This window comes from Streptomyces sp. NPDC002092 (assembly GCF_053593775.1).
Genome location: NZ_JBSFDG010000036.1, coordinates 1 through 43,966, shown reverse-complemented (window position 1 = coordinate 43,966; position 43,966 = coordinate 1). Strand labels below are relative to the sequence as shown.

The 43,966-nt window shown below is 71.8% G+C and carries 29 protein-coding genes and 1 pseudogene; 4 read left to right on the top strand and 26 right to left on the bottom strand.

Annotated features, from left to right (window positions below; all coding sequences use genetic code 11):
* The first annotated feature begins 325 nt into the window (after positions 1–325).
* Both ACWCRD_RS43480 and ACWCRD_RS43475 read left to right on the top strand, forming a co-directional pair.
* On the top strand, positions 326–2,839 hold the full coding sequence (locus tag ACWCRD_RS43480; protein WP_450971208.1) for an AAA family ATPase: 2,514 nt from the start codon (positions 326–328) through the stop codon (positions 2,837–2,839).
* Between the two features lie 276 nt (positions 2,840–3,115).
* Positions 3,116–8,419, top strand: a complete 5,304-nt coding sequence (locus ACWCRD_RS43475; protein WP_450971207.1) for an amino acid adenylation domain-containing protein — start codon at positions 3,116–3,118, stop codon at positions 8,417–8,419.
* A gap of 136 nt (positions 8,420–8,555) precedes the next feature.
* On the opposite strand, the gene ACWCRD_RS43470 is transcribed toward ACWCRD_RS43475, so the two are convergent.
* The 16 genes from ACWCRD_RS43470 to ACWCRD_RS43395 all read right to left on the bottom strand — a co-directional run bounded on the left by ACWCRD_RS43470 (position 8,556) and on the right by ACWCRD_RS43395 (position 27,527).
* Complete coding sequence (locus ACWCRD_RS43470) at positions 8,556–9,791, bottom strand: helix-turn-helix domain-containing protein (RefSeq protein WP_450971206.1); 1,236 nt, start codon at positions 9,789–9,791, stop codon at positions 8,556–8,558.
* 458 nt (positions 9,792–10,249) lie between these two features.
* On the bottom strand, positions 10,250–12,334 hold the full coding sequence (locus ACWCRD_RS43465) for a condensation domain-containing protein (protein WP_450971205.1): 2,085 nt from the start codon (positions 12,332–12,334) through the stop codon (positions 10,250–10,252).
* 638 nt (positions 12,335–12,972) lie between these two features.
* Positions 12,973–13,320, bottom strand: coding sequence for a hypothetical protein (locus tag ACWCRD_RS43460; RefSeq protein ID WP_450971204.1), 348 nt, complete (start codon positions 13,318–13,320; stop codon positions 12,973–12,975).
* 220 nt (positions 13,321–13,540) lie between these two features.
* A complete protein-coding gene (locus ACWCRD_RS43455; protein WP_450971203.1) occupies positions 13,541–14,362 on the bottom strand; it encodes an AfsR/SARP family transcriptional regulator in 822 nt (273 codons plus the stop codon).
* A 406-nt stretch (positions 14,363–14,768) separates the two neighbouring features.
* Positions 14,769–15,611 carry a 4'-phosphopantetheinyl transferase family protein gene (locus tag ACWCRD_RS43450; RefSeq protein ID WP_450971202.1) on the bottom strand — a complete coding sequence of 281 codons (843 nt, stop codon included), beginning with the start codon at positions 15,609–15,611 and terminating at the stop codon, positions 14,769–14,771.
* A 121-nt stretch (positions 15,612–15,732) separates the two neighbouring features.
* A complete protein-coding gene (locus ACWCRD_RS43445; RefSeq protein WP_450971201.1) occupies positions 15,733–16,470 on the bottom strand; it encodes a phosphopantetheine-binding protein in 738 nt (245 codons plus the stop codon).
* A gap of 39 nt (positions 16,471–16,509) precedes the next feature.
* Positions 16,510–17,385: an AfsR/SARP family transcriptional regulator gene (locus ACWCRD_RS43440; protein ID WP_450971200.1), complete on the bottom strand. Its 876-nt coding sequence runs from the start codon at positions 17,383–17,385 to the stop codon at positions 16,510–16,512.
* 191 nt (positions 17,386–17,576) lie between these two features.
* Positions 17,577–17,819: an acyl-CoA carboxylase epsilon subunit gene (locus ACWCRD_RS43435; protein ID WP_450971199.1), complete on the bottom strand. Its 243-nt coding sequence runs from the start codon at positions 17,817–17,819 to the stop codon at positions 17,577–17,579.
* A gap of 85 nt (positions 17,820–17,904) precedes the next feature.
* Entirely contained in the window at positions 17,905–19,914 is a 2,010-nt protein-coding gene (locus ACWCRD_RS43430; RefSeq protein ID WP_450971198.1) for a condensation domain-containing protein, read from the bottom strand.
* Positions 19,915–20,080: 166 nt separating this feature from the next.
* Entirely contained in the window at positions 20,081–20,971 is an 891-nt protein-coding gene (locus ACWCRD_RS43425; protein WP_450971197.1) for a 4'-phosphopantetheinyl transferase family protein, read from the bottom strand.
* Positions 20,968–22,314, bottom strand: a complete 1,347-nt coding sequence (locus tag ACWCRD_RS43420; protein ID WP_450971196.1) for a hypothetical protein — start codon at positions 22,312–22,314, stop codon at positions 20,968–20,970. Before ACWCRD_RS43420 ends, ACWCRD_RS43425 begins: the two co-directional genes overlap by 4 nt.
* 52 nt (positions 22,315–22,366) lie before the next feature.
* On the bottom strand, positions 22,367–23,311 hold the full coding sequence (locus ACWCRD_RS43415) for an SRPBCC family protein (RefSeq protein ID WP_450971195.1): 945 nt from the start codon (positions 23,309–23,311) through the stop codon (positions 22,367–22,369).
* A 93-nt stretch (positions 23,312–23,404) separates the two neighbouring features.
* Positions 23,405–24,238, bottom strand: coding sequence for an AfsR/SARP family transcriptional regulator (locus ACWCRD_RS43410; protein ID WP_450971194.1), 834 nt, complete (start codon positions 24,236–24,238; stop codon positions 23,405–23,407).
* Between the two features lie 240 nt (positions 24,239–24,478).
* Positions 24,479–25,111, bottom strand: a complete 633-nt coding sequence (locus ACWCRD_RS43405; protein WP_450971193.1) for a ScbR family autoregulator-binding transcription factor — start codon at positions 25,109–25,111, stop codon at positions 24,479–24,481.
* A gap of 360 nt (positions 25,112–25,471) precedes the next feature.
* Entirely contained in the window at positions 25,472–26,707 is a 1,236-nt protein-coding gene (locus tag ACWCRD_RS43400) for a cytochrome P450 family protein (RefSeq protein WP_450971192.1), read from the bottom strand.
* Positions 26,708–26,843: 136 nt separating this feature from the next.
* Positions 26,844–27,527 carry a ScbR family autoregulator-binding transcription factor gene (locus tag ACWCRD_RS43395; protein WP_450971191.1) on the bottom strand — a complete coding sequence of 228 codons (684 nt, stop codon included), beginning with the start codon at positions 27,525–27,527 and terminating at the stop codon, positions 26,844–26,846.
* A 403-nt stretch (positions 27,528–27,930) separates the two neighbouring features.
* Here ACWCRD_RS43395 and ACWCRD_RS43390 point away from each other — a divergent pair, with 403 nt between their 5' ends.
* Entirely contained in the window at positions 27,931–29,916 is a 1,986-nt protein-coding gene (locus tag ACWCRD_RS43390) for an acyl-CoA dehydrogenase family protein (protein ID WP_450971190.1), read from the top strand.
* Between the two features lie 106 nt (positions 29,917–30,022).
* On the opposite strand, the gene ACWCRD_RS43385 is transcribed toward ACWCRD_RS43390, so the two are convergent.
* The 4 genes and pseudogenes from ACWCRD_RS43385 to ACWCRD_RS43370 form a co-directional block, all read right to left on the bottom strand.
* Positions 30,023–30,397, bottom strand: a complete 375-nt coding sequence (locus ACWCRD_RS43385; RefSeq protein WP_450971189.1) for a DUF6009 family protein — start codon at positions 30,395–30,397, stop codon at positions 30,023–30,025.
* Complete coding sequence (locus ACWCRD_RS43380; RefSeq protein ID WP_450971188.1) at positions 30,394–31,896, bottom strand: DNA primase family protein; 1,503 nt, start codon at positions 31,894–31,896, stop codon at positions 30,394–30,396. The genes ACWCRD_RS43385 and ACWCRD_RS43380 overlap by 4 nt, the downstream gene beginning before the upstream one ends.
* Complete coding sequence (locus tag ACWCRD_RS43375; protein ID WP_450971187.1) at positions 31,896–33,008, bottom strand: bifunctional DNA primase/polymerase; 1,113 nt, start codon at positions 33,006–33,008, stop codon at positions 31,896–31,898. Before ACWCRD_RS43375 ends, ACWCRD_RS43380 begins: the two co-directional genes overlap by 1 nt.
* 1,236 nt (positions 33,009–34,244) lie before the next feature.
* Positions 34,245–34,616: pseudogene (locus ACWCRD_RS43370) on the bottom strand (IS701 family transposase); the annotation flags it as partial.
* Between the two features lie 338 nt (positions 34,617–34,954).
* On the opposite strand from ACWCRD_RS43370, the gene ACWCRD_RS43365 reads away from it, so the two are divergent.
* Complete coding sequence (locus ACWCRD_RS43365; protein WP_450971186.1) at positions 34,955–36,238, top strand: HEAT repeat domain-containing protein; 1,284 nt, start codon at positions 34,955–34,957, stop codon at positions 36,236–36,238.
* A gap of 550 nt (positions 36,239–36,788) precedes the next feature.
* On the opposite strand, the gene ACWCRD_RS43360 is transcribed toward ACWCRD_RS43365, so the two are convergent.
* From ACWCRD_RS43360 to ACWCRD_RS43335, 6 genes are all read right to left on the bottom strand, one after another.
* Positions 36,789–37,904, bottom strand: a complete 1,116-nt coding sequence (locus ACWCRD_RS43360) for a ParB/RepB/Spo0J family partition protein (RefSeq protein WP_450971185.1) — start codon at positions 37,902–37,904, stop codon at positions 36,789–36,791.
* The gene (locus tag ACWCRD_RS43355; RefSeq protein ID WP_450971184.1) at positions 37,901–39,166 is read right to left on the bottom strand and encodes a ParA family protein; all 1,266 of its coding nucleotides are present in this window, start codon (positions 39,164–39,166) and stop codon (positions 37,901–37,903) included. Before ACWCRD_RS43355 ends, ACWCRD_RS43360 begins: the two co-directional genes overlap by 4 nt.
* Before the next feature lie 675 nt (positions 39,167–39,841).
* On the bottom strand, positions 39,842–40,252 hold the full coding sequence (locus tag ACWCRD_RS43350; protein ID WP_450971183.1) for a hypothetical protein: 411 nt from the start codon (positions 40,250–40,252) through the stop codon (positions 39,842–39,844).
* A gap of 60 nt (positions 40,253–40,312) precedes the next feature.
* Complete coding sequence (locus ACWCRD_RS43345; RefSeq protein WP_115914607.1) at positions 40,313–40,690, bottom strand: DUF6009 family protein; 378 nt, start codon at positions 40,688–40,690, stop codon at positions 40,313–40,315.
* 136 nt (positions 40,691–40,826) lie between these two features.
* Entirely contained in the window at positions 40,827–42,392 is a 1,566-nt protein-coding gene (locus ACWCRD_RS43340) for a DNA primase family protein (protein WP_450971182.1), read from the bottom strand.
* Positions 42,389–43,471 carry a bifunctional DNA primase/polymerase gene (locus ACWCRD_RS43335; RefSeq protein ID WP_450971181.1) on the bottom strand — a complete coding sequence of 361 codons (1,083 nt, stop codon included), beginning with the start codon at positions 43,469–43,471 and terminating at the stop codon, positions 42,389–42,391. Before ACWCRD_RS43335 ends, ACWCRD_RS43340 begins: the two co-directional genes overlap by 4 nt.
* Positions 43,472–43,966: the final 495 nt, after the last annotated feature.

The window sequence follows — 43,966 nt, the reverse complement described above, 5'->3', positions numbered from 1 at the left end:
CGGCCGCCCAGCCCAGCGACATCGGCTGGCCGAAGACCGCCACCGCCATCACGGCCGCCCAGCCCAGCGACATCGGCTGGCCGAAGACCGCCACCGCCATCACGGCCGCCCAGCCCAGCGACATCGGCTGGCCGAAGACCGCCACCGTCTGATACGCGCCCGGGCATCCGCGCCCGCCCCGTGACGCCCCCGCAGGCCACCGTGCCTCTGCGGGGGCTTCGGCGTTCCCTGGGCGTTTGCATCTCCGTCCCCGCTCCACCTCGCTTAGAGGCGCTGCTTCGATGCTGAGCCGAACCAGCGCGGCTTCGGGCGAAGGGGCGGTTTCATGACGGAGGCGGACAGAACATCGGTGGCCGGAGCTCTTCAGACGGTCCTCACCACCTGCGCGGCGGGACGTTCCCGGGTGGTGCTGATGGAGGGTGGTGCCGGCTGCGGCAAGACCCACCTGCTGAACGCCGTGGCCGAACGGGCGGCCGCCGCGGGAGCGCTACTGCTCACCGCTGCCGCCACCGAGTCCGAGCGCGGGGCGCCCCTCGGAGTGCTGCGCCAACTGGTCGGCGGCGCACCGGTGCTCGCACTCCCCCGGACCGAGGCCGACGACGCCGTACCCTCCGAGGAGGCGATGCGGACGTTCTGCGCGCAGTTGGGCACTCTCGCTCTGGACAGGCCGGTGGTGCTCTGCGTGGACGACGTCCAGTACGCCGACGCGCAGTCCCTGCATCACCTGCGCCATCTCGCCCGGCACGCCCGCCCGGCCCGGGTCCTGCTGGTCGCCACCGTCTCCGCGTACGCCGGACACATCCAGGAACCGCTTTTCACCCCGGAGTCGGCCGGTCGGCGGCACGTCCGGCGGATCCGGCTCGGTCCGCTCACCGCGGAGGAGACGGCACGCGCCGCCGCGGCCCCGCCCCAGGGGTGGCCGGCACCGGGCCGCCCCGGCCGCCCGCCGTCCGAACTGCATGGCATCACCGGCGGAAACCCGCTGTTGCTGCGCGCCCTGCTGCAGGAGGACGGCGCCGCCGTACAGCCCCCGGCGCCCGCGCCCGACGGCCCGTTCGCCGAGGCCGTCCTCGACTGTCTGCACCGGAGCGGGCAAGGGGCCGCGGCGGTCGCCCGTGCGGTGGCGGTACTGGCCGCCCGGGCCACCGAACCCCTCGTCGCCCGCATGCTGCACCGCCCCGGGAGCGATGTCCCGTCGCCCGCAGGCCACGACGTCCCGGGCGCGCTGAACGCTCTGCGTGCCTGCGGGCTCCTCGAAGGCCTCCGGTTCCGCCACCCGTCCGTCCCGGCCGCCGTCCTGGCCGGTGTTCCCCCGCGCATGCGCGGCGACCTCCGGCGAAGGGCGGCCCACGCGCTGCACGAGGCGGGGGCCCCGGCCGAAGCGGTGGCCGGCCAGCTGCTCGCCCCGCCGGCGGACGGCATGCGCTCCCCCGCCCGCCCCGAGGACTTCACATTGCTCGTCGAGACGGCGGACGCCCTGCTGGCGCCCGGCCCCGCCGACGGCCCCGACCTGGCTCCGCGCGCGGACACCACCGCCGACGCCGAGCGTCTCCTCGAACTCGCGCACGGTGTCTGCCCCGACGAGGACGAGCGTGCCGCCGTGGCCCTGTCGCTCGTGCGGACCGGCGCCCGCCGGCATCCGGCGGTCGGCGAGGCACGGCTGACCGCATGGGTCACCGGCCCGCGTTCGGCCCGGCCTTCGGGGTGGGACCCGCGGGAGCCCGCCGCGCTGCTGCTCGCCCAGGGCCGGATCGCCGAGGCCTGCGCACTGCTGCGGACGGAGGATCCCGGCGCGGAGGACCGCTGGGTCGTCGGCACGCTGCTCGACGCTGCGGCCGGTGAGTGCGAGACGTTGCTGAGGACGGCGCCGCTGACGGACGCCTCCTTCGCCCCGCTCGTCAACGCCGTGCGTGCGCTGCTGCACTCGGACCGGCCCGAGCGCGCGGTGTCCCCGAGCAGAGGGCTGCTCGCGCAGGCGGAGACGAGCGGCGCGCCCGGCTGGCGCGCGGTCTGCGCGGCGCTGCACGCCGAGGCGCTGTTGCGGACCGGCGACGCACACGGGGCCCGCAGGCACGCGACGGCGGCGCTCGACACGCTGCCCGCCTCCGGTGGCGGAGCGTTCCACTACGGCCCGGCCGCCATACTCGTCCAGGCCTGTGACGCCCTCGGCCGCTACGACGAGGCGACCCGGCACGCCCAGTACCCGGTGACCCGGCAGGCGCTGACCAGTCTGTACGGGGTGCAGTACCTGCGCGCCCGCGGGCTGCACCGGTTGTCCCTGGGGCAGCCGCACACCGCGCTCGCCGACTTCCGCACGGCGGGCCGTGTGGTGCAGTCGTGGCAGGCGGACCGGCCGGCGTTCCTGCCGTGGCGCACGGACGCCGCCCAGGCGCTGCTGCGGATGGGCCGGCTCGGACGGGCCCGGGCGCTGGCGGAGGAACAGCTCGCTCTGCCGGACGCGGCGCACCCCCGGGTACGGGGCGCCTGTCTGCGCCTGCTGGCCGCGACGGGCTCGCCCGGCCGGCGCACCGCTCTGCTGGGCGAGGCCGTCGACGAACTGCGGCGCGCGGGCGACGGATTGGAGACGGTCCGGGCGCTGGCCGAGCTCGGGCATGCCCTGCGCGGCGACGGCCGCGCCGCCCAGGGGGCCGCCGCTCTGCGGGACGCCTGGAATCTGGCACAACAGCTGGGCGCGGTGGGCCTTCCGGAGAAGCTGTTGCCCGTGGCCGGCCGTCCCGCTGTCGCAGGTGCCGCCGGGGAGGTGCCCTTGAACGACGCCGAGCGGCGGGTGGCGGAGCTGCCCGGCCGGCCGGCCGGTACCGCGCCCTTGCGCACCTGACCGAAGGACGGCCCCGGCCGCCTTCCCCGCGCCTGGAGCGGCTGTGCCGCGGAGGACCCCTGCCTCCGCGGCACAGCCGCTTTTCGCATGCCGGACAGCCCGCCCCCACAGCGCACTTGGCAACCTTCCGCTTCTCGAACCGGCAACAATCCACCCGCACGACCTGCGACTCCATTGCCGCTCGACCGTAGCGAGACACCTCCTCAGGCAGACGTTGCCAATATTCAGGCAACGTTTTGCCAACCCGGAACGCGCGGTCGTAAGGAGCGAGTGCTGATGTCGGTCTTGTCGGTCTCCGGCCTCATCGAGCAGCAGGTCCAGGAGCGTCCTCACGCGATCGCGGTCCACTACCCCCGGCACGCCGACGACCGCGACGCCCGCCTCACCTACCTGGAGCTGAGCCGCGCGGCCAACCGTCTCGCCGCCCACCTGCGGGCCCGCGGCGTCGGCCGCGGCGACCGGGTGGTGACCTCCCTGCGGCCGGGCCCGGAGCTGGTGACCGCGTTCCTCGGGATCGTGCGGGCCGGCGCCGCCTACGTCCCGGTCGACCCCGCCGACCCGGCCGAACGGCGCCGGCTGATCGTGCGCGACAGCGCGGCCGCCGTGGTGCTGACCGAGAGCGCGGACGCGCCGCACTACGCGGACCTGCACACGGCGGTCGTCGCCCTGGACGCCGAGGCCCCCGAGATCGCCCGGCGCTGCGACGCCCTGCCCGAGCAGACGACCGGCCCGGACGACGCCGTCCACGTCTGCTACACCTCCGGCACCACCGGCACCCCCGAGGGCGTCGTCGTACCGCACCGCGCGGTGCTGGACTTCGTCACCTCCACCGACTACCTGCGGCTGACCCCCGCCGACGTGGTGGCCCAGGCCGCCGGCCCCGCCTTCGACGCGGTCACCTTCGAGGTGTGGACGACGCTCACCGCGGGCGCCCGGCTGGTCGGCCTCGGCAAGGACACCGTCACCGACCCGGACCGCTTCCAGGACGCGGTCCGCGCACACGGCATCTCCGTGGTCTTCCTGACGACCGCCCGGTTCCACCAGATCGCCCGGGAGCGGCCGGCCGCCTTCGCACCGCTCGGCACCGTCCTGTTCGGCGGCGGGACCTGCGACCCGCGCCGGGTCCGCGAGGTGTTCGCCGCCGGCGCGCCCGAGCGGCTGCTGCACGTGTACGGGCCGACCGAGACCACGACGTTCGCCACCTGGCACCGGGTCACCGAACCCGCCGAGGGCGACCGTACGATCCCCATCGGCCGGCCGATCGGCGCCACCACGGCCGTGGTCGTGGACGCCGACGGCACCCCGGTCGCCCCGGGCGGCACGGGTGAACTCCTGCTCGGCGGACCGGGCGTGGCCACCGGCTACCTGGGCCGGCCGGAGCTGACCGCCCAGCGGTTCGTCGAGGACCGCCTCACCGGCACCGACGGCCCGCTGTACCGCACCGGCGACCTGGTGCGTACGGGCGAGGACGGCGCGCTGGAGTTCGTCGGCCGGGTGGACGGCCAGATCACGCTGCGCGGTTTCCGCATCGAACTCGGCGAGATCGAGTCGGTGCTGACCGCTCACCCAGCCGTGTCCGCCGCCGCGGTGTCACTGCACGAGACCGAGGACGGCGACAAACGCCTGGTGGCACATGTGGTCCCGGCGGCCCCGGCCTCGGCGGCCGCCGAGGCCGACACGCAGGTCACCGAGTGGAAGGAGATCTACGAGGCGCTCTACGACGACGCCGACGCCGCCGAGCCGGGCGACAACTTCACCGGCTGGAACAGCAGTTACGACGCCCTGCCGATCCCGCTGGAGCAGCTGCGGGAGTGGCGGGACGCCACCCTCGACCGGATCCGCGAGCTGCCGCGCCGCCGGGTCCTGGAGATCGGTGCGGGCACCGGACTGCTGATGGCCCACCTCGCCCGCGACGAGGAGGTCCACGAATACTGGGCCACCGACTTCTCCCCCGCCGTCGTCGCCGCGCTCACCGCGCAGGTGGAGGCCGACCCGGTCCTGAAGGGCAAGGTCCGGCTCGACTGCCGGGGCGCCGAGGACACCCGCGGACTGCCCGCCGGACACTTCGACACGATCGTCCTCAACTCGGTGATCCAGTACTTCCCGAGCCTCGCCTACCTGCGCACCGTCGTCGAGCGGGCCCTGCCGCTGCTCGCCCCGGGCGGTTCGCTGGTCCTCGGCGACCTGCGCAACCTGGACCTCGCCCGCTGCTTTAGGACCGGCGTCGCGCTGGCCCGGCCGGGCGGCGCCCGCGGCGACCGGGAGGCGCTGCTCCGCGCCATCGACCAGCAGGTCGCCACGGAGACCGAACTGCTGCTCTCCCCGGCCCTGTTCGACGCCCTCGCCCGGGACCTGCCCGCCGTGCGCGCGGTCGACGTACGCACCAAGCGGGGCCTGCACCACAACGAGCTGACCCGCTACCGCTACGAGGCGGTGCTCTCCACGGCCGAGCCGGTCGCCGACCTCTCCGCCGCGCCCGCCCTCCGCTGGGGCCGGGACATCGCCGGCACCGCCGAGGCCGAACACCACCTGACGACGGCGCGCCCCGCCGTGCTGCGCCTGGCAGGGGTGCCCAACCGCCGGGTGCACGACGAGTACACGGCCATGCAGTCCCTCTTCGACCCCCGCGACAGCATCGACCTGGAGCCGCAGGACGCGCCCGCCCCCGCCCCGGAGGCGCTGTGCGAGGCCGCCGAGCGCCTGGGCTACCGGGCCCTGCCCACCTGGGGCGAGAGCCCGGACGTCCTCGACATCGTCCTCCTCGACCCCGAGCAGGTCCCCGCGGGCCGGCTGACCGGCGTGTACGCGGCACCCGTCGCCGACGCCGAGAGCTGCGCCAACACCCCGACCACCTTCGACCGCACCGTCGACCTGGAAGTCGTCCTGCGCACCCATCTCCAGGAGCGGCTGCCGGACTACATGATCCCGTCCGCACTGACGATCCTGGACGCCCTGCCGCTGAACGCCAACGGCAAGGTGGACCGCGAGGCCCTGCCGGCGCCCGCGTTCACCGCCGACCGCCCCGGCACCCAGCCCGGCACGCCGATCCAGGAGATCGTCCGTGACCTGTTCGCCGAGGTGGTGGGCCTGCCGCGGCACAAGGTGCACGCCGAGTCCGACTTCTTCCGCATCGGTGGCCACTCGCTGGCGGCGGCCCGGCTGCTGTCCCGGGCCCGCGAGACGCTGGGCGCCGACCCGGGCAGCCGGGCGCTGTACGAGGCGCCGACCCCGGCCGCGTTCGCCGCGCTCGTCGGCGACGCCCCCGCCGCGGTGACCGGACCGCGCGCCACCGTCGGCGACAGCTCGCAGTTCTCGGTACGGCTGCGCGGCGCGCTGGACACCCGCGCCCTGGAAGCCGCCCTGGAGGACCTCGGCCGGAGCCATCCGTCGCTGCGCAACTCCCGGCTGGGCGCGGCCGGCACCCGGCTGCGCGCCCTGGCCGCCGACGACCACCTGCTGACCCTGTCCCTGCCCGCCGACTCGGTCGACCCGTGGTCCCATCTGCCGCTGACCGCCGAACTGGCCCGGGCCTACGGGGCGCGGGCCACCGGGGGCACCCCGCACCACTCCCCCGCCGAACCGGACGCGGCTCCCCGCGCGGTCTTCGGCGACCTGCCGCCCACCCCGCTGCCCGGCGGCGCGCCGCATGCCGGCCACGCCTCCTACGGCAGCCTGGAGAGCGAACTGGACGCGGAACTGCACGCGCGGCTCACCCGGTTGGCCGCCGATCACGGCACCACCCTGTTCATGGTGGTGCATGCCGCGCTCGCCGCCCTGCTGAACCGGCTCGGCGCGGCCGGCCCGGTCACCGTGGCCGCCCCCGTCCCGGCCCGGGACACCGCCGCACTGCGCGAGGCCGTCGGCCCGTACGGGCGGGTCCTGGCCCTGACCGTGGACACCTCCGGCGACCCGGCCTTCACCGAACTGCTGCGCCGGGTCCGCGAGCGGGACCTGGCCGCCTACCGGGACGGCGAGGCGGCACTGGCGGCGCTGCCCGGCGGGATCGGGCTGACCGTGCTCCAGGAGTGCGTGGGCCGGTTCGAGGCGGCCGGAGTGTCCGTGCAGGCCGAGCACTGCACCCCTCCGGTCCCGGCCACGGACCTGGGGCTGACGCTGACGGAGCGGCAGAACCCCGCGGGCGCCCCGGCCGGCATCACCGTCACCGCCGCCTTCCGCCACGAGACGGTCGGCGAGACGGTCGCGGCCTCCCTCACCGGTCAGCTCACCGCCGTACTGAGATCGGCCCTCGAAGCGCCCGCGACCCCGCTCAGCCGGCTGCGGCTGCTGCCCGGCCCTGCCGCCGGGGACGGGGTGTGGGCGGGTGCGGACGTGCCGCTCATGGAGCGGGACATGGCATCGCTGTTCGCCGCGCAGGTGGCGCGGGCCCCCGAGGCGCCCGCACTGGCCGGCCTGGACTACGCCGAACTCGACGCCCGCTCCGACCTGTTGGCGCACGCCCTCATCGAGCACCGGGCCGGGCCCGGCACCTGTGTGCTCACCGCCCTGTCCTCCCCGACCGGGTTCGCGGTGGCCGCGATCGCCGTGGCGAAGACGGGAGCCGCGCTGCTGCCGGTCGACCCCTCACTGGATCTCGCCGAGTCACTGCGTCCCGCGGTACTGCTCCTCGACGAGACCGCGGACCTGCTGCTGCCCGCCGTGCCCGGTGCGGCCCGGCTGGTCCGCGAGGACGCCGCCGACCGGCTGCCGCCGACCGGACGCTGGCCGGTGACGGACGCCGACCGCACCCGGCCGCTGCGCGGTGACGACCCGCTTCTGCTGCTGCCCGGCGAGGACGGCACCGTGGCGATGGGCAGCGAGGCCGTCACCGCGGCGACGCTGGCCGCACCGGCAGACGCGGCCTGGCTGGTGCGCGGCTACCCGGACGGGGACGCGGCGGTGGGGCTGCTGACCACCTTGGCCTGCGGCGCCCGCGTGCATGTCCCGGACGGCTCACTCACCCAGGACGTGCCGCACGAGGTGCTGGGCTGGCTGCGCCGACAGGGCGCCCGAGTGGTGCTGGGCGGCGCCGACGACGTGCTGTGCGCGCTGGTGTCGCTCGCCCGGACCGAGGGCGCCGAGCTGACCGTGAGCGGCGGCTGGGCCGAGGGCAGGCTCGTCGTCGAGCGGGTGCCCGGCGCCCCGGCCCGCCCCGCCCCCGGCTACCGGGCCTACCTCCTCGACTCGCGGCTGCGCCCGGTGGGCCCGGGCGAGACCGGGTCCCTGTACATCGCGGGCGTCGGCACGGCCCGGGGCTACATCGGGGCGCCAGGGGCCAGCGGCGAGCGGTTCCTGCCCGACCCGTTCGGCCGCCCGGACGGCACCACCGCCCGGATGTGGCGCACCGGGCGCGCCGCCCACCTGGACGAGTACGGCAATCTGCGGGTGCTGGACGTCCCGGCCCACGACGACCCGTTCGCCGACGAGTTCGCCACCTTCGTGGTGCTGGCCGACTCGACCGGTCACCGCGCGCTGTGGCCCGCGACGGCCGCCGTCCCCGAGGGCTGGTACGAGACCCACGCCGAGGACCTGTACGAGCTGTGCCTCGACCACATCAAGGACCACCTCGGCGACCCGTTCTGACGCCGTGTCGATCCCCCTGCCGGTCCCGCCCGGCGGGCCGGCGACCGGGCCGGGTCGGACCTCCGCCGGCCGCCGGGGCACAGCCTTCGGTCGCACACCGAGCCGGGAATCTTCGTGGACCGGGCGAACCGGCCCGTCACACCCCGGACGCCGCGGAACCCCGCTCCAGCGCGGACTGGGCCAGGGACTCGGCGAGGACGCGCCAGATCTCCGCGGCCAGGTCGATGTTGGCGTCGGCCTGCGCCTGCTCGGCGAGGGCCCGCAGCCCCTGGAGGCCGCTCTCGTCGCCGGAGCGGATGCGCAGCTGGTGGCGGAGGATGTCCAGCCGCACCCGGTCCCGGTAGGTCATCCTGGGCTCCACCTCGGCGAGTTCGCCGAGCAGGACGCGGGCGTCGTCGTACCGGGCGGTGAGGAAGGCGAGGTCGGCCTTGAGCGCGGTCAGTTCCTGACGCAGGCCGGGGGTGCCGACGAACGCGAGCGCCGGCTCGGCGGCCACGACGCACCGCTCGGCGGCCTCGGGGTCCGGCGGCACCTTCTGCAGGTGCAGCCGGCCGGCGGCGAGCCGCAGCCGCAGCCACAGCACAAGGTCCTCGCCGCTGCCGAACTTCTCCAGCGCCTCCTCCAGATGGGCCTGCGCGGCCGCGTGGTCGCCCTGCCGCAGACGCACCGCCGCGGCGGTCCACATCGCCTCCGCCCACAACGCGTCCGACCTGCCCGCGACCAGCTCGACCAGCTCGTCGGTGTGGGCCCGTGCGTCCGGCGTCCGGCCCGCCTCGGCCTCCACCGAGATCAGGGCCAGCAGCACCGCAGCACGGTCCTCGACGTCCAGGTCGTCCTCGCGGGCGAGGTGGTGGGCCGTCATCGCGGCGTCGAGGGCGTCCGTGATCTCACCCAGCGAGCGCAGGCAGCGGGCGAGCCGGGTCAGCCCGCGCACCCGCAGCGCGACCAGTCCGACCGCGTCGCTGAGCCGTACCAGTTCCTCTAGGTCGTCCCGCTCACCCACGTGGTCGCCCTGGACCCGCCGCTGCCGGGCCAGTTGCCACAGCGCCTGCCAGCGCAGCACCGGCGCCTCGTGGCCCTCGGCCGCCAGGGCCTCGCGGAGCGTTTCCATCGCCGCCTCGGAGCCGGTGGAGGCGACCAGCGTCAGCGCGTTGGCGAGGGAACCGCCGGCGGGCTCCTCGAAGTCCGCCGCCTCCAGGCCGAGCCGTTCGGCGAGATAGGCGACGGCCCGCTCGGTGGGCTGGCGTGCGCCGGACTCCAGACGGGAGAGGTATCCCGTCGACATGCCGTCACCGGCCAGCGCGGTCTGGGACAGCCCACGAGCCTGTCGTAGTTTGCGGAGACGACGGCCGAACGCGGGCTGCTGCGGCATGTGACCATTCCCTGGGACGGACGGGTGGGGGGCGGCCGGGGGGCGGGATGGGCGCGCCATCGTCCGAAGGCCACCGAAAGCCGCAACGAGCGTAGGCCGCCGGGCAAGTGCCGGGCAATGTTTTGCCAGACGCCGTGCCCTGGTCCTCGTGCGAACCTCACGGGACTCTCTTGCGTTTCTCGAGCGGTCCTTTAGCGAATACGGGGAGCATCTCAAGCGCCGGTGGCCTCACCTGCGCACCGGCCCGTTTTCGATCACGGGAACTGTTCTCGTTCGCGTCCACGGGAGTCGTTCATGAAGCCCTCGGTTCCTGACCGCCGCGCTGCCCGTGAGGGCCGCGCCGGCCGACCGGGACCGATGCGCGGTACATCGTCCGACGACGACATCGGCTGGCCCAAGAGATGAGCTTGCCCAGCGCTGGGCCGAGCAAGGCACCTGAAGGACGCAGGCACCACGCTTCAGTGCCGGGCAGCCGACGCGCTCGCCCTCTGCAGGGCGCTCGCCAGACTCCGGGGTCCGTCCGGATCGTCGCAGGCGCCGCCGACCACGACCAGGGGCGGGCGCACCCCGGGCCCCGTGACCTGCCGGGCCAGTTCACAGGCGAGGGCACCGGCGCCGGAGTACCCGCCGAGCACCAGCCGGCCGGGCGAGCGGGCCAGCGTGCCGAGCGGCCCGGCCTGGGCGGGCTCCTCGCCGGCGGTGATCCGGAGCGCGGTCAGCGCCTCCGGCCCGCGGTAGTGCCGCACCAGCTCCCATTGGCCCGTGCGCGGCGCGCCCGGGACGTCGAGCAGGCACACGGTCGCCGCCGCGGGCTCCGACGCACCGCGCAGCACGAGCGGCGCCGCGCCCCGGGCGCAGGGACCGTCCGGTACCCGGGGTGTGGCAGCGTCCGGCAGCCAGGCCAGAACGTCCCCGACGGTGGTTCCCTCGGTCGCCGCGCCGGGCAGCAGGCGCAACAGCCGCTCGGTGTGCGCCAGCAGAGTGCGGGCGGCGCCGCCGCCGACGAGGTCACGGTCGTAGGCGCAGGTGAGCACGAGAGCACGGCGGGCGTCGTGACCGGCGCGCAGCCGCAGGGCGTACCCGGCGGGGGCCCCGGCGGCCTCCTGCTCCTCGAGGCGTATCCCTTGCGCGGCGAGTTCCTTGCCGTATGCGGCCTCGGCACGCGGGCCGCAGTCGAAGGCGAGCAGGCCGCCGGCCCGTGACCCGGCGTCGCCGCCGAAGGCCGGTCCGCCGGCCGCGACCCATTCGTACGCGGCCATGTCCATCACCAGGTCACGCAGTTCGCGCAGCAGTCCGGACAGGGGTAGCGCCGCGTCGACGGCGACCGTGACGGGCAGCGCGTTCTCGAACGGGCCGGGGACGCCCTCGATGCCCTCCAGGAGCAGCCCCCGCCCTGGAAAGTCCAGGCCGAAGCCCACGGTTGCCGGCCCGGGGGCGGCATCGGACGCACGGTACACAAGCATCGCCCACACCGCCTGGAGCACGCTGCTCTCCGCGACGCCCCAGCGCGCCGCCCAGTGGGCCAGGAGTGTGCTGTGGTCCGGGGTCAGGGCGGTGCGGAGCACGCCGGTGCCTCCGCTGCCGACAGGGCCGACCGGGCCGGGCCGGGGCACGGCGGGCGCGGGCGGCCGGCGGGCGGGCCCGCGCCAGAAGTCGTCGGCCGGGCCGAGGTCCTGGGCGCCGAGCCAGCGGGCGCAGTCGCCCAGGTCGGGTCGGCGTTCGCCGCCGGGGAGCACCCCGTCGGCGAGGTAGGCGCGGCAGCACTCGCGCATCAGCAGCCGGACACTCCAACTGTCCAGCAGGGCACGGTGATAGGTCACGAGTACGTCGGTGAAGGGCGCTGCCGCGTCCGCGGGGCCGCTGTCCAGCAGCGCCACCCGCACCGTTTCGGGGCGACGCAGGTCGAAGGCACGGGCACGCTCGCGGGCCAGCAGCGCCGCGCGCCGGACCACCGTGCCGTGCGGGTGGCGGACGACGTCGGTGGCGCCGTGGTCGAAGACGACGGCGCGCGGCCGCGGGTCCCATACGAAGGCGGTGCGCAGCACGCTCTCGCGCTCGCCGACGGCCTGCCAGGCCGCCTCGAAGCGTGCGGTGTCGAGGGGGCCGTACCAGCGCCAGACGACCTGCTCGACCTGGTGGTCGGGCCAGGCCAGGGCATCGGCGAGCCGCTGCTGCTGCAGGGGGGTGAGCGGCTGGGTGCGCGGCAGCGTCCCGCAGGGCGGGCCGGCCGGCCCTGCGCAGGCCCCGCCGCCGTGCCGGCCGCCGGGATCGGGCGCGGCGGCGGTGAGCAGGTCGGCGAGCAGACCGACGGGATAGGGCGCCGACACCCCGTCACCGCCGGGGAGTTCGACGGTGTGCAGGTCGGGGCCGTGGCGCAGCAACCGGGGCCCCGGATTCCGGGCGCCCGGACGGATCTCCGCGATGCGGTGCAGGGCCCGGTGGTAGCAGGCCGTGTCCAGTGGCCCGTGCAGTTCCAGGGCGCCGTGGGCACCCCGCTCGGGGTCGATCACCGCGTATACACCGGCAGGCCGGCCGTCGTTCATCGCCTCCCCCTCTCGGACAACCCCGTACGGAACGGACGTCTGCCCCCGGCTCAGCGAATCGGCCCGCGTGCTCCGGCCGACGAGGCGGGGCGCACAGCACGGCCGCGCCGCCGCAGGAGCGGCCCGAGAGCCTGCTCCCCGTCCCGGAACGGCGCGGCAGTGGCACCGCAAGGGCGGGACACCCGGCGGACCCGGCCGGCCGGGGACGTCCCCAGGCGCGCACGCGGCGCCGGGCCGCACCGCACGGCACACACCACCGGCCCAGGCCCACCGCACATCGGTGACCTGGGCATCCGACAGACACACGGCTCCGGTTCCGGTTCCGGTACGTGCCGGCCGATGCGGCGCTCATCCATGGCCGCCCCCTCACACTCGGCTTTCCCACGCTAGCCCCGCCACGTGCCGTCCGTCCGTTTTCTCCAGCGGCCCCCGAACCATCCCCGACCTGCATTCGTCCGCCCTGAACGCTCGGGGCTTCCCGGCGTGGCCGTCGTCCGCCCGGCAACTCCTGCCGCAGGCCCCGTACACCGTCCATCGGCGACGCGAGGTCGAGCTCCTCATGGTCCGGGGCACACCGCCCAACCCAGTCGAAACCACCCACAAGCCCCGCCTCGGCAGAGGTCCGACCCCCGCCCGGGTCAGCTCGCCGTCGTCCTCGGCACGAACACGTCGTGGCACTGCTCGACCCGCCCCGCCGCGTTGAAACGGAGCTCGGCGACCAGCGACCAGGCCGCCTTTCCGGCGCGCGCGGTCGCCCGCAGCACAACCATGTCACCGTCGGCGAGGAGGCTCTCGACCGTCAGTCCCAGCCCGTCGGGCAGCGCTTGCCGGCCTGTGCCGGCGGGGCCCGCCCAGTGGCGGGTGAGCTGGTTGACCTCGCCCCGGTTGCCTGCCGCGACCAGCGCGAGGACGAGTTCCTTGTTTCGTTCGCGCAGGCTGCGAGCGGTGAGGAGTTCGTGCAGCGCCCCGCTGAGGGGCTCAGTCAACGTGGGCACCATGACGAGGGGTCCTTCCTCATGGTTCGTCATCCCGTACAGCCGTCCCGGAAAGCCGCGTTCCGCCACGGCTCCACCACCCCTGCAGGGGGCGTGGCCAGGCTGGTCCAGGTCAGGGTTTGACGGCGTTTCGGCAGTACGGCCACGGGCCGGTGGCCAGGCGGCGCGGGGTGCGGCAGGCCGCCGGCCGTGGGCCGGGCGGTGCCGTCCGTCACGCAGCGAACAGGTCGAACGTCGAGGAGCGGCGCGACCCCGCCAGCACGTCCAGCTGCGGGTCGACGGCCAGCATGGCCTGGTGCATGCGCTGCAACTGCGGCGAGGGCTCCACGCCCAGTTCGTCGATGAGCCGCATGCGCAGCCGGCGGTAGACCTCCAGCGCGGTGGCCTGCCGGCCCGACCGGTACATCGCCACCATGGCCTGCGAGTGCAGTCCCTCGTGATGCGGGTGGCGGGCGGTCAGTTCGGTCAGCTCGGCGATCAGCTCCGAGTGGCGGCCGAGCCGCAGATCGGCGTCGATGCGCCGCTCCACGGTGACCAGTCTGCTCTCCTGCAGCCGCATCACCTCGATGTCGAGGACCGGCCCGAGTTTCACGTCGACCAGCGGCGCGCCGGTCCACAGATCGAGTGCCGCGCGGAACCGCGCCGCGGACACCTCGTCGTCCCCCGTCTCGAACGCCGACTGTCCGTGCCGGACCAGTTCCTCGTATTGGTGCACGTCGACGCAGCTTCTGTCGATCTGCAGCAGGTATCCGCCGTGCCGCGTGGCGAGAATGTCCTTCGCGCCGGTCGGCACGCCCGGGCCCATCGCCGTACCGAGCCGCCTGCGCAGTTGAAGTATGTATGTCTGCAGGGTCGTCAGCGCGCTCACCGGAGGTGCGGTTCCCCAGAGTTCCTCCATAAGCGTGGGAACGGGCATGACCCGCCCAGGATAAAGCGCCAGCAGCGACAGAATCTGCCGCGGCTTACCGGCCGTCGGAACGATTGATCCCCCGTTGACCTCGGCACTCAACGGACCCAGAACCTGAATCTGCATGGTGGCCTCCCCACCTCGTCGAGTCCTTGTCCAGTTCCTTTTGGCGGCCAGAAATCGCCGCCGCTACGCAAGCTAGCCGTATCCGTGCCCCTCAAGCGATTTTCTGTAGCGGTCCTCCAGCGGTGCTCCAATTGGGGTGTTGCACGGAGCCCGCGCGGCACTCAAGAACACATGTACCAATAATGGAATTGAACCCTTGATTCCGGTACGGCTTTCGGGACGGCCATAACCTTGCGCCGCGTACGCCCTTTTTCCGCCCGCCGACGCGAACGGAAACGCGGACGGAAACGCGGCGGAGGTGCCGTGGAGGCGGATTTCCGTCACGGTCACCGAATTGGACCTTCGGCCGGCGCGGCCAGAGGGCGTGCCGGGCGTCGCGAGGCGGCGAACGTTGCCTGCAGAGGCACTAGTCCCGGGGTGCGCCCACGGGCTCGGGCAGGGCGATGGTGTGCGGTGCGGCCCGGTCCCAGGGGAATCCGTGGTGCAGTTCGAGGTGCTGGACGGAGCCTTCGTCCGCGGGCACGGCCACCGCGACCAGCACGTCGGGTACCGGCTCCAGTTCCAGGAACCGCCAGCGCCCGGCCAGGTCGTCGGCGGGCGGCCGGAAGGCGAGCACCCCCCGGTCGTCGGCCAGGGAGAAGGAGAACTCGTCGAAGGGCAGCCCGAGTCCCAGTCCACGGGCCTTGGAGTACGCCTCCTTCAGGGTCCACAGCCGGAGTATCCGACGGTCCCGCTGCCGTCCCACGGGCGCACCCGCCGCCCACAGCTGCTCCTCGGGGGTGAAGGTGCTCAGGATCGTCTCCAGGGCCCGTGCCTCGCGCTCGAGACCTTCGACATCGACTCCGATGCGCTGCCTGCGGACGATTCCCAGCAGGCTGTAACCGCCTGCGTGGGAGAGGTTGAAGTCCAGGTGGTCGCCGCCTCTCGGCAGGCCGCCGGGCAGCGGCTGCAGGAAGGGCCGCCCGCGCGAGGAACGCCAGATGGCGAGCTCGGCCTCGGCGAGGCCGGACTCCAGCGCCAGCGCCCGGCGGACCAGGGTGTGGGCGACGAGGTACTGCCGGCGGTCGCGTTCGAAGAGAAACCGGGCCGCGGTCTTGTTCTCACGCTCGTCGAGCCAGCGCGATGCCAGGACTCCGGCGATGGCGGGCGGGAGGGCGTCGTTGGGGCACAGCCACAGCTTCACCGGGGGCACCGTCTCGTGATGCGGTGCGGGCCCGGCGCTGAGGGACTCCGGTGCGGTGATGGTCATGATGTCGTTTCGTCCGTCTCGGTTCACCGTCCCACTGCGGACGGCGCGGCGTCGCGGCGCAAAGGCCGCCGGGACCGAAGCAGGCGGGGAGCCGCCGGTGCTCCACGGGTGGTGCTCCCGTTCAGGCGGAACGGTCCGCCAGGAGTGCGGCGGCCTCGTCGACGCCGATCCGTTCGCCGCGCACCGCGTCGAGGAGCGCGACCACCTCGTCCTGGGACAGCGGGGGCCGCTTCGCGGCCGCGGCGGCCGGCGGCTCCTGCCCCGTACCGGCCGGGGCAGCAGCGGGGCGGGTGTCGGCGTCCGGCGCCGCGGGCGTCACCGTGCCCCGGGTGCGGGAGGTGACGTAGGCGGCCATGGCGGCGAGGCTTGGATGCTCGTGGACGGTGACGGGGCGTTCGCTCAGGCCGTAGGCGCGGTTGACTCCGGCGACGAAGTCGGCCGCCAGGATGGAGTCGATGCCCAGCTCCGCGAAGGCGGCACCGCCGTCGATCTCCCACGGGTCGCAGTGCAGGATCCGCGCCAGCTGCCGGCGCAGCACCTTCAGCACCTCGGTCGAGTCACCGGAGTCCTGGCCGGCGGGAGCCTCGCCGGCGCCACGGCGCAGGGCGCCCAGGTGGCGGGCGAGAAGGACCGGCGTGGCGTGTTCGTAGAGTGCCGCGCCGGTGATGCGGACGCCGAAGTGCTGGGCGACGGCCGCGACGAATTCAACGGTGAGCAGGGAGTCCAGGCCGAGGACGTGGAAGGGCTGTTCGGGGTCGATCCGGTCGGGATCGGCGTGTACGACACCGGCCAGCACGGCCGTGAGCTCGGCAAGGATGTCTCCGTGGCCATCGGAAGGTGCCGTCGGCTCACTGGTCATGGTGGATGCCTCCAAGGACCGGCCCCTCGGGCCGGAGGGTCAGTGGGTCGGTGCCAGGGGTCCGGCGTGCGGGGCGTGCGCGGCTCGGGCAGCGCGGTCCGGTGCCGCCGGGCCCATTGCGGTCTCGGGTGCGGCCATCAGGATCGAGTGCTGGAGCCGATGCAGCCGCGGTGACGGTTCCAGGCCCAGGTCGCGCCCGAGGGTGGTGCGCAGTCTCAGGTAGGCGTCCAGCGCCTCACCGCGCCGCCCCGAGCGGTGCAGCGCGATCATGAACTGGGCGTGCAGGTTCTCATGAGTGCGGTAACGGCTCGTCAGCACCGTCAGCTCGGCGAGCACTTCGCGGTGCCGGCCGAGCCGCAGGTCCGCCTCGATGCGCTGATCGAGGGCGCACAGCCGGCTCTCGTCGAGGCGCTTGGCCTCCATGGCGAGCTGGCCCCCGGTCTGCACGTCCGCGAAGGCGGATCCCGACCACAGGTCCAGGGCGGCGGCGAGGGTGCGCGAGGCACCCGCGAAGTCACCGGCGTCCAGGGCCCGGTAGCCCAGTCCCGCCAGCTGCTCGAACTCCTTGACGTCGCTGGTGCCGCCGCCGGAGGAGAGCAGGTATCCGCCCGGCAGGGTGAGCAGCACGTCCTTGGCGGTACGGCGCTCCGGCTCGGCGCCGGACTGCTGTCCGGTGCCGCAGGCCAGCGCCGCCGCGATGAGTTCGCGCAGCTGCAGCACATAGGTCTGCAGGGTGGTGCGTGCACTGCGCGGTGGCCGGTCCGACCACAGTTCCTCGATGAGTGAGGCGACCGGCACCACCCGGTCGGCGTGCAGCGCCAGCAGCGCCAGAACCTGGCGGGGCTTCGGCGCCGTAGGGGCGACGGACACCCCGTTCTCCCTCACGTCCAGTGCGCCCAGTACGTCGATGTCCACGCCGTCTCCCCTAGTCCACGTGCGCTGCTGGCACCTTCCCGATTAAAAAACAGCACGAGCGGTATGTCAATAGCAAACCGCCCACCCTGTTTCTGGCAAGCTTCGAGTGCCAGTGCAGCAGCCCTCGAAGAACAGCAGCCCACCTGCCGACTCACCCACTCTGCGGCCATGTTGGCGGCACGCAGGCACCGCTACGGACCGGCCTGCACCCCGGGGGAGAGGAGGAGTCGCCCTCCACCCTCCGAGAGGAACAGACCAGACGCTACCCCGGAGTCCCCAGAAAACAGACCGACTGGTTTCGTATTTCCTCCGGACTGCCGCGCCGGACGGCCGCGCAGGGCCAGCAGTACGGCGGTCAGTGCGGCCAGTTCCTCTGCGGTCGCTGTGCCGCGCTCGACGCGCAGCGCCAGTTCCCCGCGGTCCGTGTCGCCCATGCCGCCTCCCTCTTTCGGCCACCGTCGGCCATCGCGCTCGACAGCAACTCACGGCCCGCTAGAAGCGCGGTCGGCGCCCCACCGGTCAGATGCTGCGCTCCCGCACGGCCCGCAGGGCCCGGGACAACGCCTCCGCGCTCTCCACGGCACCGCCGACCCCGGTCATGACCACGGCCGGAGCCTCACCCGTCTGCTCCGCCGTACGGCGGGCGATCTCGTGGGCGACCCGGCCGGCCGGACCGGCACCGCACAGGGTCAACCGCCGCCCGTCACCGCGCAGTTCCCGGAGGGGATCGGGTGGCATCCGCCGGCCCGTCACACTGAGCGACACGATGCGTTCCGGCCCCTCGTGCTCGTGCACGAGCGTGTCGTACGCACCCGGCGTGACGCCGGGGACGGTGACCAGGCACACGACGTCCTCCCCGGGTTCCCCGGCCCGCAGTACTGCCAGTGCGAGCCGGCTGCCATCGGGTTCGGGCGAGGCCATGCGGGGCACCTGGGAGGTGCTCAGCAGCCGCAGGGCGTCGCCGACGGTGAACCCCTCGTCCGGGTGCTCGGGCAGACTGCGCAGCAGCTGCAGGCACTGCGAGAGCGTGCCGGAGGCGTCGGTGTCGGTGAACCTGGCCCGGTCGTACAGGGCGGTCAGCACGAGGGCGCCGTCGGTGTCGTGGTGCGCGACGAGCGTGACCGGCAGAGTCGTGTCACCACCGGCGCTCTGCGGCACGCCCACCCGGATGCCCTGCGCTGCGAGTTCGGCCCGCAGGTTCTGCGGCAGTTCGGGGTGGCTGTCGAAGCGGACGGTGGTCTCGGTGAGGTCGCCGGGGGCGCGCCCGCTCCACTCCCGGACCCGTTCGCCGCAGACCCAGGCGTAGGGGGTGAGGTCGAGCGCGGCATCCCGCACCTGCAGCAGCAGGTCCACCAGCGGCGCGGCGGGGTCCACGGTGACCGTCATCGGCAGCGGGTTGCCCAGCAGTCCGGGGATGTCGGCCGCGGCCCGCAGCGACATGTCCCGCCCGGACAGGTGCACGCCGAAGGCCACCGGCAGCGGTCCCTCGGCCCCGGCCGCCCGGTACAGGAGCAGGGCCCACACCACGTGCAGGGCGCTGCTCTCCCCCGCGCCCCGGCCCGCGGCCCAGGAGCGCAGCCGGGAGGTCTGGGGCGGCATGAGCCGGCGCTGGATGCGGCCCGGCCCCTCGGTGCGCCGCGGTGGCCCGCCGGGGCGGCCCGGACTGACGGCTGCGTCGGCAGGCGGTGCGGCCGCCGACCAGAACTCCCGGGCCCCGGCAGGGTCTTGGCGGGTCAGCCACTGGGCGTGGTCCCGGATGTCGGGCCGCCGCTCCCCGCCGGGCAGCACGCCGCCGGCGAGGTAGGACCGGTAGAACTGCCGCACCAGCAGACGCGCCCCGCGCTCGTCGAGCAGAGCCCGGTGATAGGTCACCAGCAGTCGGGTGGGCGACTGCCCGGCGCCGCTGTCGTTCGTGTCCGGCGGTCCGTCGAGCAGGGACACCCGCAACAGACCCGGCCGGTACAGCTCGAAGCCGCGGGCCCGGTCCTGCCGGCGCAGTTCGCTCCAGCCGACGTCGGCGTGCACATGGCGTATGACCTCCACGACCGCGCGGTCGTGGAGCACCAGGCGGGCGGTGCCGGCCCAGTCGAAGGACGCCCGCAGCACCGCCTCCCGCTCGGCGACGGACTGCCAGGCGGTGATGAACCGGCCCAGGTCCAGCGGCCCCGTCCAGTCCCAGAAGATCTGCTCCACGTACCGGCCGGGGCCGCCCTGGCCGTCCACCGCCGCCGCGAGCAGCGCCCGCTGATCCCCGGTCACGGCGATCGTGCCCGCCGCGAGCGGCGCCACCAGGTCGGCCAGCAGGTCGTCGGTGAGCGGCTCGCCGGGTTCGGCCGGGCCGCGGGGGGTGAGCCGCAGGAGATGGCGGCCCAGGCGCCCGGCGTCCGGCACGGCGTCGTCCAGTTCGACGTCGTACTCCCGATGGCGCTCGGCGACGCGGGCGGCGACGGCCTCGGCATCCGTGCGGGCGAGTCCGCACAGCTCGAAGACGAGCGGCGACCAGGCCTGGGTGCCGAACGGTTCATGCACCACAGCAAAGACAGCGCCCGCGTGCGAGTGATGACTGCTCATCCGCTCCCCGGGGTGGCCGACACCGCTGCCGCAGCAGCCCTCTCCGGCACCCCACCCTCCTTTTCGAATCGTTTCTGCACAGCACGTCCGGCCACGACCCGGCAGCCCCGCCCGACGCGTCCGCTCACCACTTCCCGGGGCCCCGCCGCCCCGGGAAGCCGATGACCCCGGTGCCTTGCGACGGCTCCGCCGAGGGCAGCCGCCCCGGTTCGTCCGCGAGTAACGGGGCTCGTGTCCCACCCGGCCCCGCCGGCGCGGCTTCCTGCCGATGCGCCTCGCTCACCAGGAAGCGCTCCTCGACGAGATGGGTGGCAAAGGCCCACTGCCCGGCCGCGTCCCCGCTGAGCCGGGCGGTTCCCGTCGCGTCCCACCCGAAGCCGACCGCCGAGAACCGGCGCCGCATGCCGTGCCCGAGCGCCTTGGTGTACGCCTCCTTCAGCGTCCACAGGCGCAGAAACCGGTCGGTGCGCTCCTTCTCGGGCAGGGCCGCGAGCAGTTCTGCCTCCTCGGGGGTGCACACGAGGTCGCGCAGCGCCTCGAAGGAGATCCGGCGCCCGGCGGGCTCGGCGTCCACGCCGATCGGCCCGGCACGGCTGACGCCGACCACGATCAGCTCGTCGGTGTGGGTGAGGCTCACCTGCAGGTCCGCGCCGAGCCCGCGCAGTACGGGCCGCCCGCCCGGCAGATAGGCGAGGTCGAGCCGGTCGGCGGGGACCTGGAGAGCAGCGGCGGCCGTGTGCTTGAGCACCACCCGGGAGACGGCGAGGCTCAGCCGGCCGACCGGGGCCGGGTGCTGCCGGTAGCGGGGCCAGTCGCGGCCGAGCAGCGTGCGCAGCCCGGGATCGAGCAGGGCAGGTGTCAGCCACTGGCCCCAGGTGGTGTGCACCACCGCCCGGCCCGTCTGTTCGGTCTGCTCCTGGATCTCCTCCCACGGCCCGTCCGGCCCGGGAACATGGCAGGGCGGCGGGAGGGCCACTGCCGCTGGGCGGCCGCGCGCCGCGCCGGCCGCGCTCACCACAGCAGCCTCGTCGCATGAAGGTCGCAGTCCACGCCGTTCGCCGCGCGCCGGGCCAGCTCGTCCCACACACCCGGTTGCGGGTCGGGGGTCCGGTCGGGCAGCGGCAGCGGCATCGGCAGCCCGAGCCGCCTGGCGATCCGTCCGAGCGCCAGCAGAGCCCAGCCGGCTCCGCCGAGGAAGGGCAGCCCCGCACCGGCCGCCGCTTCCCGCACTCCCAGCGCGGCGGCGGCCAGCACCAGCAGGGCCTGACGGTCCGCCAGGGCACGTGCCGCCGGGTCGGCGGGGTCGTGCACGGCGGTGGCCGCGCAGGCGACGCGCAGCGCCCGCTGCTCGGTGACCAGCCTGCGGCCGAGGCGGGCGAGCTCCGCGGTGTCGGCATCGTCGGACCCGGCGAGCCGGCCGGTGGCACCGGCCAGCGTCGCCGCGACGGCCTGCGGGCAGTCGGTGCCCGGTGCCCGGGCCGACGGCGCCTCGGTGATACGGAACAGCGCGGCAAGTTCCCTGCCGTCGCCCGGCCGCGAGCCGCCGGCCGCGTTCAGCCCGCGCACGATGCGGGCCTGAGCGGCACTGGCGGCCGTCCAGTCGGCCCGGGCGAACGCCCTGTCCCCAAGGATCTTGGCCAGCGTGCGCCGTTCGGGGGTGTCGTCGCCGAAACCGCACTCGTTCAGCACCAGTTCGAGATCGCCCAGCAGCTCACCGACCAGCTGGGGCACGAGGTACCCCACGACGGCAGCGAGCGACTCCCCGGGCTGCTGAGGCGGGCCCTGGCCGTCCGTGCCCGGCCCGGCCGCGCCCGGATCCCGGTCAGGGCAGGACCGCAGGGCCACGGCCGTCAGGCTCTCGCAGGCCAGCAGGTCCACGAAGACCGAGGTCAGGACCGGCCGCCACTGCCTGGCACCGCGTTCGTACCTGCTCAGGCCGTCCACGATGCGGGTCGCACCGCGCAGGACGCCACCTGCCGACGCGAGCAGCGCCGCCGGTCCGAGCAGCGCAGCCGCCGGATGCGGCAGCGGCGCGCTCAGCAGCGGACGGATGCTCCAGGCATGGGCAAGGGCGAGATCCCGGCGGAAGAGCGGGCGCAGGGCGCGGGCGAGCTGATCGGCGGCCGGCTGCACCTCCCCGGCACCGGGCAGACCGGCGGGAGGTGCGGGCAGACCGTCGTGGCCCGCGGCCCGCAGGGCGGACCGGCCGTAGGGGTTGCCGGGGTCCCGAGGGTCGCCGAGCAGCGCTTCGAGGCGCGCCGCGTACTGCGCCGCGCCGGCCCGTTCATCCGCGGGGCCAGGGGGGATCCGGGTCGTCGGGGGCCGCCCGGCACGCGGGACCGGCCGGGTCAGGGCCATCGCGGATCTCCTCGTCGTCGTGGTGCTGGTCGCCGCACGGTCTGCGGCGGGCTCATCGCAGTCGGCGTACGGCGCTCTCGGCGTGCCACCGCGCCAGGCTCAGGGCCTCCGTGCTCGACCGGCCCAGCCACTCGCGCACGTACCGGCGGGCATCCACGAGAAGAGCGCCCGGGCCCAGGACGGCCTCCACCGCGCTCTCCCGGAGCATCACGTGGTGGGCGGAGACGACTCGCACTCCGGTCTCGTCGGGCTCCAGGTACCACTCGCCGTAGTGCGCGGCGACGGGATCGGACGTCACGGTCTCCTTGTGGACGATCCGCCCTGCGGCCGGGAAGCACAGCCGTACGGCCTCGGACACCAGCGTCTCCCCCGTCTCCGGGGCGCAGGTGTGCAGGACCGTCGCCTGCACGCCCGGTTGGTCCTCGGTGACCTCGGCCCGTTCGACGTGGGGAACCAGTTCGGCCCAGTCCTCGATGCGGTAGAGGAAGTCGTAGACGAGTTCCGGGGAGCCGGAGACGTACGTGCTGTCCTCGAAGGACAGCAGCAGTTCGTCCAGCCGGTCCCAGCGCTCGGCCGCCTCGCGCAACGCCGCCAACTCCGTCTTCACGTCCCTCTCGAGGGTCTCGGGCATCTCCCCGGGCCCGGCCGGGCGCTCGTGGCGCAGGGTCAGCAGGCATCGGTCGGCACCGTCGGGTTCCACGCTCCAGGTGCCGGACGTCGGCGCACCGGGCAGCAGGGCGTCCTGGAGTTCGAACTCGATACGGCGCTCCCGTGGCCGTGGCACCCGGCGGGCGAGCGCGGAACACACCTGGCCGTGCCGCAGGTGCCACAGCCGCAGGTTCTCCTCGGCGCCGTCGAAGTCGATGCGTTCGACATGGACGAAGGAGGGCAGCAGGACCGGCCAGCGCGGGGCGTCGGCGAGCAGGCCGTAGACGACACCGGCGGGCGCCGTGACCGGGACCGTGTGCTGGGCGGAGTGCACTCGCTGCGACGACATGCGCGACCCCCTCCTCCAGATGTGATCAACGCTGCACGGCCGGGCCTGAGCGGTGCTCGATTCCTGGTGGAGGGGGGACAAAGTGACGTGGGGTCAGCCCACGGGGGCCACGGACGTGCTCCTCGCGGGGCGGGCCGGGAACGTGTCGGGGCCGGACATCAGGATGGAGCGCTGCAGCTTGGCCAGCACGGGGGACGGTTCGAGGCCCATGGTGCGCACCAGGGTGGCGCGCAGCCGCTGGTAGGCGTCGAGCGCCTCGCCGCGGCGGCCGGAGCGGTACAGCGCGAGCATGTACTGGCCGCACAGGCTCTCGTGCGTGGGGTACTGGTTGACCAGCACGGTCAGTTCGGCGAGCAGCTCACGGTGCCGGCCGAGCCGCAGGTCCGCCTCGACACGCTGGTCCAGCGCGCACAGCCGGCTCTCCTCCAGCCGCTTGGCCTCGGTCCGCAGATGGGGGCCGGTGTGGACGTCGGCGAGCGCGGGTCCGGTCCACAGCTCGAGCGCCTCGCGCAGCATCCGGGCTGCCTGGGGGTAGTCCTCGGCGTCCATGGCCCGGTACCCCGAGCCGGCGAGCCGCTCGAACTCCCGTGCGTCACTGAGGCCGTCGCCGCTCTTGAGCAGATAGCCGCCGGGGACGGTCAGCAGCACGTCCTTGGCCTGGCAGCGCTGTCCGGCGTCGTCCCCGGTGCTGTTCTCCAGGGCGGCGGAGATGAGTTCGCGCAGCTGCAGGATGTAGGTCTGCAGGGTGGCGCGGGCGCTGCGCGGGGGCTTGGCGCCCCACAGCTCCTCGGTCAGGACACTCACCGGAACGACCTGACCGGCCCGCAGCACCAGCATGGCGAGCACCTGGCGCGGCTTGGGTGCCGTCGGGGTGGTGGAGGTCCCGTTGAGCCGTACGGCGAGTGCGCCGAGTACATCTATGTCCACGCCGTCTCCCCCATCTTCTGCCAACCCTGCAGTGCTTCCCTAGCACCTCGAGTAAAAAACAGCACGCGCGGTATGTCAATACCAACCGGCAAACCTGTTTGATCTCGACTCTCACGCAAGTGGGGCTCGATCGCCCCACTACCGATAGGGACATAGCGTCAGAAAAGGAGTAATAGACAGAAGATCACACATGGTCATAGCCGGCTTGGGCCTGATCATCACCAGACCATTCATGCTGTTTTACTCGACGGGCTCCTGCGGCTGCGCCTCCTCCGACACCGACACGAGCGCGCGCTCGGGGAAGGCCGCCAGCCGCGGCATGATGAAGGACCAGAACTGCGCCGTGCGCTCTGCCGACAGCCGCCCGTCGTCCGTCGCGATCACCTCGAGGCCGACGGTGGCCGCCACGATCGTGGTCGTCGCGCCGTCCGGTGAGACACCGTCGGCCAGTTCACCCGAACGCTGCGCCTGCAGTACCAGGTCGCGCACATAGTCGTGCCACCAGCCCAACATGGCCGCGTCACTCTTGCGGGAGGGGTCGCCGCTGAGTTTGAAGCCGGCCCTGATCACCGGGTCGTCGGCAACGGCCAGCAACAGGCCGGACATCGTGCGCATGAGCGACTGCAACGAGGCGCCGGCCCCGCCACGCCAGCGCTCGGCCAGCCTCTCGACCGAGTCCGCGGCCACGGACTCCACCTCGGTGGCCAGCGCGTCCTTGTTGGCAAAGTGGAAGTGCAGGGCACCTGCACTCACCCCGGCCCGCCTGCTGATCGCTGGAAGAGAGGCGACGGCGTATCCATCAGCGGCGAACACCTCGGCCGCCGCACGAATCAGGGAGCGTCGCGTCCGTGCCGCCCTCTCCTGCTTGACCATTGCACTCTCCTCCGTCGGCATACGCGGAAACCGGAGTCGCCTCGTTCGCTTCCCTGGATCCGGAACGTCTACTACCGGATATTATCAAACCGCGCGCTTGGTACGTTTCATGCTGGGCGTTGTCCCCGTCGAGGAAGTGCGACCGAGGCCGCCCGGAGAGGACGCACAGCACCCCTTCCAGGGGGCCTTTCCGAAACGTGCGCCAGACTAATGAACCGGCCGTGCGGATTCTTGAATCCGTCAGCCGCGCCCCACCCGCGCTGAAGCGGTTCTGCAGCAGATCACAAGGCACAAAACGGCGGGACTGTGTCCGCCCCGGGCCGGGGCGGACACAGTCCCGCCGCTCGCGTGCCGTCCGCGTCAGTCCTGCGGGGTCAGAAACACCGGCAGGGCACGGTAGGAGTTCATCAGGAAGCTGGACATGGGCTCCAACTCCTGCGGAGAGCAGGCGAGCCGCATCCGGGGAAACCGCTCGAAGAGCGCGGCGAAGGCACCGGTCGACTCCACCTCGGCGAGCGGCGCTCCCATGCAGCGGTGGGCGCCGTGCCCGAACCCGAGCGTGTCGCGCCCGGTGCGCAACACGTCGAACCGGTCGGCGTCCGGGCCGTAGCGCTCGGAGTCGAGGCCGCCCGCAGCGAAGGAGACCAGGATCGCATCACCCTGGCGGATGAGGACACCGTCCAGGTCGATGTCCTCCACCGCGAACCGCATCGGCGAGTAGGCGCCGGGTGTGTGCACCCGCATCGTCTCGGCCGACACGTCCTGCCAACTGGCGCGGCCCGCACGCACATGCTCCAACTGGTCCGGGTGGCTCAGCAGCGCGCCCACGGCGTTGGTGATCAGCGCGGCGGTCGTGTCCTGCCCTCCCGCGATCATCAGGAAGAGCGTGCCCAGCAGTTCCGCCTCGCTCAGGCGGTCGTCCTGGTCCCTGGCCTCGATCAGGGAACTGGTCAGGTCATCCCCGGGCTCGGCCCGCTTGTCCTGCACCATCTGCGACAGCAGCATGAAGGCCTGCATCCGCGCCGCCTCTATCTCCTGACCGGACAAGGTGGTGCTGAAGACCTTGTGCAGCGCGGCGCACAGAGCGTCCGTCGGTTCTCCCTGCGGGACTCCGAACAGTTCGCAGATCACCCGCATGGGCAGAATCTCCGCGAAGGCGGACCGCAGATCGACCGGGGTGTCGGCCGGCAGCGCGGCGAGGCCGTCGACGAGTTCGGCCGTGATCGCGGCGACCCGGGGGCGCAGGGCCTCGGTGCGGCGCGCGGTGAAGGCCCCCGCGACCAGCCGGCGCAGCCGTGCGTGACTCTCTCCGTAGGCGAACAGCATGTTCTCGTTCGCCACCCACGGGTACAACGGCCAGTCCTCGGTGATGCGGCCCTCGATGAAAGCGGGCCAGTGCTGACGGGCGTCCTTGGAGACGCGCCGGTCGGTCAGCAGCCGCTCCACATATTGCTGTCCGACCACGGCCCAGGCGACCACCCCTCCGGGCAGCTGGACTTGGACGGCGGGCCCCTGGGCCCGCAGCATGGCGGCTTCTCCCGCCAGATCCCGCCCCGTCACATCCAGGGCATAAGGGCAGACAGCAGTTGCGTTCAACGTCGAACTCCCTGGGTCGGTGTTGCACAAGTGGCACGTTTCCCAGGGGAGGTGGGTCCCCCGCCCTCCCCCTCCGAGGGCGTACAAGATCACGCCCCCGACGACTGTTCAGTTGTACCTTTGTTCCCGGCCGCCGTCAGCTCGCTGCCGCAACCTCCTCGGCGGCCTCGCGCAGCTTCAGCGCCGCCGCATACACCCGGGCACCCCGGTCGGCAGCCGTATCGAGCTGCATGAGCACCGCCGGGACCGCAATGCTGGCCATCAGGTGACGCTGCAAGTCCGAGACCCGCTCCGGCAGATCGCCATGGTTGGTCATGACCTTGGACAGCACCTGCACGCCGGTGAACGCCCCGACGAACATCCGTGCCGACGCGTCGACGTCGACATGCGGCAACAGCTCGCCGTTCTTCTTCGCCTTGCCGAGAATCTCGATGTTGTGCTCGATCCACGCGCTCATCGGCACCCGTCGGTCCAGGCCGTCGTTCGGGGACCCCTGGTCCACCGTCAGGCGGATGCTGCCCTGCACCAACGGATCGCCCACCGACAGCAGATGCGCGAGCAGGAAGGCCTCGTCGATGCCCTGCTGGAGCATCAACTCCTGCTCCGGCGGGGGCGGAATCGTCCCCAGCTGACCGGCCAGCACGGCTTGCGCCAGCTCCTCCTTGGAGGCGAAGTGGAAGTACAGCGCCCCCTTGGTGACATTGGCCCGGTGCAGGATCTCCGAGATCGTCGCCGCCTCGTACCCCACCTCGGCGAAGACTGCGGCGGCACTGACGAGGATGGCCCGCCTCGTTCTGATGGCCCGTTCCTGCAGCGCCATGGCCCTCACCTCCGCATGTGCTCCGGTGCAGTTCTTGGGAAAAAATAAACCGACAGGTACGTATTCTGCCACCCCTCACCCGCACAATCAATCGCGACCGCGGCTAATGTCCCTGAATATCCGCTTTATACGTAATGGAGACACCACTCGTACGGCGACCAGGGCAAAAGGAAACCTGACGTGCGGTATTCCCCTCCCTGTCAGGGAGTCTTGGTGCACAGTCGGTGCCCGCTCGCCATGCCGCAGAATCGGATATTCCGCTACGGATCCACAGAGCAGGCGCTCAAAGATCCGTCACCGACGGCCTGAGCTTTACTGCCATTTAGCTTGAAACAAAACCGGTAGGTCCGTATCTTCTGCTCCATCCAAACTCTGGATCTGCGATTTGACGGGGGAGAGGGTCATGGCCCTTCTGACAACCCAGCCGATACGGACCGCCGCATCCGGCGACTCCAGCCGCAAGGCGGATCAGCTGCTGCGGACCGAGCTGCAGGGCGACCGACTGCGAGCCGACCAGCTGAGAGATCTGCGCGCGATCGAGGTCCTCGCCTTCGAGGACCTCGCAAGCACCGACAGCACGCCGGCCCAGGACCTGGCCCGGGCCCTCTTCGGGGTAGGCGAGGAGCGCGAGCAGGTCCACGGCCGCTGGCGCGGGCTGATCCGTAACGAAACGTTTCGCCACCGTCCGGACCGTTCCCCCGCCGAACAAGCGGAGCAGTCCTACGAGTGGCTGCGCCTGGTGAACGACACCATCGGGGAACCCAGAAGCCTCGCCACGGATCCGAGCCTGCTGGCGAGCCTGCACGAGTGGACAGCGATCGTGGACGGCGGCGGGGGCCTGTGCACGGTGGCAAGCATCCACTACAACCTCTTTCTCGGCAGTCTCCTCGACCATGAGTCTGCAGAGCAGCGGGATCTGTCCGAGTTCACATCCATGCGACGCATCGGCACGTTCCTGTGCACCGAGCTCGACCACGGCAACGACAGCGCCGCACTGGAGACCACCGCCGAACTCGACCCGGAGAGCGGTGGGTTCATCCTGAACACCCCGCACCCGGGTGCGCAGAAATTCATGCCCAACACCAGCACCACCGGCGGCCCCAAGAGCGCCGTGGTCGCCGCCCGCCTCATCACGAACGGCCAGGACCACGGCGTGTACCTGTTCCTGACCCCGCTCAGCGACGAGCACGGCCTGCTTCCGGGGATCCGGGTACGCCGGCTGCCGATGCGGCCCGGCGCCCCCGTCGACCACTGCCTGACCGCCTTCGACCAGGTACGGCTTCCGCGCGAGGCGCTCCTGGAAGCCGAGCACGGCCGGCTCGGCCACGACGGCACCCTCATCAGCAACCTGGGCAACCGCCGCAAGCGTTTCCTGCGTTCGATCGGCCGGGTCACCGTGGGCAAGATGTGCATGAGCGGCGCGGCCGTCGGCGCCTCCAGGGCCGCTCTGGCCATCGCCGTCCGCTACGGCGAGCAGCGTCGTGTGGCCGGTCCGAAGGCAGGCCAGCGCATCCCGGTCAACGCCCACCGCAGCCATCACGCCCGACTGCTCAGATCGCTGGCGACGGCATATGCCATGACCTTCCTGCACCGGTCGGCCATTGCCGCCTGGACCCGGCACACCGCCGAGACCCGCGACGAGGCGGAGCGCCTGGTGGCCGTCGCCAAGGGATGGATCACCTGGCAGGCCCGCCTCATCACCGCCGAGTGCCGTGAACGCTGCGGCGCCCAGGGCCTGTTCGCGGTCAACGCACTGGCCGGCTTCCCGGAGTACGTCGAGGGCACCGTGACCGCCGAGGGGGACAACCTGGTGATCTGGTCCAAGGCGGCGGCGGAGCTGCTCTTCGCCTCCGGGACCACCCGGTCCCAGAGCGCCTCGCCGGCCGGCCCGCGGGAACTGACCAACCCTCGTTTCGTGCGCTCCCTGCTGGCGCAGGCCGAGACCGTCTGGCGGACGCGAGCGCGGACTGCGCTGCGCCAGGGGCCCGCCAAGGATCCGGTGGCCCGCTGGAACTGGGCATCGTCACCGGCGCTGGAGATGGTCTCGGTGCACGCCAGGCTGCAGGCCGCCGACGCCTTTCTGGAAGCGGCGGAGCGGGTGACGCAGCCCGAGGCTCGGCAGCTGCTGGACAAACTGTGCCTCCTGTTCCTGCTGGAGCAGATCAGCAGCCACACCGGCGACCTGCTGACGGAGGCGCACATGAGTGCCGACCAGGTCCGCGACCTGCCGTCCGTCGTCGACACCGTCATCGACGAACTCGCCTCCGACATGAGGACGCTCGTCGACGCCTTCGACCTGCCTGAGGAGTACCTGGACGCGATTCCGATCGCCAACAGCGGCCGGGTTCCGCTCACCGACTACGCCGCCTTCACGGACGTCGCCGAGTAGGCCACGGACGCTCCGGCGACGCGTCCCGCTCCCCCGCACCATTGTCGTTCTCGGGCCGGGTGTGTGCTTTCGAGCCCACCCGGCATCCGTCCGTCTCCGTCCCGTCCTACAGGGACGACGACACCGCCCCGCCCTCCGACCGCTCCGTCTTGCGCCCCTTGCTCCCCGGCGCCAGTGTGCGCGGATCGATGGCCTCGGCGGGCGCACCGGTGGCGTACAGCCCGTCGGGAACGGTGTCCCGGTCGTGCGGCAGCAGCCAGAACACCCGTCGGCGGAAGGTCCCGGACGAGCGGGACGGCTTGGCCCCCGGCCCGAGCAGCGCATAGCCGACCATACGGCCGTCACGGTGGTAGGCGGGCCTGCCCCGGCGCGTCGGCAGCCGGTCCAGGCTCTGGCGGACGTAGTCCAGCCCGCTGATGTCCTCGAGCCAGACGAAGTCGACCTCATGGTCGATCTCGTCCTCAGCGATGAGGGCACTCATGCTGTCTCCTCGTCGGCGGACAATCCGATGCCCGGGTAGTACTTGCGCTGGTTGGACAGGATCATCTCCTTCGGAGACGCCAGTCCCACCACCTCCCGGACCCGCGCGGCGAAGGACCGGGACGAGACAGCCGGGGCCCCCTCATTCTGACACCATGTCCGGTAAGCCGCGTAGAGACCGGCCTGTTCCGCCCTCAGGCCCGGCTCGCGGCGGCAGGACTCGCCGAGGAAGCGCCCGATGTGGTCCTCGGTCTCCGCGTACGCCGTGGTGGCGATACGCACCGGCTCCGGGCCCAGCAGGTCCTTCTCCCCGCTCAGGTAGCGCCGTGCCCCGACCACGAGCCAGTTGAGGATGCCCGCTCCTTCCTCCGTCACGAGGATGTCGGCCAGGTTGTCGACCTTCCGGTGATCCGGCACGACCCGTTCGAACGGGATCAGCCGCATCCGCCGCCAGAACGCGAAACCGCCCGTCCCCACCTCGGGCCGGTGGTTGCCCAGCAGCCACAGCTTGTGGGTCGGCTGGAAACTGAAGAAGTCCTGCCGCATCCGCCGTGCCTTGATGCGATCGCCGCCGGTCAGCAGCTTCACCCGGGCCTCGTCGAAGCGGTCCCCCGGCTTGACCTCGCTGCACACGATGACCCGGCGCCCGTGCAACTCGGCCAGGTCGGTGGGGTGGCCCTCGTAGGGACGGGCCATGAGGAACCCGGGGGGCGCGGCGTCCGCGTAGTCGCCGACGAGCTTCATCACCACGTCCAGCAGCACCGACTTGCCGTTCTTGCCGGAGCCGAACAGGAAGGGCATCACCTGGGCGCCGACGTCGCCGGTGATGGAGTAGCCCAGCAGCAGATGCAGGAAGTCGATCATCTCCCTGCCCTCGGGCCCCTGCCCGAAGGTGTCGGTGAGGAACCGGTCCCAGCGGGGCGTCGGCATCTGTTCGGGCGTCGCGGTGGTGGAGCGGGCGTGGAAGTCCTTGTTCGGGTCCGGCGCCCGCTTGAGCCCGGTGCGCAGGTCGACGATGCCGCCGGGCGTGCACAGCGCGTACGGATCGGCGTCCAGCAGCGCCGCGTTGAGCACCATGCCCGGCGCGGACTTGGCCTGGGTGAGCATCGCGTTCATCCCGCTGGTGCTCAGCGCGCGCCGGCGGTGCTGCTGCAGGGCGACCGTGCTGTGCACGCCCCTCGGGTCGGTGGTGGCAAGGGACTCGGCCAGGTCACCGGCAGCCCACAGCACGGTGTCGTCCTCGTCGATCTGCCAGCGGGTACTGTCCCACCGGAACCAGCCGAGCCCCGGCACATGCCGGTAGTCGTTGGCATAGAGACCGACGAAGAGCTTGGCGTTGCCACGGTCGCTGAGGGTGTCGGGCAGCAGCCCGTCGGCGGTGGCCTCACCGGCGGGCCGGGGGCCTCCCTGGTCCTCCGTACGGGCCTGCGGGACGGTCTGGGCCAGGATCTGTGCGGCGACCGAGCCGGCATCGAAGAGGGTGTTGTCGCGGCCACGCATCACAGGCGGCCTCCCGGAGACAGCGGGCGGGTACGGCCCGCGCTCAGCCCGCCGCGGATGACGGCGCCGAAGCGCCGCTGCTGCCCGGGGCGTGCCTGCGCCGCCGCCTCCTGCAGGACCCGCTCGGCCTCGTCGTCGTCCAGCAGGCCCGCGGCGACGAGCCCACCGGCGGTGTACGCAGCCCGGTTGAGCTTCTCGGTGAACCCCGCTCCCTCCGGTACGGCCGCACAGGCGGTCACCTCGGCCAGCAGAGGGGCCAGGACCCGCTCCACGGCTGCGCAGCCGCCTCCGGCGGCCAGGACGGCCTGCCGGGCACGGGGCGGCACGGGCCGGGGCGCGGGCACATGGGCGGGCGGCAGATGGCCGGTGCGCTCCAACTCCCGCGCCAGCCAGGCGGGCAGCGGTGCGGGCTCACGCGCCTCCCCCACGGCCTCGTACGTCCCGGCTGCGGTGACGGTGCCCGGGGCGACGATGTACCCACCGTGCGCCCGTACGTCGACCTGCCAGGCCAGCGCGCGTCCGCCGCCGGAGCCGGAGGAGCACTGCCAGCGGTGCCCGCGGTGCGCCCGGTACCAGACGTGCAGGCCTCCGGAGGGCGTACGCACCCGCAAGGTCGTCTCGTCGTCCATGGGAGAGGTCGCACCGCGGAGCGCGGCCAGCACGCCGATCGTGTGGAAACCGTTGGCCAGCCCGGAGAGGTCCACGGTGTCGGAGATGTCGATGCCGGGCAGCAGGCGGTCACGTCCGGGCAACTGCCGGGCGTGGGCGTCGATATCGATGACGACCAGCCCTGCAGGCCCGCAGGCGGTCCCGACTCCGAAATCCGGGTGGGCGCCCCACCATTGCTCGATCCGCGTGTAGTCCAGCGTGGCGGCACGGAAACCGTGGCACCAGCGACCCAACGCCAGGCAGCGACACCCCCGGTGCGTATGCCCGGACTCCCGGCACGCCGTGCAGTTGCCCGCGGGCGTCTTGCGCCCCGGGGCCAGCGGGTGGACGGGCCAGCCACGGGCCGCACACCAGCGGGCAATGGCCAGGGACCGCACGGCACTTGGAGAGCCAGGCGTGAACCTGGGTGAGTCGCTGCGCAAAACCCGCAGCTCATCGGCCATGCGTTTCCCCCGTCAGCGACCGAAGCGACTCAACAACAGGAACAGACTAACGAAGCATCGGTAAAGGAGGGGGTAACCGTGCGAAGAAACCGTTCCGTTCATGACGGGGTGTGAGCGACTGGAGTGATCGAGCCCCAGCGACTGAGCGACTTTCGGTCGCTGGATCAGTGGCTGGCGAAAACCGCAGGTCACGGCATCGCCAAGGTCAAAACAGCGACTGAAGCGACTCAAGGTCCCTATATATGACGCACACACGCACGCGGGCGCACATGCGCACACGCGCGAATGTCTCGATATACCCGGCCCTTGAGTCGCTTCAGTCGCTGATCGCCCCTCAAAACCGGCTCTGACCTGGGCTTTTCATTGAGCGACCGAAGAGCGACGAGACGCGGTTACGTCGCTGCCCTTCAGTCGCTGTCCGCCTCCGGGACGCATCGCGCCCCCGCTGGGCATGCCTCGCCCGGCGGGTTCAGCGACCGAAGCCGACTCGAGCGATCGTCAAGCAACCCTGCACCGATCCCCAGCGATCGGGACAGGAGGACGCACTCCTCGCGTTCTACGACTTCCCGGCCCCGGCAGCCATCGTGTCGGCCTTTCCGCGCAGCGCGCCGGCCACCGCCCACGACACCATCTCCACGGCAACCGGCGGCAGTGGCGAGGTCACGGTGATGTGCGCACCCCCTGCTACCAGCAGGCGGCCGCCGCAGGGAACTCCCGCCCCCGCTGGCGCGGGTGGAGTTCCGCACCCTCAACATCCGCCGCTGGGATCGCATCGTCGAGGCATGGGCCACCGACGACGTCCAGGCCTCGACGATGCCTGGATCGACCAGATCGCCGACCTGGGTTCCCGGTGGGGCACCTGGATGTCTCCGACCCGAATTCCAAGATCCAAAACCGCTGTGCGCCGTTCTGACGGCCTGCCAGCGACTCCAAGGTCTCGCCATACCGGCGACGCCGAGTCAGGCCGTTGGAGAGCCCATTCTGGCGGCCGATTTTCCGCTGCTTTCCCGAAAGCTCACCACGCCCCACGCTCATGACGTCACCATGTGAAGCACGCCGCGGATGGGTTGAGAGGACCGCGCGAGACCGCCGAGCCCGACCGGGCCCGCTCCCTCGCCTCCCTGTTGAGCAGCTGCAGCGGGGCGAGGAAAGAGCCGTCGCTCTCCAACCTCCGGTCCAGGGGCACGGCCAGCTCTCCGGTAGGTGGCAACATCTCCGACAGGCAGGACCAATGGCGGGCCTCCCGGTGCGGGCCCGGCGCTCGGCGACCTGGCACCACGAGGCGTCCGGCAGGTGGAGGCGGCGGTTGTTCAACGCCCGTCCTCTGCTGAAGGCGTCCGTACGCGAGGAAGACGCCGACCTGGGTGTTCTCGACCCGGGCTGCGGTGCCGGTGTATCGGCGCTGCACACCGGCCGGTCCTCGAGCACCTCGGTGCCGACGACTGTGCTTGGCAGCAGCCGCTGCATCGGCCCGGGGCGGGCGTGACCGGCCGGCTCGGCCGCCCGCCGGCAGTTCTTCCGCTCGACGCCGGACAGCAGGGCGGACACGAAGGCGCGGGCCGTCACCCGCGGCTCCACCCGCTTGAACCGGTCCGCGATCCAGGCCATGGCCTGGTCGGACATCGCACGCCAACAGGCGGCATCTATGCTGCTGTCCGCGACCACAGCACGATCTTCAGGAGTCCACAACCCTTGATGATCATGCGGTGGCCGCTCCAGAACCACCAGGTGTGACAAGCTGCTTCGGCCAGTGGGATCCGCGCAGGACGAGGCTCGGGATCGACCGCCCATGCGACATGCCGTCAGCGGCCCGACGCCCGGATGTTCAGCCCATGGCGCCGCCCCGGGGACGGCGGACGGACTCGGCCGACGATGTTCCTCCCGGCCTGCGGTTGTCTCTCCCGGCCTCCGGCTGTGTGGCGATCGAGACCAACAGGGGGTTGGGGATGGGTGAGGATGCACTCGTCACGGCGGTGCGGAGCGGGGACGAGAACGCGGTCAGAATCCTGCTCGAGGACGGGGCGGATCCCGACGTCCTCGACGAGCAGGGCACCCCCGCACTGTGCCTGGCCATCTCAGCGTTCAACTCGACGATCGGCAGCTACCTGGTGGAAGGCGGCGCGGATCCAGACCGCCGGCTGCCCGACGGGACCACTCCCCTGCTGCAGGCCGTCGACAGTGGTTCCATCGGTCTCGTCTTCGGCCTGCTCGGTGACGCGGTGGTGATCAGCGAGGCCACCCGCGCGGAAGTGCTGGCACGCGCCCGGCAGTGGCACGAGAGGGGCCCGGTCGCCATGCTCCGGGAGCGGACCGGCACCTCGGACGAGGTGGAGCGGGTTCGCATCCGGGACAGGGAGTGGTTCACCGAGTACCACGAGCTCCGGCTCGGCGGAATGACCGTTCGCGACGGCCACACAGGGATCCTCACCCGCCTTGAGGAACACTTCGGACTGCACCTGGGCTTTGACGAATTGGCGGCCCGCGCGTGCGCACTCGAGTACCCGGACTGGGAGCACGCCGTCTGGTCTGAGATCGTCCAAACCGTTGCCCGGAGACAGGACGACGCGACCTGGGAGGCTGCGGCGGTACTGCGGGGTCATCCCGATCCCCTGCACCGCCGCTTCGGCGTGGAGGTCCTGGTCTGCCTCCACATCGAGGCTGAACTGACGAACGTCTCGAGTCCGTTCGAACAGCGCACGCTCGAGCTCCTCCTCGACTGGGCAAAGGAGGAGGGACACCCGGACGTCCTGGCCGAGGCCCTGGCCGGCCTGGGCCACCATGAGGACCCGAGGATCGAGCCGCTGGGGCTCTCACTCCTCGCCCACGCTGCCCCGCAGGTCCGTGTGGCGGTGCCTTCGACCCTGAGAATCGTGAACTCGGAGAGCTCTGGGCGGAAGACGTTCACCTCCGAGGGGCTGAACGCCCTGCTTGCACTGGCCCGGGACACCGACTCCTCCGTTCGCCAAGTCGCCGGCTACGTGCTCGCGTACAGCCTGAATCCGGACCCCGCCATCGCGGACACCCTGGCCGATCTGCTCGATGACGAGGACCAGCAGACCCGGATCTGGGCCGTCTACGGACTGGCCGAGCGGGACGATCCGCGCTGTGTCGAGGGCGCGGACCGGGTGGGACCCGTCGACGAGTACGAGTCGTGGTCCTGGATACTCGGTGCGCCCTCACGGTACGAGCAGCGCCAAAGGGAGCGGGAAGCTCCGGCCACGGCCGAGTAGCGAATGCTGGCCTCTGCATCCCATGGTGGGCCGGCTGTGGACATCAGGGCCGACGCTGTACTGGCGAGCCGGTACGTGAGGCGGCTGACCACCTGGTCCCGATGCCGCCGCACCGGACACCTCAGTCCTCGAACCCGACCGAAGCAGAGCCAGGTGCAGGGCCGCGCGCAGCCGAACCGCTTCGGTCTCGCCCAGGACGGCAACGGTCGACCCGCCTGCCGGTGCGGCCAGGAGATGGTCCCTGGGGGGTCCCGCACATCACCTGGCCCGGTCCCCGCCCCCGGCATCGCTCACGACGCCCCCCATGGCAACGCCGTGCTGGTCAGTGATCGCGTCGAGGGCCGCGTACTGTCCCCACTGCGCCGGCCTGCACCGGCTGGCGCCCTCGGGTGATTACGCCGTAATCACCCGAGCCTCGAGCCCGCTGCCGCCGGATAGACACCTATGCCACCTCCCGCACCAGACCCTGGTCTGGCTGGGAGGCGAAGGGATGGTTTCCCACCGTGGGAAGCCGGCCCTCATGGAGGGCTGACCGTGGTGCGCCCAGAGGTCAACTGGAAGAGGCGGTCTGGTCTTCCTTGTACTTGATGAGGGTGTCCAGCATCTTGTCGAACTCAGCTGGTGGCATCTTGCGGATCAGGAGTTCCGCGACGAGCCAACCGTCCTCGTAGGGGAACCGCTTCGGCTGGTGCTCTTCGCCCGCAGCCGTCGTCTCGGCGGGGGCGGCCTGTGCGGGAACAGACGGCATGCCGTCCCCCGACTTGTTGGCAGGTGGTTCATCCTGCGCATCCTGCGCAGCGCTCGGCCGGTGCACCGGAGGCTGCGTGGCATCCGCTCCCTTGGGAGCGGAGTTGGATTCCGGCTCTGCTGGAGTGTCCGGAGCCGCCTTTCGGCTGTGTGACTCCCCTGTTTCAGGTGCCTGTGGCTTCGGGGTGCCCTTCGATGCGCGGGCCTGCTCCTCCTTGCGCACTCGCTCCGCTTTGAGCTCTTCCAGAGCGGCTTCCTGCTGGTCGGCTGGCTTGTTGCCGACCGCGCGCAGCAGGTCGATGGGTTCCTCGCCGATGCGGGCCTGGAGTTCGGGGGTCAGGTTGAGGAGGGCGAGGCGCTGAGAGATCCAGCCTTGGGAGCGGTGAAGGCGTTTGGCCAGAGCTCGCTGGCTGCCCTGGATGTCCAGAAGGCGCTGGAGAGCGCGGGCTTCGTCGAGTTCTTCGAGGTCCTGGCGGTGGATGTTGGCGACGAGGGCGGATTCGAGGATCTCTTCGGGGGTGGAGCCCTCGTCGTCGCTCACCATGACCTTGATGGTGGCGAGGCCGCCTTCGCGGGCGGCAGCCAGACGGCTGCTGCCGTCGACCACGACGTGCGTGGTGTCGGGTTCGAGGTCGGCTTCACGTTGGGGGTTGGCCTTGATGTAGGCGTCGCGGTTCATGACCGTGATCGCCTGCTTCTGGCCGTGGGTCTTGAGGCTGCCCGCCAGGTCGGTGAGGTCTCCGAGGGTGGAGCGGGGGTTGTCCGGGTTGAGGCTGACTCGCTGTACGGGGAGTTCCGTGGGCGGGGCGATGCCCTCGGTGGGGACGCCTGTGGCGGCGGCGACGGCCTGGCGTCGTGCACTGATCGGGCGCACTCCCCCGCCGAACCGGCCGGCGCCCAGCTGATCGGCCTTGCTCACGAGACCTCCCTTGCCAGGGCTCGCATACCGACTGCCTGCTGTGATTTGGGGGCGTAGGACAGCAGGGGCTTCTTCACTCGGACCGCTTCCTTCTGTTCCTTGAGGTCTCCGATGAGTCCGACGACCTTCGGATCCTTTATGTCCACCCAGCCCTGGAGCGACGAGGTGGCGATGTATCCGCGGCGGGAGTCGTAGAGGTTGACGACGATGCCGAGGTAGTCGATGTCGACCTGGAGGTCGCCGCGCAGGTCGTCGATCTGTGTGGTGAGCAGTTCGTAGGCGTCGGCGGAACTGTCCTCGGCTTGGACGACGATGAGGGCTCCGGACTGGCCGGGCTTTTCGCCGTCGCGGCGGCGGCCGTAGTAGACGGCGGCGTCCATGCTGAGGCCGAGGCTGGGCGGGCAGTCGACGATGATGACGTCGTAGTCGGCTTCGAGGGGGGCGAGGGCCCGTTCGAGGGCGGCTTCCCGGGCTCGCACGGCGGACAGGCGTACGTCGAGGAGGAAGGCGTCGTTGCAGGCGGGCAGGAGGTGGAGGCGGCCGTCGAAGGTGTCGTCGTCGACGGAGAGGATGAGGTCGCGCAGGTCGCCCTTGGGGTCGCCCGCCATGTGGTTGGTGAGGCTGTCGCCGTCCATGGGCAGTGGGCTGCCGCCGAGTTGGTTGGTGAGGTGGCACTGTGGGTCGAAGTCGACGAGGAGCACCCGCAGCCCGAGTCCGGGCAGGTTCTCGATGTCGAGGGGGTTGTCTTCCGCTTCGGTTTCGTCGTTGTGCGTTTCGCTCGCGCGCACGGCTTTGGCGAGGGCCTTGGCGACGCGTACCGGGTGGAGGGTGTTGGGGTCTTCGGCCAGTGCCTCACCGAGGCCGGCGGTGATGGCGGTCTTGCCGACGCCGCCCTTCTGATTGCAGACGATCACGCGACGGGTGATCGCTGGGCGTTCGATGTCCGGGGCAGGGTTGGCGTCGAGCCACAACTGGACGGACTGGGCAAGGCCCTGAATGAGCGAGACGCGCCGGCCGGCGGCGATCTCCCGGAACTCCTCCCACTGGCCGGGGGGCAGGAAGGTGGAGAAGGAGTCGGCGGCGGCGGTGTCGATGGTGGCGGGGGTGGAGGCCAGGTTGCACCAGTCCCTGATGCCTTGTTCGACGGCGGCCTGAATCTCGATGTGATGCTGGGCGGCTCTGATTTTGAGGTTCTGCCGGAGCCATCCCGGCAGCTTGGAGACGACCTTCTCGCGGTCGCTGGAGGTGGCTGGAGAACTCATGGAGGACACCATACTAACGCTGTTGATCATTTACACCATCGACACGTTAGTTAGACCAAGTTGATGAGGTTCCCCGTCTCGGCGAAGCGATTACGTCGTAATCACCCCCTTCCGACGAGCTGTCAGGTCCCAGGTGATTACGACGTAATCACCTGGGACTGCAGACGCCTACGGAACCCGGCTCCGGATCCGCACCTCTGCGTTCAGAACGGTCCAGAGCTCCCAGCGCGCCCCAGCCCAAAGCCTGTCGGGTGATTACGGCGTAATCACCTCACGACCTCGTGCACGGTTGGCCGTGGCCCGGCGCTCAGGTCGCTGGTTGAACTGAGCATGGTGGAGGCTGGGGCACGTGAGTTGATCGTGACGGAGTACCGGGTCACTGGACTGTCGCCGGCAGTGATTGCTGAGGCAGGTAGGGCCGTTGTGGCACGAACAACACCAGGCACGCCTGACGGCCTGGCCGCGGCGGGCAGAGCCGGAGTGAAGCACCACGTCGGTCTTCGTCGACCGACTGCACGCCGACTGGGTGAGTCTGCGCCATCGGCGAGGTGCCCCCTGTTCGCGCCGAGAGAAGAACCAGGTTGCCCCGTGGGGTGATTACGGCGTAATCACCCCACGGACAAGGCAAGCGCTGAGAAGCTCATTCGGCCTCGGGGACCACCTGGGCGAACGAGGTCACGAACGCGGTGATGAGTCGGGCGAACTCGGACCGGTCGGCGTCCGACCGATCCGCCATACGTCGACCGGTTCATCGAGCGCGGCTGGGCACACACGGCTGACGATGGCGCGGTGGCACTGACCGGCGAGGGCCGACGGGCGCACCAGCGGGTTTCCGAGCAGTCCGGAGCCCTGAGGGTCCGGATGATGGAGTGCCTCTCGTCCGAAGAGCACACAGCGTTGATGGAACTGCTCCAGCGGGTCGCCACCCACCTTGACGCCCTGGCGGTTGAAACGCCCCGTCAGTGACCGGCTGGTCGGGCGCAGCAGTTCCTGGGGGAGACCCTCGGCATCGAGCCCGTCGGCGAGGATGCGCGGCTCACGCCGCTCGCACAGCGCGTCGCGCCGGCAGGGGCTCTGAACCTTCATCGGCGCGTGGTTCCTACCAGCGCCATCTCCCGGCGGCGCGGGATTGCCTCCTGCCGAGGGTCAGGCGGTGGTTATGGCGGCGGGGCCGTGCTGGGAGCGCGGGGTTTTCGCGCCGGGTTTCTTGGGTTCGATGGTGCGGGGGTCGACGGCTTCACCGGGGGCGCCTTCGCGATAGACGCCGTCGGGGTGGCTGTCACGGTCGTGCGGCAGGACGAACAGGACACGCCGCTTGTACAGACCGCTGTCGGGGTCGGGTTCGGCCTGGGCGTCGAGAACGGCGTAGCCGACCATGCGGCCGTCGCGGGCGTAGGGGGGTTTGGTGTTGCGGCGTTTGGTCTTGTCCAGGGCCTGGCGGACGTAGTCGAAGTGGGTGGGGTCTTCCAGCCACACCACGTCTTGTTCGTGGGTGAGGTCGCTTTCAGTCAACAGCGAGCTCATGGCTGTAGCCCCTCCTTCGTCGGCCGGCCTGCCCTTGGGGGTGCCGGGCGTGTGGGTCCATCGTAGAACGGTGGCAGGGCACGGCGTAGGGCGTGCGGGCCGGTATGGGTGGTGGCGGGGTGCAGTGTGCGGGTGGTCATTCGGTGTCCAGCAGAGCGAGGCCGGGGTAGTACTTGCGGCCGTTGGATTTGATCATGTCGGCGGGGGAGCCGAGATTGAGTTCCTGCCGTACCCGGGTGGCGAAGGCGCGGGCGGTGGCGGCGCGGACGCCTTCACCGGCGTTGCACCAGGCGGTGTAGGCGGCGTAGAGCAGGCCCTGTTCGACTCGTAGTTCGGTGTCGGTGGTGTGATCGGTGGTGCGGGTGCAGCATTCGGTCAGGAAGCGGCCGATGTGATCTTCGGTGGTGGCGTAGGCGCTGGTGGCGATGCGGACGCGTCCGGGGCCTTCGAGGGGGTCGCGGGTGGCGAGGTAGCGGCGGGCGCCTTCGATGAGCCAGTGCAGGATGCCGGGGCCCTCGTCGCGGACGAGTTCGAAGGCAAGGTTGTCGATGCGGCGGTCTGCAGGGACCGTGCGCGTGAAGGGGATCAGGCGGATACGGCGCCAGAATGCGAAGCCGCCGGTGGAGACCTCGGGGCGGTGGTTGCCCAGCAGCCACAGGTGGTGGGTGGGGGTGAAGGAGAAGTAGTCCTGCCGCATCCGGCGGGCTTTGATCTTGTCACCGCCGGTGAGGAGGCGTACCCGGGCCTCGTCGAATTTGTCGTTGGGCTTGAGCTCGCTGCACACAATGAGGCGGCGGCCGTGGAGTTCGGTGAGTTCGGTGGAGTGCTCGGAGAAGGCGCCGCGGTCCATGAGGAAGCCGGGCGGGGCGGCGTCGGCGTAGTCGCCCAGGATCTGGATCATGGTGTCGAGCAGGACGGACTTTCCGTTCTTGCCCTCGCCATGGAGAAAGGGCAGGACCTGGGCGCCCACGTCGCCGGTGACGGAGTAGCCGAGCATCAGGTGCAGGAAGTCGATCATCTCGGCGCCTTCGGCGTCGTCGCCGAAGGTGTCCGCGAGGAAGGTGTGCCAGCGGGGGGTGTCCATCGACAGGGGAGCGACGCTGGTGGCTCGGGAGTGGAAGTCGCGTGCCGGGTCGGGTTTGCGCAGCTGCCCGGTGTGCAGGTCGACGACGCCGGCCGGGGTGCACAGGGCGTAGGGGTCGCCGTCGAGGATGTCGGGGTCGACCGACAGGTCCGGGGAGGCCTTGGCCTGGGTCAGCAGCGCCTTCATTCCGGTCGTGGAGAGGGTTCGTCGTTTGTGGTGGGCCAGTTCGCGGTCGCTGAAGATGCCGCGGGGATCGCTGGCGGGCATGTCTTCTGCCATCTCGCCCGCGGCCCACAGGGCGGCTTTCTCTCCGCCGGCGCGTTTCCAGCGGTAGCCGTCCCAGGTGAACCAGCCCAGGCCCTCGACGTGGCGGAACTGGTCGCGGTAGAGCTGGACGAACAGGCGGGCATTGCCTCGGTCGCTCAGAGACGGCGGCAACGGGGCAGGCTGCGCTGTCCACGCCGCGGGCGCGGCACTGTGGCCGCGGCCGGTGGAAGAAGGACCGGCGCTTGCCTGGGCGGGCAGCAGGGTGGGAGCGGGCTCGGCCTGCTCGAGGTCGAGCATCTGCTGAGCGGCGGCCTGCGGATCGAACCGGGGCGTGCTCTCGGCGGTGCTCATGGACGTCCTTCGGGGTGGAACGGCCGGGCGGCTCCCGCGGCCAGGCCATCGTCAGTGATCTGCTCGTTGCGGGCGCCCTGCCATGGCCGCGCCTGATGCGCGACGTGCAGCAGGCTCTCGCGGACGGTGTCGTGGTCTACATGGCCGGCTGCGGCCAAGCCGCCGGCGGTGTACGCGGCGCGGTTGAGCTTCTCGGTGAACCCAGTGCCCTCCGGGGCGCTCCCGCATTGTTCGACGGCCTGCAGGAGGGGTTCCAGCAGCCGCTGCGCGGCCACCGGACGGCGTCGGATACCAGACCGGGACGCCGGGACGAACGGGCGGCGAGGAGACGGGGGTGCGATGACGTGACCGGTGCGGACGAGCTCGGCGTGCAGCCACTCGGGCAGCAGGGCGGGTGTCCGGGCCGGGCCCTCGGGCTCGTAACGGCCCTGGCTGGTGCGGGTGGTGGGGGCGATGATGTAGCCGCCCTCCGCCCGTATGTCCACCTGCCAGGCCAATGCCACCTTGGGGCTGGAGCCGGTCGAGCAGCGCAGCCGGACCGCGGAGTGAGGGTTTTGGTACCAGATGTGCAGGCCGCCCGACGGCGTGCGCACACGCAGGGTGGTCTCATCGTGGGCGGGGTTCGGCTGGCGGCGGTAGGCCGCCAGCAGGGCGAGAGTGTCGAAGCCGGAGGCCAGACCGGTCAGATTGACGCCCTCAGGGATGGCGATGCCCGGCAGCAGGCGGCTGCGGTCAGGGACCGAAGCAGGGTGGGCGTCGACGTCGACCACGACCAGACCAGCCGGCCCGCACGCGATGCCCACCCCTGCGGACGGAGTCGTGCTCCACCAGGCGTCAATGACTTGAGTGTTGGTCGTCGCCGCGTGGAAACCGTGGCAGGCGCGCCCCGCGGGCAAGCAGGGGCAGGACTTCACGTCGTGTTTCTGCTCCCGGCACACACGGCAGTTGGCTGCGGGCGTCTTGCGTCCCGGTGCGAGCGGGTGGACCGGCCAGCCCTGGGCCGCGCACCAGCGGGCCACGGTGTGCGGCGATGCGGCCCCGGCAGGGGCGGCAGGCGAGCGGGTCTCACCGGGCGGCACGCTGAATCGTCCTCGTGGTCTCGGAAATCTCAGTCCCTTTGAGAGAAAACACCAGGCCAGACGCGACTAGTGACCCCTCCTCAGGGACTGAAGGGACTGTGGTTCGGGACGAGTGTAGAGGCAACACCCCCAGTCGGGCGGAAGATGCCCCCGCGTGCCGTTCTATCAGTTTCTTCAGTCCCTTGAGTCCCTGCCAACGGACGGACAGGGCACGGCACTCGCACAGGAGGGGCGTTTTGCACCGTATTGCGAGGGGCTGGAGGGACCTGCAGTGCAGCTCAGCGTGAGGGACCGTGCAGCCCACGCCGACGCCGCGACTGGGGGCCTGACGCCGGGAGGGCCGGTGGGACAGGGAGACACCCGAGTTGGCTGGCCCTCCTCCGGGGCGGGAGGCAGTGCCTCAGGGACGGAGGGGTAAAAGCATTCGGTCCCTGCACGTTTCTGCAGGTCAACGCCATCCCACAGCGTGATCGAGGGACTGAAGGGACTCAACTT

What these genes read in the sequence shown, in the direction of transcription:
- ACWCRD_RS43480 (WP_450971208.1), top strand. Translation starts at nt 326, where the DNA reads ATGACGGAGGCGGACAGAACATCGGTGGCCGGAGCTCTTCAGACGGTC.
- ACWCRD_RS43475 (WP_450971207.1), top strand. Translation starts at nt 3,116, where the DNA reads ATGTCGGTCTTGTCGGTCTCCGGCCTCATCGAGCAGCAGGTCCAGGAG.
- ACWCRD_RS43470 (WP_450971206.1), bottom strand. Translation starts at nt 9,791, where the DNA reads ATGCCGCAGCAGCCCGCGTTCGGCCGTCGTCTCCGCAAACTACGACAG.
- ACWCRD_RS43465 (WP_450971205.1), bottom strand. Translation starts at nt 12,334, where the DNA reads ATGAACGACGGCCGGCCTGCCGGTGTATACGCGGTGATCGACCCCGAG.
- ACWCRD_RS43455 (WP_450971203.1), bottom strand. Translation starts at nt 14,362, where the DNA reads ATGCAGATTCAGGTTCTGGGTCCGTTGAGTGCCGAGGTCAACGGGGGA.
- ACWCRD_RS43450 (WP_450971202.1), bottom strand. Translation starts at nt 15,611, where the DNA reads ATGACCATCACCGCACCGGAGTCCCTCAGCGCCGGGCCCGCACCGCAT.
- ACWCRD_RS43445 (WP_450971201.1), bottom strand. Translation starts at nt 16,470, where the DNA reads ATGACCAGTGAGCCGACGGCACCTTCCGATGGCCACGGAGACATCCTT.
- ACWCRD_RS43435 (WP_450971199.1), bottom strand. Translation starts at nt 17,819, where the DNA reads ATGGGCGACACGGACCGCGGGGAACTGGCGCTGCGCGTCGAGCGCGGC.
- ACWCRD_RS43420 (WP_450971196.1), bottom strand. Translation starts at nt 22,314, where the DNA reads ATGGCCCTGACCCGGCCGGTCCCGCGTGCCGGGCGGCCCCCGACGACC.
- ACWCRD_RS43415 (WP_450971195.1), bottom strand. Translation starts at nt 23,311, where the DNA reads ATGTCGTCGCAGCGAGTGCACTCCGCCCAGCACACGGTCCCGGTCACG.
- ACWCRD_RS43405 (WP_450971193.1), bottom strand. Translation starts at nt 25,111, where the DNA reads ATGGTCAAGCAGGAGAGGGCGGCACGGACGCGACGCTCCCTGATTCGT.
- ACWCRD_RS43395 (WP_450971191.1), bottom strand. Translation starts at nt 27,527, where the DNA reads ATGGCGCTGCAGGAACGGGCCATCAGAACGAGGCGGGCCATCCTCGTC.
- ACWCRD_RS43390 (WP_450971190.1), top strand. Translation starts at nt 27,931, where the DNA reads ATGGCCCTTCTGACAACCCAGCCGATACGGACCGCCGCATCCGGCGAC.
- ACWCRD_RS43385 (WP_450971189.1), bottom strand. Translation starts at nt 30,397, where the DNA reads ATGAGTGCCCTCATCGCTGAGGACGAGATCGACCATGAGGTCGACTTC.
- ACWCRD_RS43380 (WP_450971188.1), bottom strand. Translation starts at nt 31,896, where the DNA reads ATGCGTGGCCGCGACAACACCCTCTTCGATGCCGGCTCGGTCGCCGCA.
- ACWCRD_RS43375 (WP_450971187.1), bottom strand. Translation starts at nt 33,008, where the DNA reads ATGGCCGATGAGCTGCGGGTTTTGCGCAGCGACTCACCCAGGTTCACG.
- ACWCRD_RS43365 (WP_450971186.1), top strand. Translation starts at nt 34,955, where the DNA reads ATGGGTGAGGATGCACTCGTCACGGCGGTGCGGAGCGGGGACGAGAAC.
- ACWCRD_RS43355 (WP_450971184.1), bottom strand. Translation starts at nt 39,166, where the DNA reads ATGAGTTCTCCAGCCACCTCCAGCGACCGCGAGAAGGTCGTCTCCAAG.
- ACWCRD_RS43350 (WP_450971183.1), bottom strand. Translation starts at nt 40,252, where the DNA reads ATGAAGGTTCAGAGCCCCTGCCGGCGCGACGCGCTGTGCGAGCGGCGT.
- ACWCRD_RS43345 (WP_115914607.1), bottom strand. Translation starts at nt 40,690, where the DNA reads ATGAGCTCGCTGTTGACTGAAAGCGACCTCACCCACGAACAAGACGTG.
- ACWCRD_RS43340 (WP_450971182.1), bottom strand. Translation starts at nt 42,392, where the DNA reads ATGAGCACCGCCGAGAGCACGCCCCGGTTCGATCCGCAGGCCGCCGCT.